Source organism: Furfurilactobacillus sp. WILCCON 0119 (assembly GCF_053471565.1).
On the sequence record NZ_JBPCCV010000005.1, the window covers coordinates 57,672 to 113,813 of the forward strand.

62 protein-coding genes, 1 tRNA gene and 1 pseudogene (1 of these 64 cut by a window edge) are annotated in these 56,142 nt (G+C 47.4%); 13 read left to right on the top strand and 51 right to left on the bottom strand.

What is annotated here, in order from left to right:
• Positions 1-87: 87 nt before the first annotated feature.
• From lpdA to pdhA, 4 genes are all read right to left on the bottom strand, one after another.
• Positions 88-1,515, bottom strand: a complete 1,428-nt coding sequence (lpdA, locus tag ACRYI5_RS08675; protein ID WP_448224997.1) for a dihydrolipoyl dehydrogenase — start codon at positions 1,513-1,515, stop codon at positions 88-90.
• A 7-nt stretch (positions 1,516-1,522) separates the two neighbouring features.
• The gene (locus tag ACRYI5_RS08680; protein WP_448224998.1) at positions 1,523-2,833 is read right to left on the bottom strand and encodes a 2-oxo acid dehydrogenase subunit E2; all 1,311 of its coding nucleotides are present in this window, start codon (positions 2,831-2,833) and stop codon (positions 1,523-1,525) included.
• Between the two features lie 74 nt (positions 2,834-2,907).
• Entirely contained in the window at positions 2,908-3,885 is a 978-nt protein-coding gene (locus ACRYI5_RS08685) for an alpha-ketoacid dehydrogenase subunit beta (RefSeq protein WP_407878783.1), read from the bottom strand.
• Between the two features lie 2 nt (positions 3,886-3,887).
• Positions 3,888-5,006 (bottom strand): pyruvate dehydrogenase (acetyl-transferring) E1 component subunit alpha, encoded by a 1,119-nt coding sequence (gene pdhA / locus ACRYI5_RS08690; RefSeq protein WP_407878785.1) that lies wholly within the window; start codon positions 5,004-5,006, stop codon positions 3,888-3,890.
• 512 nt (positions 5,007-5,518) lie between these two features.
• On the opposite strand from pdhA, the gene ACRYI5_RS08695 reads away from it, so the two are divergent.
• A complete protein-coding gene (locus tag ACRYI5_RS08695) occupies positions 5,519-6,130 on the top strand; it encodes a peptide deformylase (protein WP_407878787.1) in 612 nt (203 codons plus the stop codon).
• Positions 6,131-6,213: 83 nt separating this feature from the next.
• On the opposite strand, the gene ACRYI5_RS08700 is transcribed toward ACRYI5_RS08695, so the two are convergent.
• Positions 6,214-6,732, bottom strand: a complete 519-nt coding sequence (locus tag ACRYI5_RS08700) for a hypothetical protein (RefSeq protein WP_448224999.1) — start codon at positions 6,730-6,732, stop codon at positions 6,214-6,216.
• 262 nt (positions 6,733-6,994) lie between these two features.
• On the opposite strand from ACRYI5_RS08700, the gene ACRYI5_RS08705 reads away from it, so the two are divergent.
• The 5 genes and pseudogenes from ACRYI5_RS08705 to ACRYI5_RS08725 form a co-directional block, all read left to right on the top strand.
• On the top strand, positions 6,995-7,207 hold the full coding sequence (locus tag ACRYI5_RS08705; protein WP_407878790.1) for a DNA-directed RNA polymerase subunit epsilon: 213 nt from the start codon (positions 6,995-6,997) through the stop codon (positions 7,205-7,207).
• 3 nt (positions 7,208-7,210) lie between these two features.
• Positions 7,211-9,004, top strand: a complete 1,794-nt coding sequence (gene rnjA, locus ACRYI5_RS08710) for a ribonuclease J1 (RefSeq protein WP_407878792.1) — start codon at positions 7,211-7,213, stop codon at positions 9,002-9,004.
• 282 nt (positions 9,005-9,286) lie between these two features.
• On the top strand, positions 9,287-10,249 hold the full coding sequence (locus ACRYI5_RS08715; protein ID WP_448225000.1) for a diacylglycerol/lipid kinase family protein: 963 nt from the start codon (positions 9,287-9,289) through the stop codon (positions 10,247-10,249).
• A gap of 13 nt (positions 10,250-10,262) precedes the next feature.
• Complete coding sequence (locus ACRYI5_RS08720; RefSeq protein WP_448225001.1) at positions 10,263-10,421, top strand: hypothetical protein; 159 nt, start codon at positions 10,263-10,265, stop codon at positions 10,419-10,421.
• Positions 10,422-10,433: 12 nt separating this feature from the next.
• Positions 10,434-11,243: pseudogene (locus tag ACRYI5_RS08725) on the top strand (ADP-ribosylglycohydrolase family protein); the annotation flags it as partial.
• Between the two features lie 73 nt (positions 11,244-11,316).
• On the opposite strand, the gene ACRYI5_RS08730 reads toward ACRYI5_RS08725, so the two are convergent.
• The 6 genes from ACRYI5_RS08730 to ACRYI5_RS08755 all read right to left on the bottom strand — a co-directional run bounded on the left by ACRYI5_RS08730 (position 11,317) and on the right by ACRYI5_RS08755 (position 17,280).
• Positions 11,317-11,499, bottom strand: a complete 183-nt coding sequence (locus ACRYI5_RS08730; protein WP_407878796.1) for a hypothetical protein — start codon at positions 11,497-11,499, stop codon at positions 11,317-11,319.
• 339 nt (positions 11,500-11,838) lie between these two features.
• On the bottom strand, positions 11,839-13,041 hold the full coding sequence (locus tag ACRYI5_RS08735) for a C40 family peptidase (protein WP_448225002.1): 1,203 nt from the start codon (positions 13,039-13,041) through the stop codon (positions 11,839-11,841).
• 564 nt (positions 13,042-13,605) lie between these two features.
• Entirely contained in the window at positions 13,606-14,349 is a 744-nt protein-coding gene (locus ACRYI5_RS08740; RefSeq protein ID WP_407878798.1) for a glucose 1-dehydrogenase, read from the bottom strand.
• A gap of 193 nt (positions 14,350-14,542) precedes the next feature.
• Positions 14,543-15,412, bottom strand: a complete 870-nt coding sequence (locus tag ACRYI5_RS08745) for a triphosphoribosyl-dephospho-CoA synthase (RefSeq protein WP_448225118.1) — start codon at positions 15,410-15,412, stop codon at positions 14,543-14,545.
• The gene (gene citX, locus ACRYI5_RS08750) at positions 15,412-15,972 is read right to left on the bottom strand and encodes a citrate lyase holo-[acyl-carrier protein] synthase (RefSeq protein WP_407878800.1); all 561 of its coding nucleotides are present in this window, start codon (positions 15,970-15,972) and stop codon (positions 15,412-15,414) included. Before citX ends, ACRYI5_RS08745 begins: the two co-directional genes overlap by 1 nt.
• 159 nt (positions 15,973-16,131) lie before the next feature.
• The gene (locus ACRYI5_RS08755; protein WP_407878802.1) at positions 16,132-17,280 is read right to left on the bottom strand and encodes an NAD(P)-dependent malic enzyme; all 1,149 of its coding nucleotides are present in this window, start codon (positions 17,278-17,280) and stop codon (positions 16,132-16,134) included.
• A gap of 167 nt (positions 17,281-17,447) precedes the next feature.
• Here ACRYI5_RS08755 and ACRYI5_RS08760 point away from each other — a divergent pair, with 167 nt between their 5' ends.
• Positions 17,448-17,888, top strand: coding sequence for an OsmC family protein (locus ACRYI5_RS08760; RefSeq protein WP_448225003.1), 441 nt, complete (start codon positions 17,448-17,450; stop codon positions 17,886-17,888).
• A gap of 104 nt (positions 17,889-17,992) precedes the next feature.
• Here the strand turns inward: ACRYI5_RS08760 and ACRYI5_RS08765 are convergent, their stop codons facing one another.
• Both ACRYI5_RS08765 and ACRYI5_RS08770 read right to left on the bottom strand, forming a co-directional pair.
• A complete protein-coding gene (locus ACRYI5_RS08765) occupies positions 17,993-18,181 on the bottom strand; it encodes a hypothetical protein (RefSeq protein WP_448225004.1) in 189 nt (62 codons plus the stop codon).
• 64 nt (positions 18,182-18,245) lie between these two features.
• Positions 18,246-19,493, bottom strand: a complete 1,248-nt coding sequence (locus ACRYI5_RS08770) for a CPBP family intramembrane glutamic endopeptidase (RefSeq protein ID WP_448225005.1) — start codon at positions 19,491-19,493, stop codon at positions 18,246-18,248.
• A 197-nt stretch (positions 19,494-19,690) separates the two neighbouring features.
• Between ACRYI5_RS08770 and ACRYI5_RS08775 the strand changes: the two genes are divergently transcribed.
• Positions 19,691-20,425 carry a hypothetical protein gene (locus ACRYI5_RS08775; protein WP_448225006.1) on the top strand — a complete coding sequence of 245 codons (735 nt, stop codon included), beginning with the start codon at positions 19,691-19,693 and terminating at the stop codon, positions 20,423-20,425.
• Positions 20,426-20,515: 90 nt separating this feature from the next.
• Here ACRYI5_RS08775 and ACRYI5_RS08780 read toward each other — a convergent pair whose 3' ends face one another.
• A complete protein-coding gene (locus ACRYI5_RS08780; RefSeq protein WP_448225007.1) occupies positions 20,516-22,537 on the bottom strand; it encodes a MucBP domain-containing protein in 2,022 nt (673 codons plus the stop codon).
• A 449-nt stretch (positions 22,538-22,986) separates the two neighbouring features.
• Between ACRYI5_RS08780 and ACRYI5_RS08785 the strand changes: the two genes are divergently transcribed.
• Complete coding sequence (locus tag ACRYI5_RS08785; RefSeq protein ID WP_448225008.1) at positions 22,987-23,718, top strand: CPBP family glutamic-type intramembrane protease; 732 nt, start codon at positions 22,987-22,989, stop codon at positions 23,716-23,718.
• 407 nt (positions 23,719-24,125) lie between these two features.
• On the opposite strand, the gene ACRYI5_RS08790 is transcribed toward ACRYI5_RS08785, so the two are convergent.
• A tRNA-Arg gene (locus ACRYI5_RS08790) sits at positions 24,126-24,199 on the bottom strand.
• A gap of 229 nt (positions 24,200-24,428) precedes the next feature.
• On the opposite strand from ACRYI5_RS08790, the gene ACRYI5_RS08795 reads away from it, so the two are divergent.
• Entirely contained in the window at positions 24,429-25,115 is a 687-nt protein-coding gene (locus tag ACRYI5_RS08795; RefSeq protein WP_407878814.1) for a TetR/AcrR family transcriptional regulator, read from the top strand.
• Between the two features lie 45 nt (positions 25,116-25,160).
• Here the strand turns inward: ACRYI5_RS08795 and ACRYI5_RS08800 are convergent, their stop codons facing one another.
• The 30 genes from ACRYI5_RS08800 to ACRYI5_RS08945 all read right to left on the bottom strand — a co-directional run bounded on the left by ACRYI5_RS08800 (position 25,161) and on the right by ACRYI5_RS08945 (position 49,694).
• A complete protein-coding gene (locus ACRYI5_RS08800; protein WP_448225009.1) occupies positions 25,161-25,700 on the bottom strand; it encodes a dUTP diphosphatase in 540 nt (179 codons plus the stop codon).
• Between the two features lie 13 nt (positions 25,701-25,713).
• Positions 25,714-26,805, bottom strand: coding sequence for a hypothetical protein (locus tag ACRYI5_RS08805; RefSeq protein ID WP_448225010.1), 1,092 nt, complete (start codon positions 26,803-26,805; stop codon positions 25,714-25,716).
• A complete protein-coding gene (locus tag ACRYI5_RS08810; RefSeq protein ID WP_407878818.1) occupies positions 26,805-27,716 on the bottom strand; it encodes an exonuclease SbcC in 912 nt (303 codons plus the stop codon). Before ACRYI5_RS08810 ends, ACRYI5_RS08805 begins: the two co-directional genes overlap by 1 nt.
• A 304-nt stretch (positions 27,717-28,020) precedes the next feature.
• Entirely contained in the window at positions 28,021-29,364 is a 1,344-nt protein-coding gene (locus tag ACRYI5_RS08815) for an APC family permease (RefSeq protein WP_448225011.1), read from the bottom strand.
• Positions 29,365-29,587: 223 nt separating this feature from the next.
• The gene (locus ACRYI5_RS08820; RefSeq protein ID WP_448225119.1) at positions 29,588-30,397 is read right to left on the bottom strand and encodes an alpha/beta hydrolase; all 810 of its coding nucleotides are present in this window, start codon (positions 30,395-30,397) and stop codon (positions 29,588-29,590) included.
• A 100-nt stretch (positions 30,398-30,497) separates the two neighbouring features.
• Positions 30,498-31,448: a hypothetical protein gene (locus ACRYI5_RS08825; RefSeq protein WP_448225012.1), complete on the bottom strand. Its 951-nt coding sequence runs from the start codon at positions 31,446-31,448 to the stop codon at positions 30,498-30,500.
• Positions 31,449-31,537: 89 nt separating this feature from the next.
• A complete protein-coding gene (locus ACRYI5_RS08830; RefSeq protein WP_448225013.1) occupies positions 31,538-32,107 on the bottom strand; it encodes a hypothetical protein in 570 nt (189 codons plus the stop codon).
• Between the two features lie 434 nt (positions 32,108-32,541).
• Entirely contained in the window at positions 32,542-33,318 is a 777-nt protein-coding gene (locus ACRYI5_RS08835) for an inositol monophosphatase family protein (RefSeq protein WP_448225014.1), read from the bottom strand.
• Positions 33,319-33,340: 22 nt separating this feature from the next.
• The gene (locus ACRYI5_RS08840) at positions 33,341-33,775 is read right to left on the bottom strand and encodes a EutP/PduV family microcompartment system protein (protein ID WP_448225015.1); all 435 of its coding nucleotides are present in this window, start codon (positions 33,773-33,775) and stop codon (positions 33,341-33,343) included.
• Between the two features lie 21 nt (positions 33,776-33,796).
• Positions 33,797-34,336: a hypothetical protein gene (locus ACRYI5_RS08845; RefSeq protein ID WP_407878825.1), complete on the bottom strand. Its 540-nt coding sequence runs from the start codon at positions 34,334-34,336 to the stop codon at positions 33,797-33,799.
• A 108-nt stretch (positions 34,337-34,444) separates the two neighbouring features.
• Positions 34,445-34,798 carry a BMC domain-containing protein gene (locus ACRYI5_RS08850; RefSeq protein WP_407878827.1) on the bottom strand — a complete coding sequence of 118 codons (354 nt, stop codon included), beginning with the start codon at positions 34,796-34,798 and terminating at the stop codon, positions 34,445-34,447.
• 1 nt (position 34,799) lies between these two features.
• Positions 34,800-36,008 carry an acetate/propionate family kinase gene (locus ACRYI5_RS08855; protein ID WP_448225016.1) on the bottom strand — a complete coding sequence of 403 codons (1,209 nt, stop codon included), beginning with the start codon at positions 36,006-36,008 and terminating at the stop codon, positions 34,800-34,802.
• Positions 36,009-36,032: 24 nt separating this feature from the next.
• The gene (locus ACRYI5_RS08860) at positions 36,033-36,737 is read right to left on the bottom strand and encodes an MIP/aquaporin family protein (RefSeq protein WP_448225017.1); all 705 of its coding nucleotides are present in this window, start codon (positions 36,735-36,737) and stop codon (positions 36,033-36,035) included.
• A gap of 15 nt (positions 36,738-36,752) precedes the next feature.
• Positions 36,753-37,871, bottom strand: a complete 1,119-nt coding sequence (locus ACRYI5_RS08865) for a 1-propanol dehydrogenase PduQ (RefSeq protein WP_448225018.1) — start codon at positions 37,869-37,871, stop codon at positions 36,753-36,755.
• Between the two features lie 18 nt (positions 37,872-37,889).
• Complete coding sequence (locus tag ACRYI5_RS08870; RefSeq protein ID WP_448225019.1) at positions 37,890-39,317, bottom strand: aldehyde dehydrogenase family protein; 1,428 nt, start codon at positions 39,315-39,317, stop codon at positions 37,890-37,892.
• A 2-nt stretch (positions 39,318-39,319) separates the two neighbouring features.
• Positions 39,320-39,793 carry a GlcG/HbpS family heme-binding protein gene (locus tag ACRYI5_RS08875; RefSeq protein ID WP_407878835.1) on the bottom strand — a complete coding sequence of 158 codons (474 nt, stop codon included), beginning with the start codon at positions 39,791-39,793 and terminating at the stop codon, positions 39,320-39,322.
• Between the two features lie 18 nt (positions 39,794-39,811).
• Positions 39,812-40,399: a cob(I)yrinic acid a,c-diamide adenosyltransferase gene (locus ACRYI5_RS08880; RefSeq protein WP_448225120.1), complete on the bottom strand. Its 588-nt coding sequence runs from the start codon at positions 40,397-40,399 to the stop codon at positions 39,812-39,814.
• Positions 40,400-40,409: 10 nt separating this feature from the next.
• Positions 40,410-40,682 (bottom strand): EutN/CcmL family microcompartment protein, encoded by a 273-nt coding sequence (locus ACRYI5_RS08885; protein ID WP_407878838.1) that lies wholly within the window; start codon positions 40,680-40,682, stop codon positions 40,410-40,412.
• Positions 40,664-41,173: a PduM family microcompartment protein gene (pduM, locus tag ACRYI5_RS08890; RefSeq protein WP_407878840.1), complete on the bottom strand. Its 510-nt coding sequence runs from the start codon at positions 41,171-41,173 to the stop codon at positions 40,664-40,666. Before pduM ends, ACRYI5_RS08885 begins: the two co-directional genes overlap by 19 nt.
• Positions 41,170-42,021, bottom strand: a complete 852-nt coding sequence (gene eutJ, locus ACRYI5_RS08895; protein WP_407878842.1) for an ethanolamine utilization protein EutJ — start codon at positions 42,019-42,021, stop codon at positions 41,170-41,172. Before eutJ ends, pduM begins: the two co-directional genes overlap by 4 nt.
• 20 nt (positions 42,022-42,041) lie before the next feature.
• Complete coding sequence (gene pduL / locus ACRYI5_RS08900; protein ID WP_407878844.1) at positions 42,042-42,668, bottom strand: phosphate propanoyltransferase; 627 nt, start codon at positions 42,666-42,668, stop codon at positions 42,042-42,044.
• Positions 42,669-42,686: 18 nt separating this feature from the next.
• Complete coding sequence (gene pduA / locus ACRYI5_RS08905; protein ID WP_407878846.1) at positions 42,687-42,962, bottom strand: propanediol utilization microcompartment protein PduA; 276 nt, start codon at positions 42,960-42,962, stop codon at positions 42,687-42,689.
• Positions 42,963-42,992: 30 nt separating this feature from the next.
• On the bottom strand, positions 42,993-43,412 hold the full coding sequence (locus tag ACRYI5_RS08910) for a BMC domain-containing protein (protein ID WP_448225020.1): 420 nt from the start codon (positions 43,410-43,412) through the stop codon (positions 42,993-42,995).
• Positions 43,409-43,759: a glycerol dehydratase reactivase beta/small subunit family protein gene (locus tag ACRYI5_RS08915; RefSeq protein WP_407878848.1), complete on the bottom strand. Its 351-nt coding sequence runs from the start codon at positions 43,757-43,759 to the stop codon at positions 43,409-43,411. The genes ACRYI5_RS08910 and ACRYI5_RS08915 overlap by 4 nt, the downstream gene beginning before the upstream one ends.
• Positions 43,760-43,761: 2 nt before the next feature.
• Positions 43,762-45,603 carry a diol dehydratase reactivase subunit alpha gene (locus ACRYI5_RS08920; protein ID WP_448225021.1) on the bottom strand — a complete coding sequence of 614 codons (1,842 nt, stop codon included), beginning with the start codon at positions 45,601-45,603 and terminating at the stop codon, positions 43,762-43,764.
• 11 nt (positions 45,604-45,614) lie between these two features.
• Positions 45,615-46,157, bottom strand: a complete 543-nt coding sequence (locus tag ACRYI5_RS08925) for a diol dehydratase small subunit (protein WP_448225022.1) — start codon at positions 46,155-46,157, stop codon at positions 45,615-45,617.
• A 28-nt stretch (positions 46,158-46,185) separates the two neighbouring features.
• On the bottom strand, positions 46,186-46,902 hold the full coding sequence (locus ACRYI5_RS08930; RefSeq protein WP_407878853.1) for a propanediol/glycerol family dehydratase medium subunit: 717 nt from the start codon (positions 46,900-46,902) through the stop codon (positions 46,186-46,188).
• A 29-nt stretch (positions 46,903-46,931) separates the two neighbouring features.
• On the bottom strand, positions 46,932-48,596 hold the full coding sequence (locus ACRYI5_RS08935) for a propanediol/glycerol family dehydratase large subunit (protein WP_407878855.1): 1,665 nt from the start codon (positions 48,594-48,596) through the stop codon (positions 46,932-46,934).
• An 18-nt stretch (positions 48,597-48,614) separates the two neighbouring features.
• Entirely contained in the window at positions 48,615-49,397 is a 783-nt protein-coding gene (gene pduB / locus ACRYI5_RS08940; protein ID WP_407878857.1) for a propanediol utilization microcompartment protein PduB, read from the bottom strand.
• Between the two features lie 15 nt (positions 49,398-49,412).
• The gene (locus tag ACRYI5_RS08945) at positions 49,413-49,694 is read right to left on the bottom strand and encodes a BMC domain-containing protein (RefSeq protein WP_407878859.1); all 282 of its coding nucleotides are present in this window, start codon (positions 49,692-49,694) and stop codon (positions 49,413-49,415) included.
• Positions 49,695-49,969: 275 nt separating this feature from the next.
• Between ACRYI5_RS08945 and ACRYI5_RS08950 the strand changes: the two genes are divergently transcribed.
• The 3 genes from ACRYI5_RS08950 (at position 49,970) to ACRYI5_RS08960 (ending at position 51,902) form a co-directional block, all read left to right on the top strand.
• Positions 49,970-50,830, top strand: a complete 861-nt coding sequence (locus ACRYI5_RS08950; RefSeq protein ID WP_448225023.1) for a helix-turn-helix domain-containing protein — start codon at positions 49,970-49,972, stop codon at positions 50,828-50,830.
• Positions 50,831-50,973: 143 nt separating this feature from the next.
• On the top strand, positions 50,974-51,345 hold the full coding sequence (locus ACRYI5_RS08955) for a DUF4430 domain-containing protein (protein ID WP_407878863.1): 372 nt from the start codon (positions 50,974-50,976) through the stop codon (positions 51,343-51,345).
• The gene (locus tag ACRYI5_RS08960; RefSeq protein ID WP_448225024.1) at positions 51,345-51,902 is read left to right on the top strand and encodes an ECF transporter S component; all 558 of its coding nucleotides are present in this window, start codon (positions 51,345-51,347) and stop codon (positions 51,900-51,902) included. Before ACRYI5_RS08955 ends, ACRYI5_RS08960 begins: the two co-directional genes overlap by 1 nt.
• A gap of 62 nt (positions 51,903-51,964) precedes the next feature.
• On the opposite strand, the gene cobT is transcribed toward ACRYI5_RS08960, so the two are convergent.
• The 6 genes from cobT to cobS all read right to left on the bottom strand — a co-directional run.
• Positions 51,965-53,020, bottom strand: coding sequence for a nicotinate-nucleotide--dimethylbenzimidazole phosphoribosyltransferase (cobT, locus tag ACRYI5_RS08965; protein WP_448225025.1), 1,056 nt, complete (start codon positions 53,018-53,020; stop codon positions 51,965-51,967).
• Positions 53,021-53,233: 213 nt separating this feature from the next.
• A complete protein-coding gene (locus ACRYI5_RS08970) occupies positions 53,234-53,584 on the bottom strand; it encodes a BMC domain-containing protein (RefSeq protein WP_448225026.1) in 351 nt (116 codons plus the stop codon).
• Complete coding sequence (locus ACRYI5_RS08975) at positions 53,584-54,132, bottom strand: NADPH-dependent FMN reductase (RefSeq protein WP_448225027.1); 549 nt, start codon at positions 54,130-54,132, stop codon at positions 53,584-53,586. The genes ACRYI5_RS08970 and ACRYI5_RS08975 overlap by 1 nt, the downstream gene beginning before the upstream one ends.
• Before the next feature lie 57 nt (positions 54,133-54,189).
• A complete protein-coding gene (locus tag ACRYI5_RS08980) occupies positions 54,190-54,894 on the bottom strand; it encodes a hypothetical protein (protein ID WP_448225028.1) in 705 nt (234 codons plus the stop codon).
• Between the two features lie 11 nt (positions 54,895-54,905).
• Entirely contained in the window at positions 54,906-55,490 is a 585-nt protein-coding gene (locus ACRYI5_RS08985) for a histidine phosphatase family protein (RefSeq protein WP_407878871.1), read from the bottom strand.
• A protein-coding gene (cobS, locus tag ACRYI5_RS08990; RefSeq protein WP_448225029.1) for an adenosylcobinamide-GDP ribazoletransferase crosses the window boundary here: on the bottom strand, positions 55,481-56,142 show its 3' portion. Its footprint extends 103 nt past the window's final position; the window shows 662 of its 765 coding nt (coding positions 104-765); its start codon lies off the right edge, out of view; the stop codon is at positions 55,481-55,483. Before cobS ends, ACRYI5_RS08985 begins: the two co-directional genes overlap by 10 nt.

Here is a 56,142-nt window from a genome sequence, read left to right on the forward strand (position 1 = left end):
GCCAATTTTGTCACTTATTGTTGACTCAAAACGACTCGCGGCCACAAAAAAAGATGCCGTTACCGACATCTTTTTGAGCGTCATTTTTTAAACGTGAGTTGGGAAACCGATCGCAATATCAGCAGCTTCTGCAATTGGTTCACTCAACGTTGGGTGTGGATGAATGGTCAACGCCACATCCTCAGCGTTCATGTGTGAGTTAACGGCTAAACTTAATTCAGCAATTAAATCACTGGCGTCTGGGCCAACCACTTGGGCACCAACGATGGTGTTATCATCCTTGGTTGTCACTAAGCGAACAAACCCATCTGCTTCATCCATAGAAACGGCCCGCGCATTCCCAGCAAATGGGAATTTCGCCGTTGCAACATTTAAGCCGGCTTCCTTCGCTTCTGCTTGGGTGTACCCAACAGAGGCTAACTCTGGATCAGCAAAACAAACGGCTGGGACGCTTACGTAATCATTGGCAGTATGTTGGCCGGCAATGGCACCAACGGCCACTTTTGCGTTAAAGAAGGCCTTATGTGCCAACGCTGGTCCGTTATTGACAATATCACCGATCGCATAAATGTGTGGTGAGGCTGTCCGGCCCTGATCGTCAACGTCAACAAAACCACGTTTGTCGAGCTTAACGTCCGTAAATTCTAGTCCAAGGTTGTCCGTGTTTGGTTTCCGGCCAACCGTGACCATGCAGTAATCCGCCTTTAACGTCTTTGCAACGCCGTCCACTTCATACGTTACTGTAACGGAACCGTCGTCTTGTTCTGACTTCTTCGCCATGGCATTCGTCACAACATCAACGTTCTTTGCCTTCAAGTTCTTCAGAACAACGGCAACCATGTCTTTTTCAAAGTTAGGCAGGATAGATGGTGTTCCTTCAAGGATGGTGACATGGGCGCCCAAGTTGGCGTAAGCACCAGCTAATTCAGTCCCCACGTAACCACCACCAATAACAACCAATTCCTTAGGGATTTCTGGCAAGTTTAACCCACCAGTTGAATCCACAACACGACCTTCAAACTTAAAGTTAGGAATTTCAACGGGACGTGAACCAGACGCGATGATCAAGTCTTTAAACGCAATCGTCCGGCCAGTGTCACGGCTCATGAATTGCTTTGGACCTGGTGCGATGACCCGTAATTGGGTATCACTATCAAGTGTTGCTTCCCCACGGATCACTTCAACCTTGTGCTTTTTCAGCAACATGGCAACCCCACTCGTCATGCGGTCAACCACTTTGGTTTGTTTCCATTCTTGCGTTTTAGCGAAGTCGATTTTGGCACCCGTACTTGTGATCCCGTACGTTTCAGCACCCTTAGCTTCTTGCAAACGGTGACCAGCTTGAATTAAAGCTTTTGATGGCACACAGCCGACGTTTAAACAGACACCACCAAGCGTTTCAGACTGTTCGATCACCGTAACTTGTTGACCCAATTCTGCTGCGCGGATGGCAGCAACATACCCACCAGGGCCAGCACCAATGATTACTGTTTCCTTTTGTTCTACATCAGCCATTATTCAATCATCCCTCCATTAACAGCATGTCTGGGTCGTGCAATAATTGCTTCAACTCATTCAGCGCACGTTGAGCAGTTGCACCATCGATCAAACGGTGATCGTAACTCAAGGACAGCTTTAACATGTTTCCGATAACGATTTCGCCATCTTCGTTGACAATTGGTTCCTTCGCGATCTTACCAACACCCAAAATGGCAACTTCTGGGTAGTTGATGACTGGTGTAAACCAACCACCACCGATTGACCCAACGTTACTGATGGTGATGGAACCACCACTCATTTCGTCAGCGGACAGCTTGTTTTCTTGGGCCTTTTGCGTATTGTCCGTAATTTCCTTGGCAATCGCAAACATGCCTTTAGCATCCGCATTCTTAACGTTTGGTACATACAAACCGTGATCTGTATCAGTTGCAATCCCGATGTTGTAGTAGTGTTTGTAAACAATTTCCTGCGTGCTGTCATCAATGGATGCGTTCAGCGTTGGGAAGTCCTTCAAAACGGCAACTAAGGCTTTGGCAATGTATGGCAGGAAGGTCAAATGAATGTCGCGGTCTGCGGCAGCAGCCTTGTACTTCTTCCGGTTTGCCATCAAAGCCGTTACATCAACATCATCAAATGATGTAACGTGTGGTGCGGTGTGCTTAGACGTTACCATGGCCTTAGCAATGGCTTTCCGCGTCATTGACATTGGTTCACGCGTTTCAAGGTCAGGTGTTGCAGAAACGTATGGCTTGATTGGTGCAGCAGCCGTGTCGCTCGCAGGCACTGGTGCGGCTGGTGTTGCTGGCGCAGCAGCTGGTGCAACGCCACCATTCTTTGCAGCGTCAACGTCAGTCTTCAAGACCTGACCATGCTTACCAGATGCAGCGACCAAGGTAATGTCCACGTTGTTGTCACGAGCATATTGTCGAACTGATGGCATTGCCAAAACAAGTTTGTTTGGATCGCTCAAAACTGGGTTGGCACTGGTTGGTGCAGCAGGTGCTGCCGGTGCTTCTGCAACAGGTGCAGCTGGCGCTGGCGTTTCTGCTGGTGCAGCTGGTGCTTCAGCCGGTGTGTCATCACCAGTATCAGCAGAGCCATCATCAATTTCGACCAGGACATCACCAATCTTGGCTGTTTCTCCTGCTTGCATAAAGATTTTTTTGACGGTTCCAGAAACAGGTGATGGTAATTCAGAAACAGACTTATCGTTTTGGATTTCCACTAAGGTTTCGTCTTCAGCAACCTTGTCGCCTTCTTTAACATCCCAAGCGGCAATTTCACCTTCGGCCATCCCTTCACCAAGTTCTGGTAGTTTGAATTTATAGGACATGGAAAATCTTCCTTTCATCGAATTAACAGGTCAATGCCTGTTTGATCGTTTAAACGATCATGATCAGGACCAGATTAGTACGTGAGCACTTCGCGAACCTTAGTTTCAATTTCGGCAGCGTCTGGAATCCAGTCGTCTTCGGCCAGTGCAAATGGATAAACGCTGTCTGGTGCGGCAACCCGGCCAATTGGAGCGTCCAATGACATGATGGCATTCTCAGCAATGTCAGACACAACGGTTGCGCCGACCCCTGCCATGCGTTGTGCTTCTTGAACAACAACAACGTGGTGTGTCTTGTCAACAGACTTAAAGATCGTTTCTGTGTCGATTGGTGACAGTGAAACTAAGTCGATAACTTCAACAGAAATCTTTTCCTCAGCTAACTTATCAGCAACCTTCAGTGCTTCGTTCACTTCAGCACTGTACGCAACAACGGTAACATCCGTTCCTTCACGCACAATTTTAGCCTTATCCAACGGAACCGTGTACTTACCATCTGGCACATCAGCCTTCATGGACCGGTACAGTTTCAAGTTTTCCATGAACAATACAGGGTCGTTATTTTCAACTGCGGAAATAATCAAGCCCTTGGCGTCATAAGGATTAGATGGTGTTACAACCCGTAATCCTGGTACACCAGTAAAGAAGTTTTCCAAGTTATCGGAATGCATTTCAGCGGTATGCGTCCCACCACCAAATGGTGTCCGAATGGTGATTGGCATGTTCTTTGTGTTACCAAAGCGGAATCGTGTCCGGGCCATTTGACCGGCGATGGAGTCGATTGCTTCAAACGTAAAGCCCATGAATTGGATTTCAGGGAGTGGGCGCCAGCCAGTTGCAGCTAATCCCATTGCTAATCCTAAAATTCCAGATTCAGCTAATGGTGTATCGAAGACCCGGTCTTCACCATACTTGTCCTGTAAGCCCTGGGTTGTCCGGAACACACCACCATTTTTCCCGACATCTTCACCGAAGATTAACGTCTTGTCATCGTCGCTTAGGACTTGATCAAGTCCGTCAGTAATCGCTTGAATATAAGTTTTCGTAGCCATGATTACTTCGACTCCTTTGCTTCAAATTCGGCAATTTGCGCCTTGATGTTCGGAGTTGGTACTTCGAACGTATTCTTTAACATTTCAACGTTGGTTTGCTTTGGTTCTGCATCCGCAGCCTTCAATGCAGCCTTAAAGTCAGCTTTGCATGCGTCGACATAGTCACTTTCTTGTTGATCAGACCATAAGCCCTTATCTGTCAGCACTTTCCGTAACCGAATCAATGGGTCTTCATCATGCCACGGTTTTTCTTCTTCTTTACTCCGGTAACGCGATGGGTCATCACCAGCGGAACTGTGAGCACCATACCGGTACGTTAAGGTTTCAATTAAGACTGGTCCGTTCCCTGCTGCCGCATAGTCACGGGCAGCTTTTGAAACAGCGTAAACGGCCAAAACATCCATCCCATCAACTTGAACAGATGGAATTCCGGCAGCGACAGCTTTTTGAGCCAGTGTCTTCGCAGCTGTTTGCTTTGCACGTGGAACAGAAATGGCAAAACCGTTATTTTGAACAAAGGCAACAAGTGGTGCTTGGAAAGCCCCAGCAAAGTTTAATCCTTCGTACGTGTCCCCTTGCGATGTCCCACCATCACCGGTGTAAACAAAGGCGACGTTCTTTTCACCGTTCTTTTTAATTCCTAGAGCAGCACCGGCAGCTTCAACATACTGTGCACCGATAATGATCTGTGGCATCCAAGCACGATATTTTTCATCATAAATATTGCCAAGAACATGACCACGTGACCATAAGTACCCTTTTTCAACTGAACCACCATGTTGAATTAATTGAGGAAGGTCACGGTAAGCAGGGAATAAGAAGTCTTGGGGTTCAAATGCTGAAACACTCCCCATTTCACTTGCTTCTTCACCAGCCGTTGGGGCGTAAAAGCCTAACCGACCTTGACGTGAAAAGCTCATTGTTTGTTCATGCAATGCACGTTCCCATACCATTTTCTTCATGAAATCAACCAATTGGTCATTGCTGAAACTATCAAAGACCTCTTGATTAACGACTTTGGCAGAACTGTCTAATACTTGCACCGTCTTATAATCACTGCCTTGGTTATTTTTAATTGCAGCGAAATCGACAATTGCCGTTGATGAATCGTTGTTTGCCATAATGCACACATTCCTTTCCTTTATCTGATGACAGCTGTTCATTCGCCCAGTGTCTAATATTTCTCATAAGCAAATGTATGCGCTTTCATCTTTCGTAATTTATTGTACCGCTTTGCAGAATCCGTTTGCAAGGGTTTTCAGTCTCGTTAATCTGTTCACAATAGATCAGGCAGCCACCTGCGACTTTGTGAAGCTTTCGGACAGTTTTTGCTAAATTTGTCTAACAAATAAACCGTATCCGCGTCAGGTCACGATTTTTACTCTTTTCCTTGAACGGTTAACAGGGCTCAACCATTTCTTTCATCCCTTTCCATTTTCACAAGCATCCCCAAACCAGCCGTGAATCACCCACTAATTCAACTGAAAATTACGGTGAAACAATCCGCATTGTTTGTTGTTTCACTTAGCAATTAACAAAATCATGGGCGGCCACATTCAATTAAGATGGGTAGTAGTCCCATTTTCACGCATATGCTACACTAGTATGCAGAACTACTCGAGGAGGAACGAACGTGATATTAATGAACAACATTATTCGGGATGGTAACCCCACTTTGCGAAAACAGGCGGCTAAGGTTACCTTTCCTTTAAGTGAGGAGCACCGCCAGCTTGCTGCTGACATGATGGAATATTTGGAAGTTAGCCAAAATCCTGACCTCGCTGAAAAGTATAAGCTCCGGGCCGGTGTCGGTTTGGCCGCACCACAAGTGGATGTTTCCATTCAGATGGCTGCCGTCTTGGTTCCCTCCCCGGTTGAACCAGAGGATCCTGAAAACCACGACGATATCGTCAAGGCTGCCCAAGAAGCACAAGATAACCCAATCTTTAAAGACGTGATCATCAATCCCGTTATCGTTAGCCAATCAGTTCAAGCTGGTGCACTATCTGAGGGTGAAGGTTGTTTATCCGTTGATGAAGATCGGCCTGGCTATGTTCCCCGTGCTGACCGGATCACCCTTCGGTACCAAGATGTTGACGGTGAGACTCACTCGATTCGGCTGAAGAATTACCCAGCCATTGTTTGCCAACATGAAATTGATCATTTACACGGCACCTTGTTCTATGATCACATTAATCATGAACATCCCTTCGCCGCTGATGATGGCACCATTTTAATTGGTTAACCCACGCCACAGCTATTAATAATGAACAATCAAAAATGGCAACGACCCAGATAATGTAGGTCGTTGCCATTTTTATTTGTTCATTAATCCTGTTTTTCTTGGGTGGGAACTTCAGAAGCATTAAGACGTTTTAAATCCCGAATGTACTCGACGGTCGCCTCATTCATTAGGTACGCGACATCGACATGCCATTGGTCTTCAAAGAGCCATAGATCTGTAACCACAAACGTTGGTGAGTCTGCTGAATAACGGGTAACCTCATGTTTACCCGCGTATTCACCCAGTGCATTATTCAACTGCCGGCGCAGCATTGGCAATTGAGCAGGCGTTAGCCCGTCACCCACAATGGTAAATTCAAACGCCATAACGCCCCGGCCCCAAACATCCGCGACAGTTTGGGCCACCGTATAGTGATCCTGCCCCTCACTTAACGTGGCCTCTCTTGCTAACTGTTGCAACGCTTGTGAAACTGCCGCCTCTGTCGTCGCCTGGGCATCATCTCTCACGATGGTCGTGGCTCGACGAACAATGAGTTGATGAATGTAATGGTAGACCAAGTATGCAACACCAACACCGACAATAATCGTAATTGTTAATGTCATCGACTATCACCCTTCCTGTTTTCCCTTTAATTCTACCATAATTACATCCCAGCCCCATCAGTTTCGGTTTGCCCCGCATGGCAACGACCCCCGTTTGGTGTACATCCCCAAAGGGCTATGGTAAACTAAAAGACAAATGTTGTGGCGACACAACCGCTGTTCGGGATAAAACACCTTAATTTTTGAGCAATGCTGCCGTGGGTCATTTGCGGACGGTGTTGTTTTGATTACACAAATTAATTTATAGAGGAGAATAATTACCATGATTTTTAAGGTTTACTACCAAGATACAAAGATTCGGAACCCAAAACGAGAAGACACACGTTCCCTATACGTTGAAGCTGATAACGAAGCTGCTGCCATGAGCACTGTTTCTGAAAACACAGCGTACAACGTGGAATTCATTGAAGCACTTGAAGGCAACGCTTTAGAATACGAGCAACAGAGCGCTAACTACAAGTTAACGGAGTTTTAGCTTATGGCAAAGCTCAACATTAAGAACAACGAAACCGCCGTTTACGCCATTGGTGGTCTGGGCGAAATCGGTAAAAACACGTACGGCATTCAATTCCAAGATGAAATCATCGTTATTGATGCCGGAATTAAGTTTCCTGAAGACGAATTGCTCGGGATTGACTATGTCATTCCAGACTATTCCTTCCTTAAACAAAACGAATCAAAAATTAAGGCGTTAGTCATTACTCACGGACATGAAGACCACATCGGTGGGATCCCTTACTTACTACAGCAAATCAATGTGCCAATTTACGCAGGTCCCCTGCCAATGGCCTTGATCAAAAATAAGCTTGAAGAACACGGCTTGTTGCAAACAACGGAGCTTCACGAAATTGATGAAGACACGGTGTTGAAGTTCCGAAAGACAAGCGTTTCATTCTTCCGGACAACCCACAGTATCCCTGATACACTGGGTGTTGCGGTTAAGACACCATCTGGAACAATTGTTCAAACCGGGGACTTTAAGTTTGACTTGACCCCCATCAACACCCCCTCACCAAACTTACAAAAGATGGCTCGTTTAGGTGAAGAAGGCGTCTTGTGTCTTCTTTCTGATTCCACGAATGCCGAACGGCCAAACTTCACGAAGTCTGAACGGTGGGTCAGCGACTCCATTCACAGTTTGTTTGATAAGATCGATGGGCGGATCATCTTCGCCACCTTTGCGTCAAACATTTCCCGGATCGAACAGGCTGCTTCTGCTGCCCTTGAACACCACCGGAAAATTGCTGTCTTTGGTCGATCAATGGAAGCCGCATTAGTAAACGGTCGTGAACTTGGTTACCTTAACATTCCCGATGACATGCTCGTTGACGCCAGCGAACTTCGTCATTTGCCGGCTGAGGAAACCCTGATCCTTTGTACCGGTTCCCAGGGTGAACCCATGGCCGCCCTCTCCCGTATTGCCAACGGAACGCACCGGCAAATTTCAATCCAGCCAAACGATACGGTTATTTTCTCAAGTAACCCCATCCCTGGTAACACAACCAGTGTGAACCGCGTAATCAATGAACTGGAAGAAGCCGGTGCCGAAGTGATTCATGGTGCGATCAACAACATTCACACCTCTGGTCACGGTGGTCAGGTGGACCAGGAACTGATGCTCCGGTTAATCAAGCCGAAGTACTTCATGCCAATTCATGGTGAGTACCGGATGCAAAAGATTCACACGCAGTTAGCGGCGTTGTGTGACGTTCCTGAAGATCATTCGTTCATCTTGGAAAACGGGGACGTCCTCGCCCTCACCGCTGATTCTGCCCGCGTTGCTGGTCATTTCACTGCTGGTGACGTTTACGTGGATGGTAATGGCGTTGGTGATATCGGTAACGTTGTGCTCCACGACCGGCAAATGCTGTCTGAAGAAGGCCTTGTGGTCGTTGTTGCAACCATTGACTTAAAAAACAAGGAAATTCAGGCTGGTCCTGACTTGTTGAGTCGTGGTTTCGTCTACATGCGTGAATCTGGCGACATGATCAACGAAGGTCGGCGTCGCGTCTTTAGAACGATTCGACGCGCCATGAAGGATGATCACGCAACAGAAGCTTCCATCCGCACTGCCATCATTGACGATTTACAAACTTTCTTATATGAAAAGACAGAACGTCATCCGTTGATCTTGCCTGAACTCATCATGACAAGTACAAACAAAGCAGCTGTCTCAACAAATAAAAAAGCAACCGCTAAACCAGCTGCTCAAAAGACACACCGTGCTCGTGGTGCTAAGGCTAAAGAAACGGTTGAAGCAACCGAAGACTAAACCGTTAATGCCACTATGGATCTCCATCAACATTTAACGTAAATGCCTGCTTTCCTACATTTAGGAAAGCAGGCATTTTTTAGTCTAGACAGCGTTACTTATTCGTCAAGGACAACCCTTATGCCATCTCAACATTATTTGGTATTCTATTATTCTGAACAATTATTTAGCTGCGAACGCCGTTAACTTTAAGAAACACTAAACAAAACGAACACTTAACGTTCTGTTCGTAACATTTTTGTATACTAATTGTAATAATATGTCGCATTGTGAGGAAACAACATGAACCGCCACTTTTACATTATCTTAAACCGCCACGCCGGTCAGGGCCATGCAGCCGATGTCTGGACGACGATTGCCGCTGAATTAGCGCGCCAATCCGTAGACTACACGCTTGCCGAAACAGAATATGCTGGTCACGCAACCTTATTAGCGGAACAATTCGCTAAACATCATCAGGAATCAACCGTTACAGAGGTTGTTCTGGTCGTTGGTGGTGACGGGACGCTTAATCAAGTATTAAACGGTCTTCAGGACGCTCATAGCGCCCACCAACTCCCCATCGCCTACATTCCGGCCGGTTCAGGTAATGACTTTGCTCGTGGTGCCCACATTAGCCAAGAGCCACTCACAGCGTTAAACCAAGTTTTGGCAGCCAGTGCCCCACAAGCCTTAGACATTGGTCGCTATGAAGAAACAATCAAAAAAGAGCGGCGCTATTTCGTTAATAACGTTGGGATTGGTTTTGATGCCGCCATTGTGAGTGCTGCTAACCATAGTACGGATAAAAAAACGCTTAACCGAATGCACATGGGAAACCTCGCCTATTTGCGCCAAATTTTTCACGTTCTTGGCCAACAGGATAGTTTTCCGGTCACCGTGCACATCGGTACGCGCCGCGAAATTTTCCCAAACGGGTTTCTTGTCACCACCAGCAATCATCCCTACTTTGGCGGTGGTGTACCCATCTTGCCTAATGCAACGGTTAAAGACGGCCAGTTATCGTTAATTGTAGTGGAGAAACTTTCTTGGCCGCGTTTTGCATTTCTCTTTAGTTTGATTCCCACAGGCCGCCATTTGCGGTTCAAGGCTGTTCATCAATATAAGGCTCGCGAAATTCACCTCACTGTCTCAGCGCTCGAATTTGGTCAGGTCGACGGTGAGGAGATGGGCACCCGCTTCTTTGATATTTACTTAATGATTGATCAATACCCGTTTTGGTTTACGGAAACAACCGCCCATTAGAAAGTGTGACCACATGATTTCAACAATCCGCGCCTTAACTGCTGGTTTATACGGGAGTGCCATCGGAGACGCCCTCGGCCAGCCTGCACAATTTAATTCCTTTGCAGATCAACAGACCCACCCGGTTACAGAAATGGCCGTTGGTGTCTATGACACACGCCCCGGTACCTAGTCTGATGACACAAGCATGACACTTGCAACACTAGCGGCCATGAGCACCGTTACATCCCCCCAAGAGCAGTTAAGGACCACAATGACAAACTTCGAGGCCTGGCTCACTGAGGGCGCCTTTACGCCCGCTGGGTGGACGTTTGACGAGGGAAACGGAACAGTTCTCGCATTGACCCATTACCGGACAAACCACGATCTATTTCATGCGGGTAGTGATGACGAACAAAATAATGGTAACGGCGCCTTAATGCGGTTTCTAGTGCCTGCACTCTACTATACCCACTTAGACGGCACAGCCATTTTCGATCATCCTGACCATGTGCGCGCGTTAATCGACTTAGCGCAGTTAACCCACCGTCACCCGCGCTCAACTGTCGCCTGCTTGATTTATACCGCGATGGTTGCCCAACTGGTTACGAACCCACAACAAGCGCCACAGCAGCTGATTCAGACGGCAATAACGACATTGACAAATGCTTCTGTCACCAATCCCGCCTTAACAGCGCAGATGGTCTACTTTAAGCGCCTGGCTGACCCCGCCTTTTATCAACTTCAACCAGCACAGCTGACCAGCAGTGGCTACGTCGTTGACACACTCGAAGTCGTTTGTTGGCTGCTAAACCAACCCACAAACTACCGCGAGACAATGCTTACCGCCGTTAACTTCGGTGGTGACGCTGACACCATTGCCTGCATTGCTGGTGGACTCATTGCGATTCGTGACGGCTTAGCCATCCTCCCCAGCGACTGGCTCCAACAGCTTCAGGGCCAGGCTGTTCTTCATGACTCACTGCACACCGCCCTGCAATCGGGCCAGTTTTAACAGACTAACAAAACAAAACGGGAACTTGACCTTTGTGTGGTCAAGTTCCCGTTTTGTTTGATAACTGATTTAATTAGTCCTCAGCTGCTTCCATTGCTTCTAGGATGGCATCTAACTGATCACACTTCCCCTTTAGAGAATCGATCTTGTCAGATAAGGCTGCCTTCTTTTCTACTGCCGCTGAGTCTTCCTGAAGTTCCTCAAGCTCTTGTGTGGCTTCACGGTATTCTTCAAGAATTTCTACTTTGTTACTCACCTTTAACACTCCATTTCATCTTATGAGCCACTCGAGCCCAGATTATGACGGAAGCAATAAAAGCCCCTTCAAATTTCAAAAATTACTATAACACCTTTCGTCCGGTCTGTGAACAACTTTGCTCGCGATTTTTTCTGCGATTAATCGGACATCATCTGGTAACATTTTGTATTCTATTTTTTCGGTTCATTGCTAGTAACAATAATCAGTATCATCGGGATGTGTATCTGTACAGAAACACAAGGAAATTAAACTTTGTAAAACGTTCAACGAAGACGCTCGAAATTTGTATTCATTTTGTCATATTCGTTCACTGACAAATCGTGCCTGCTCCAAGGTTTACTGGCGGAGCGTTCCCGAAAAACTTGGCATAAACGTTTGCCCATCCATCGTGTACGTTTGGACAGTGGTTCCCGTTTCAGATGCTGAAACGTACTGACTTCCGCCAACGTAGATGGCCTCATGATACGTCTGCCCCTGATTACCCCAGAAGAGAACGTCGCCCGGTTGCGCTGCACTAACAGATTGGCTGGTAAAGTAAGCTTCCTGATCAACAGTATTGTGCGGTAAGGTCACATCGGCCTGTGCATAAGCCTGCTGAACAAGACCAGACGCATCCATTCCGGCTGTTGAAGCCCCACCCTGGACAGAACTGACCCCTTGATCAGCATACGTATGCGCCGCGTTAACAACTTGGGGTGCCACAGCATTTGTTGATTCACTCACTGAATCAGCCAAGGTCGGTGTTGGTGTCGCTTCACTAGTTGCTTGGCTCGTTGACGGTTGCGCCGTCGTTGACACTGGTGTTACAGCGGCTCGTGTCGCCCGCGTCGTCGTTAACGATATGGCCTTAGCGCTCTGGCGAGTAACCCGGAAGGAAATTGCTGTAGCGGCTGGTTGGGCCGTTGCTGACGCCGCACTGGTTACTGCGGCACTTGTGGCAGTAGGCTGCTGGTCACTGCTTGCAGAGTCAGCCACGGTGCTCTGCGTTGAATCAGCTTCAGCACTGCTTGCGGCCTGTGCTTCGGCTTGCGCCTCTGCGGCTGCGTTTGCTTCTGCTGTCGTCTCAGCTTCTGTATTTGCTGCCGCCTCCGCAGCAGTCAGTCCCGCCGTTTCAGGAACCTGAAGTGTCTGGCCACTATGGATAACTGAATTCTTCAACTGGTTAGTCGCCATTAAGTCGTGAACACTGACCTGTAGCTGTTCACTGATCGTCCACAACGTATCACCAGATTGCACGGTGTAGGCACCCTTTGAACTCGTCTTAACAGATTTATTGACTGCCTTAACAGCGGGTTTCATGGTTGCTTCAGAGGTCTCTGTCGGCACCGTTGCCTGATGCTGTGAGGTGACCAGTTTCCCACTTTGGGCTTGGTTTAGCACGTGCAATGATTTTAATGAAACATGATACGGCTTTGTTGTTTCTTGTTGTGGCCGGTTTGCTGGCCGCGTTTGTGAAGCAAAAACTGTTGTGCCCCCCGCTGCCAAAACGGCACTCAGCGCACCAACAATTGCCACAGTCCGATTTTGTTGCTTACTCATCCTGCTTCCATTCCCTTCGACTCTAGAATAATAATGAATAATGCCAAATAAACATTAAGAAATCTTTAAGTACGTTACATATGTTAGTATAACAGGCTTCTTGCAATCGGCAACGATTTTGTTCACGCTTTCGACCATTATTTTTCAATTGAAGATTCACGCACATTTCCACTAAAAGCATTGTCATTTCAGCATCATTATTCTCCCTCATGACAGCTTTCTGTATCATACATTCAAAGCAAAGCATTTGCCGACCACGGTGCGGACCAGCAAACCCTCAAAATGGGCCTCTTTAATTACCCCCACAAACTAATGCCGGTATAACGCCGTTTTCTCCCATCGCGCATCATTCAATGAATTTTGACACAATTCGAAATGGTCTAGTCACGCTTTAATTGAGATTGTTAATGGCAAAAAGCTTATTTAACGGCTTTACCGTGTCATCATCTCAATCGGTCAGTTTTAACCTAAACATCAGTAATCTTGCCGTTATATCTGATCAGACCAACAAAAAAAGCACACCACCGCAGGCGATGTGCTTCAAAATTGGTCTAAATTTTACTTTTAAGCGTTTTGCCCACCATCGAGCACGAATTCTGCACCCGTTGCGTATGCTGATTCGTCAGAAGCAAGGAAGACACACATGTTTGCAATGTCTTCTGGCTGACCCATGTGCCCCATTGGAATGGTCTTTGTAACTGCTTCACGCATTGCGTCCGGAATGATGGCTGTATCAACCCAGCCTGGGTGAACGGAATTGACGCGAATGTTCAACCCTTCTTGAGTTGCGGATAACGCTGCCGCCTTCGTCAACAACCGCGTCCCACCTTTACTTGCAGAATATGGCGCAGCTGTTGGCAACCCACGTAAGCCAGCAACGGAGGATACGTTGATGATGGAACCCTTCCCACCGTTTTCCTTCATTGCCTTCATCCCATACTTAACCCCTAAGAAGTTACCGGTTAAGTTAATGTCGATGACTTTTTGCCAATCAGCCAAACTAAAGTCTTCAACGAAGCCGTTTGCGCCACCAATTCCGGCATTGTTGACAACGACGTCAACATGACCAAACTTTTCCTTTGTTGCGTCAATCACCTTTTGCCAGTCAGCTTCTTCAGCCACGTTCTGCTGAACGAATAACCCAGCGTCGCCTAAACTACTTGCAACGGCCTGCCCGCCATCAACATTATGGTCAGCCGTCACAACAACTTGACCACCTTCCTTGACGAATGCTTCGGCAATGGCCTTACCGATTCCGGCTGCGGCACCTGTAACAATGGCAACTTTTCCTGCTAAACGATTTGACATGAAAAATTCCTCCTTAAATAGTTACTCATAGTGTAATCTATTTTAGATGAAAACGCATTCAATAAGTCGACTTGACGCAGCTTGCGCATTATTTTAAAAAGAATGTATATACCAGCATCAAGGTAAATCAGTATTTATGTGCGGTAAAAATCTTCATAATTTTGTTCGACTTTTCTCATCAACTCGCCAATTGTCATTCAAAGAGGCCCTCTTGTAAACCACAAAAAATGGTTAAAATCAGCAGATCAGCCGACCCGCCTAAGCTAAGGTGCTGATCAAACATTGCCTGGTTTAATTTTACTAAAGCCGCTCGACCAGCCGGCGCTTGTGCACCACCCAGTTGAAAGAACTGTTCACTTTGTTCATGCATCCACGTTGTGATTTCTGGGTTACCAGCACGTTTAATGAGGTTAGAATCATCTGTCTCGCCCGCAATTTTAATTAGAACATTGAGCAACCGGTCCATTACTGACCCTGTCTGCTGCCGTAAAAATGGCAGTGCTAACGTGGCGACCGTCGGGAAACCAGCCTCGGCTTCACCACGGATTCCTAACTTTCCATACTTGAGAAATTGCCGTTCACCTGCCGTCAATTGCTGTGGGTTTCGCTGCTTCAGGCGGTCAAAATCACGTTTGCTTAAACCTGCAAGCATTTGCTTGGTAATTGCAAAAACTTGTTCTGACGAATATTTGTATCCAACAGCTAATTGAGCGGCCGTTGCCGTAACTAAAACGCCTAATGAAAAGACAGCGCCCTTATGCGTGTTCACCTGCTTTGTCGCCGTAAACATGGTTTGCTCGGCAATGATGCCTAATGCGCGAATTTGCTCAAACACCGCTTGCCAGTTTACCGGCTCAATCACTGCTAATCCAACCTGCGCACATTGATAAAAATACGGTCGCAAACTGGTCGCACTATCAATGAACGTAAAAACATTCATGTCAGGATGTGGCCCGGCACTGACCGGATCAACCAGACCTGGCTTCGGATTGACCGTTACCTCGTAAAGGAGCGCCCGCTCCGCAGTTTGTGCAAGCTGATCTGCCTGCTCGTCACGATTCATCATAAAATTGGCCCACCAAAGAGGCCTGCATACGTCGTTGAAATTGCCTCCTGTAAGTCTTCAACACTGTGTCGACGCGAGCGCGCGCAGTCTTTCGCTGGCCGCTCGCAGAGTAAACACTGGCGAACGGGTAAACCAAAGTTGGTTCGGGATAGTGCGCGAAGATGACCATCAAGTGCCATTAACACATCGACATCAAAAAGACGGCCCACCTCATACTGGTCTTCAAATTCAACCGCTAAATGTTTTAATTGATCACCCTTGCCATCAATCACATAAAACTGTTCCCGGCCGGTTGGCTTATCCCAGCTAACACTATCGATGACGGCTAAGCCAGCCCCCGTCACCCGACTCCGCCACTGGTTTAATCCCGTGTCAAATAGGCGTCCGAGCTGTTGATTGTTTTTAATGGGTCCAGGAATGTTTAACTTAATTGCCACAACGGTCTTACCTGGATAGCGTGCTGCTAATTCTTGTTGAAGGGCGACCCGTTCATCACGATTCGCTAATACATCAGCAATCGACTGTTCGGCTCCCGTTTGAAAGATACTTTCTACCACGATTTAACACTCCAATCATTACTCATGTCTAACCACTAGTTTACCCTATTTGGCGACTCATTACCGCTTCTCGTTTTCATTATTTGTACATAACAACAGGCCGCGAAAACAGCATCGCGGCCTGTTTATTTCATTTATTGATTAATGAATCTTTACCGATTATTTAGCAAAATCATTAACCGCTTTTGCCACCGTTTGAACCACACCATCGTCAAACACACCAGGCACGATCATTTCAGCTGTGGGCGTTTCCACCAACCCAGCCAGTGCCTTTGCGATTGTTGCTTCAAGCACAAACGTCACGTGCTTTAAGCCGCTTGTCAGCAGGCCCTTGTATAATCCTGGAAAGACCAAAATATTATTGACCTGATTGGGATACTGACTGGAACCCGTTGCCATCACAGCAGCACCGGCCGCCAACGCTTCGGCCGGATCAATTTCTGGAACTGGGTTTGCTAGCCCAAAAATAATTGGATCCGCTGCCATTGTCTTCACGTTTTCACCGGTCAGGACATGGGCATCCGATAAGCCAACAAAAACATCCTGGCCAACAATGGCCTCTGCCAGTGTCTTCCCCGTCGTTTGTTCACCAAGTTGGCGGGCAAGCTGGCGTTGATACTCGTTGTACCGCTCATCATCGGGCGTCACGACCCCGTAACGATCCACCAATGTGATGTGCTTGACTCCCGCCGCAGACAACAATCTGGCCGTTGCGATTCCTGACGCACCCGCTCCGTTTACTAAAATTTTGAGTGACTGAAAATCTTTATGAACCACTTTAGCAGCATTCAGCAATCCAGCCATCACGACCATGGCAGTCCCTTCCTGATCATCATGGTAAACGGGAATGTCTAATTCCTTACTCAACCGTTCTTCAATTTCAAAACAGCGTGGTGCCGCAATGTCTTCTAAATGAATCCCTGCAAAGCTGCCAGCGATATTTTTCACAGTGCGAACAAACTCATCCGTTGATACCTGGTTTACCGATAGCGGAAGGGCGTTGACACCGGCTAGATCCTTGTACAGCAAGGATTTACCTTCGATAACCGGTAAGGCCCCCGCCGGCCCAATGTTGCCTAGGCCAAGAACGGCTGATCCGTCTGAAACGACCGCCACTAGCTTACCACTTAACGTGTAGCGTTCCCGTAAGGCTGGATCCTTTGCCAACATCTTTGAGATGGTGGCAACCCCTGGTGTATAGGCCTTCCCCAGGTCAGCCCGGTTATGAATGGGCATTTCGGATTCAATGCCCAGAACCCCGTTATGCAGCGCGTGTAGTTTTAAAACGTCATCATATTGATCAGCCATTTAGTGGCCTCCTTCATTCAATCTCTTTCTCTAATATACTGTTATTTTAAAAAAATGCAAATTTCAGCATGTTTTTTAGCAAACATTAACTAACTGGCGGTCTCAGTTGCGCTTCGGTCAGAAACTTATTATACTATCCTTAAGTAAGTAAATGGAGGATGAGGCACATGGATAAATCAGCACGCCCACGTACAACGTACCACACGACCCTTGTTAACGAAGATGGTGTTACTGGTCACACGTTTGCTACCGGAACTGCCAGTAATACGGACTTTGCTATTGATGTAACCAGCAAAGATATCGACGCAACTAATCCTGAGCAACTCCTTGGAATGGCGTTTGCAACCTGCCTTAACGCCACCCTTGAGGCCATTGAAAAACGGGATGGTTATGACCATCAAACCAAAGTTAAAGTCGACGTTGATCAAGCTCATGACACCCACGGGCTCCAATTTTTCGTTGACGTTTATGTTTACATTCCAGAAGACGAGGTCGATCGTGAAACTGCCACCGCTTGGTTTGAACTGGCCGAAAGCCGCTGCCCCGTTTCAAAGCTGATTCGCGACAGCGACAACGTCACCTTTACCTTACTCGATACATGGGAATAGTGGCGCCACAATTTAACTAATTGTCATCACCAAGAAGCCACCGTCTCAGTAGTTTATCTCACAAAACAAAAAACAGAACTAGGTTTAACGGTCAGCCGCTAAACCTAGTTCTGTTTTTTATTTTGTGATTGTTTACTGTCTGAATCATGCCGCGATCCCCGCTGATTAATGAACCAGTAAAAAAGCGGTGTTGTTAGAAAAATCAACCAGGCGTACTGCCAATAACCCATGTACCCTACGATAAAAAAGATGATGACGCAAAAGACGCCGTAAGGAAATGCTTGCCACTTCATTCGGCTCACCCCCTTCTTTACGTCCATTATAACGACTCAGTGCGCATGCGTCGAACACCGCGCCTTAGTCATGCTTCACGTCACCGATCATCAATGAAACATTCCGGTGCACGTTTTGCCCGCGTGTTCCGGTTAATAAGAAAATTGCCAAGCCACTGAAGATTACGATAAGAATAATCGTTTGGCCCCAGTCAAAGGGCGTTAATGAATCCATCACCTGCGTACCACTGCTCATGAATCCTAGCGCGTCGACACTAGCATGAAACAACATTGGCCACCAAAATGCACGGGTGTACAGGTAAATACTGGCCCACAGCAGCCCAATTGCAACGGACGTCACTGCCTGCGAAGCCGTTGCGGAGACCGATTGCACGGCTAAGTTTGGTACGTGAAAGAGTCCAAATAACAAAGCACTCGTAAGAACGGCCCAGAACACGCCATGCGAAACCTTTTGAAAGGCACGAAGCAGTAAGGTCAAGACAACAAAGCGAAAGAGCAATTCTTCCGCAATTCCCGGCTCAAGACCATTTAGAAACATATCAATAGTTGGTGCACTCAGGTGAAAGTCAAACGTTGTTAACGCAGTGCCCCATGTTGTCCCCGTGCTAAATGTATTGTAGAACACATAGCCAAGCGTACTAACGATTAGGACGCTAACGACCCGCCAGTCGACCGTTTTTGACCATCCAAATGAGGGCAAGCGGTACCCCCATTGGCTCATCACAAGCCCCATGGTGAATGCAAAGCCTAATGCACCAACAATGCCACTGTTGGCCACCGTTACGAGCCAGTGTGCCGTCGTGAGGTGAGGAATTTCAGTCAACCGTGCACCCGTAAAAACGATGTTAAACATTACCAAGATGACTAATAAAATCCGGCCGACAAGAGCGCGAACCCGGCCCAAGGCAAACAGACTAATGGGAACGTACATCACCATCGAGAGCACCAAGCCGCCAACCATAAGCACCGTACCATTGACACCAGCCGTTAACAGCATTTGAATCAACCACTGCAACATCATGGTCACCGTTGGAATCAAGAAGATCACCTGGCCATAATGATTGATTATCAAAAGGCGCTGACGTATCCCGCTTTGGTGTGACGCATCGTTTTCACCCTTAGCCAATAAACATGCGCTAAGGAGAACAAGCAGAATAAGGCCCCCGACTGCCAATTCATAATGACCAACGTTTTGAACCTTCCGAACACCACCAGTGATTCCCCAACTCACTAAGATGGCAAGTTCAAGCCCCCATTGAACCCAAAACCAGCGACGAAACCCAGGTCGCCGTGTTAACGCTTTCTCTTGCATGTAGAACCCCCTTGATATTGATTCAATTTACCATATCACAATTTATACAGTGAAACAGATAAAATCTGTGATCAACTGATTCCGTGCAATTATTAATTTATCAACACACCACTTAAGCTAAGGCGTATTGCATCAATAATTCTTCATACCTATAATTAAAGTATAAATGTTTTTCTTATTAACTGAGGAGGAATTTTATGGAAGAAATCCGTTTTACAATGGGGTATTTTAAAAATGATAGCGTTAATTTTAAAACGGTAAAGTATTTTGTGACAGAAAGCGACAATATTGTTCAAGTGTTAAGTAGAGTCGCCTCAAAAATAGAGGAAACACCCCACACTAACGACGGCGGAATCTTCTTCGTTAAATTTCCATCTTCAACTGCTACTGACGAACTCAATGACTTTCAACAATACCAACTGACGAAAAATGGATTATTGTTCAATGACGTCCTGTTCAAAAGCAAAAATACAACAACCTTTGCAGATTTAGCGATTTGGGAAGACGCTAACATCCTAAACTGGGACCATAAGAGAATTTGTTTTGCAAGGCCCCAAGGTGGCTCCGGAGTTTTAGAAACCGCAAAGGAGCTCTTTGATATATTAAATGTAATGGTCGGTTTGTATGGAAATTATCTTTTAATAAAAGCAGCAAAGAAAAAAACAGTTAAACGATACGAACTTAGAAAAAGCGCAATTTCTCTTAATAATAGACGTTTAACCAGTTGGAATTTATATGAATATGTAACCTCCCAGCCACTAGCCCACGGTAAAAAAATAGCCAAATACTTAGGAATCGATTTAAGTACCGCTTCTGCAATGCTATATAATTTTGGGTACGAACATCTACATGACGATGTATGGGAAAAAAGAGATGATGGAGAATTTTTAAATCGTAGAAATAAAATCAAAGCAATGCTTAACAAAAGGTGAACAGATCCCTTAAGTTAGATCTTCTCCAGCTTAAGGGATCTGTTCATTTTTGGAAAGTTAGCGCCTTTTTATAAATAAATGAGGTCAGTCTTAACGTTGTTTCCGCTTCAAGCCACCAATCAAACCAAGTGCGCTGAACAAGCCCAAGATCATCGCAATGATGCCCGTTGAGGCTGGTTGTTCAGTTGCGTCAGTCTCTGGCAGCGTTGCCTGCTTTGGTGATGCTGTTAAGGTTACCTTTGGTGCTGGTTTAGCCGCTGTCATCACCGGCGTTCCTGGTGTTACAGCCGTATTCGTTACCCCAGGCGTCTTTGGTGCGGCAGGGCTAACCGGTGTACTTGGCGTTTGTGGTGCCGCCGGTGTACTTGGTGTTACTGGGTTGGTTGGCGTCGTTGGCGTTGATGGCGTCCCCGGGGTGTCCGGATTGCTTGGCGTCGTGTCATCCTTTGCGTACACCACCGTGTACACCCCATCGGCGCTCGCACTCGTTACCGTTTGCCCACTGACCTGCGTTAAGTCAGAGCTAGGAGCGTCATTACTAATCACATGATCACCAGTAACGGTCGGATTCTGAACTGCGGCAAACGTGGCGGAGTCGCCCTTGGTCCAGTCACTTCCAGTTGGAATCCCGGTGGCGGGATCAATCGTGCCACTCGTCGCGGTCGTTGAATAGTACACGGTATCCGTGTTGTCACTACTATTGTGCACCGTCATAAACGTAATTGGCTGGGCTACCTGTTGGGGCGCAACCACGTTTTTATCGGTATCAAGGTAGTTGATCGTTTCATGGACGGTCTTGGTGTTCGTGATTGAATAATTTGATTCGTAGACATAAACAACGTCTTTGCTCCCTTTGACAACCGGGTTTGCAAGAACAATCTTGTGTGGCCATCCGTAAACATCATTCGTCTCATAGGCATCCGGCATCGATTCATTATAGGCTAACGTAAACGACTTTGTTGTCGTTCCCGTGTGGTCGTATAAATGGTGATCGGTAATCGTTGCAATAACGGTTCCGGCATCATCAATTTGCTGATACGCGACGTTCACGCCTTCAATAACGTCTACTGCCCCGTGCCAGCCCTTTACAAATTGTGACAAACTCCCATTTTGGTTTTGAGGCAGTTTGGTTTGGTCCAACGTATAGCCAGGAATGGTAATGGGCACCGTCGTATACTGCTGATAGGACATTCCAATCTGCTGATCTGGAGCAGCAATGGGTTGTCCACTTTCGTCAACATATGAAATTGTTTGTGTTAATTTTTGTGGAATCCAGTAATACCGGTCTTGTTGAGCAGTCCTTGCATCATCCATTAAATAAACTTGGAAGTGATGATTATTATCAAAGGCCACTTCTTGGTCCCCGCTACGATAAATGAAACCGAAGTGAGCAGATGTCACACTTTGCCCTGTGGGAATTTTGTATCCGCCCAAATAATCACCACTTTTAGCAAATTCGTAGACATAAACCGTTCCATCCCCAGTCCGATTGGTACTAGAAATCAAATAACTCCCATCGCTAACTGCTGTTACTGTGATGGCATAGTGTGCTGGATTAGGATCCGTATACATTTTAGAAAAGAATGCTGGATCTGACAAGGTATCACCTGCGGGTAATGCACGCTGAGTCCCCGCAGCACTTGAATCGGCCGTGGTTGCGTCCGTCCGTGTAATCATCTGTGGTTGCCCAGTTGTTGCATAGGTGTTCGCCGCATCTGTTTGCGTCTTCTCAGCGACCGCGTCACTAACAACCCCTAAGTTGGTGACCGTTGGCGACGTCGCAGCAGTGCTTACTGACACTTTTGGCGTCGTTGTATCGTTAGCTGTTGCTGTTGCAGCTGACGGTGTTGCTGATGTCGCAGACGTGGCTGATCCGCTTTCGCTATTCGAAGCTGCGGATGATCCAGCTTGACTAGCGGCGCTCAACGTTACGGTTCCTGATGAGGCCGGTGTCGCCACCGTCTTACTTGTTGTGTCCCCCGCAGTAATGGGTGTCGTCGTAACATCTGCTTTAACCGCCTGAGTCCCCAGTGCTAGCGTTGCCCCCAGAATTGTGGCAGCAACCACCCAATTTTTCCCCTGTTTATACATTTTAAATTTCTTTGACGCCATTGTGCTCTCCCCTTTGCATACTTTTAACCGACAGGTCACTTGGAAGTAATCGTCTAAAAATTGCTTTACAACAATTGTATTGTACTCATTATTCGTCAAAACTTTCAATAGCATAAACTATTAAGCATTAAAAAAGATTATTTTCAACAATATTTTTAAATATTTTGCACATTTTTTTATGAAATGACGGAAAAAATGCAACAGAAGTCATAAAAAGGCCACATATTAAATGTGACCTTCGATCAAAGCTAAACTAGTCGTAAGTAAGATGCAGCAGGTTGGATTCGCATGGCTTCCAAAATCTTTTGATATCAGTGGAAGTTAGAGCTTTTATATATTATCCTGAAATCCAGCCAATAATTGTTGAGTATATTTTTACATAGACAAAGTGGATAGATAGTATGATGAAACAACTAAATATATGTTCTTCATGGATGGGAGTGTTTTTTATGACTATTTTTGAAAAGAAGAGTCATGGTGAATTACCAATTATTGACGGGAAATTATCTTTATCACGAGCAATCTATCTGATAATGTTGCCCATACTAATCACTGGATTAATGTTGTTCTTCGAATATGGTGTTGATTTCAAAGAACCAGTGTTACATTTTATCACCGTGACGTTGCTACCCTTGTCACTATTTATCCTCACCATAAAATGGTTACTAGGTAGCAACCTCAAAGACTTATTCCAGGGGGATTTTTGGGCTAACTGGAAACCATGGTTATTATACTTTTTTGGTGCTGTGTTCTATGCCATTTTTATGGGGCAAGTTGTATTCAGCTTGCTGCATCTTAACGTTACCGCGGACGCAAACAGTTCTCAGGACACGTCCTTTTTACCATATTTAATACAAACTATTAATGATCTATTTTCATTATTTAATGAGGAACTATTTGCTATTCCCGTATTTATTGGATTTGCCGTAATCTTCTACCAACACTTGAATATGAAGAGAAATACCAGTATTTACTTAGCACTGTTTTTATCAATGATTATCTTTGGTTTAGCGCACTTTGAGGCCTACAGTTGGAATTTACCACAGATGTTACTCATCATGGGGGCACTTAGATTCTTCGTCACAGGATCGTTTATTAGAACTAGAAATATATTAATTCCATATACGATTCACTTTGCATTTGATACCTTGTTCTTTACAATTGCATTTCTTACCAATTAGCTATTTGTACTACACACAAGACTCTAACCTCCCATGGATTTAGGAAGTTAGAGCCTTTTTTGCTAATAATATAAAATTTTATCCGGGATAAATAACGTCATCAATTGACTGCCCATTAAAGCCGCCAAACTGTACATATTGTCACCGCATTGGTTGGCAATGCGCCACCAGTTATCACCAATTCTACTACGCACAAACATTGTGATACCGCTCGTGTTAAGATTTCTTGTCACCGCCGTCAACACCCAGTTACCTAATAATTGTGACCACTGTAACTCATATAATGGGCCCACCTAACCCACTGCAATAAACACATGATCATCCTGCTGAAATTCAACAAAAATCACAAAAAAAGGCCACGTCTTAAACGTGACCTTCAATCAAAGCTTAACCACTCGTAATTAAGATGCAGCAGGTGGGATTCGAACCCACGACCCTCGGTTTAGAAGACCGATGCTCTATCCAACTGAGCTACTGCTGCGAAACGGTGTTCAGCAAGTGACACCAACTATTTAAGTATAAAAAACTGCTTTGCCGGTGTCAATTAGCGTTTTCACTTCTTCTCAGTTTTCGTAAAACTAAAGCGCTTACGGAAATGTCAAATATCCTTATTCTGTTAGTTGACGAAGCGCTTTCATTTCTTATATAATGGAGTTTGTAAACGATTATCAATGAGCTGTCTACTAATCGTTTCACTGGGGGTTTTAAGAATGGGAAAACATTTAGACCCACGGGTCGTTAAGACGCGGTCTAGCTTGAAAGTTGCACTGATCAGCTTGATGCAGCAGTATAAAATCGAAAATATCAGTGTTCAGAAAATCACTGAAACTGCGCACATTACCCGTGGTACCTTTTATTTACACTACAAAGATAAACGTGACTTTATTTCGCGCGCCATGACGGAAATCTTGGATGACTTTTTTGAGGTGGTTATTACAGAGGTGCCCCTGCCATCATCAATGGGAACCAGGCCGTCGGAACAGTCACGCACGCGGTTTTCATTAAACGCCGCTTTCAGCTACATCGAAAGTGAAGCACAGATGTTCAACGTCCTTTTAAACACGCAAGAAAACGGACTATTTGAACGGCAGCTTTTCTCGCGGTTAACGACTGATTTGGAACGCTTTCACGATGCCTTTCAGGCAGAGTTTGTTGACCTTGACGTGCCGATCAGCATTCAGATTTCGTTCACCGTCTCTGCCTATATCGGGCTCATCAAAAACTGGCTGGCTAACGGCATGATTTATACACCGCACTATATGACCAGTTCAGTTCATAAAATGATGACACTGATTAATAGCGAACACCCTGAAAAGGTCACGTTTACCGACTTTTTCTATACAGAACCACAACTAGCAACTGCCCCCACACAATCGGAATGGCATGCAAGCGTTTAATCATAATCCACAAAAAAAGCTTCGACCACCACTGGTCGAAGCTTTTTAATATCCGGTTGCTTGCCGCGCCAAATTTTTCTCACGTTTGGCCTGGTACGCAGCTTGAATTTCATCTTGTGAAAACCTGAATCCACGAAGGCCCATGGTTAAAAACAGGTGCCAGGCATGACCAAAATCACCCTGCCGGTGTTCCGTTAGACTGGCTAACACCATCCGATTAATGGCTAAGTAAGTCTTATTAAGGTCCATGGTCGGGCCCGTTGTCAGTTTAGTCAATTCCTCGGGTGTCAACACCGTTAAATGTGTCCACTGTTGTTTATGGAAGATCAGTAAAAAGAAGTCCAACGCGTCAACATACTCTTCTAATAACGTCTCACGCGGTGTTTGCCCCGGGTTATGTTTCCCCCGCTGGGTCTTCCACACCTTAAACCATTCACTAGTATTGGCAATTTCAGCCAGTTCGACGGTTAGCGCCACGTACGCATTCTGCAAACTTTGCTCACGTGTCCACCGAATTTGCTTTTCGCTGCTAACTTGCTGATCGAACTCGATACATTCTCTTAGCAGCATGGCAATATCTAACATCGCTTCTCCCTCATTACGCAAAGATCAATGGATCAGACTGAATTTCTAGGTCAGCCCGGTTATCCAGGTACCACTGGCAAATAAACTTATAATGCAGCAACACGTTCATTAGCGACACGTTGTTATCTGGATCGGTTGTGGTCATGACCCACCGCGGTTCCGTTACAGAACCAGCATTAACAATGCCAAACACCAAACCATCTTCAAGTTCAATGACGGCCCCGTTACCTTCCGGCGCATTTTGCAACATGTAGTGACTATCAGCAGAAGCCACGAATAACCGGTCAACCGTTCCAGCTGGCAAGATTGCGTGCTTCGTTTTGTATTGCGTCCCGTTCGTTGCTTCAAGCAAGTTGTAATCAACGGAGAAGTCGTAATCGTGTTCGAGGTCCTTTGCAAACGTAATCAGAGCATTGATCCCGGCCATACGGTCTGCTGCGACCTGATCATTCAAGGTCACCGCAAAGAGGTCGACGAATGCCTTACTGTTAAACCGCAACTGCTGGCGTTCCAGGTTAAGGTAGAACAAATGCAACCCAGAAGCGCGATCTGTAAAGAAGGCCCCACCATTGTGACCGCCAACCAACACAAACTTGAACGCTGGTTTATCTCCCAACGCCGCTAAGCTCATGCTGAGTTCCTCATGATCCGCTGCACTGGTCAAACTTAATCCCGTTTGATCGTGTAATTCTAACAGCCGTCCCATAAATAAGAGGTAGTAATCAGCCGCACTGTACTGGTGTGGAAAGGTCACAAAGTCCGTATCCATGGTAAACGAAAACAGCGCTGTGGCAGCTACCAGAAGCTCATCGGTCGACGTCGTTTCCGTTAATTGATCCAGGTGCTGAGTGAACTTAATCCCGTTACGAATCCCGTCTTTAATGTTGTTATTGTAAATTCGGAACCGTTGGCTCGGTGATAATGGTGTTGGCTCTGGGCGCTTTTGGGCTGGCTCAGCCGGCGCCGCAGACTGACTGGTCGTTGGCCGATAAACCGTGGTTGCCATCGGATCAATTTCACTCGTTGTAGCATCCGCCGTGCTCGTTGCTGCTGAGCTATTCATTGCACTAGCACTTGCCTGCCCCTCTAATTCATCCTTGTCCATCAAAAGTTCACCCCGCCATCATTTGTTAGCTGTGTTTCATCCTTGCTTTCGATTCCCTTACCAATCAAATGGCTAATGTAATCCACGTACAGACGCTCGTTCCGATCTTTAAAGGTACTGAAATCACCAAACACCTTACGAATGGCCTGCTTTTCGTAGCTTAAAATGGTGTCTTCTTTGGACAAGACGAGGGATTCGTCCTCATTGGCCTTCATACCCTTGTAAGCATTATTCGCGCGGTCATCCTCATTCGCAAGTTCTGTCAATTGATCCAAGATTTCCTGACGTTCTTGCTTAGATTGATTTCCGTTAAACAGTGTCCGTGCTTCACCCAGCTCTTTTAATTCGGACCGCAACCGTTCTTTCACAAGATCACGTTGTTCCTGGCCGTCCACCAGATCCTGTAAGGCCTGGTTTTCTTCCGCAATCCCTTTAATTCGATCCGAGTTGTAGTTCTTGTTTTCTGCTTCCAGTTCAAACGATTTCGTCAGCTTGTCGTATTCCACACTATCGAACACGAACCGGGCGTTTAAAACATCTAATTCCCCAAACTGACGTCTGTCCCACCAATTTCCAAAGAACACATCAAAGTGTCCAGGTGTGGGTTCTTCAACGTAGAAAAATGGGTAAGTTTGCTTCAGGTAGGCAATCAGTTCAACACTTAAGTAGTGACTCAAGTCCTGGTGCAAATCTGTTACCAAGTCTGCTAAATGATTTGTTTCTGCCTGCTGGTTGCCACGAACCAGCGTATTATACCGTTTTGGATCAACCAATTCGTACACCTGGCGATCGTCAAAATTATCAATGGCGTTCGTCAGTTCGTCCAGGTAACGTAATTTTTGGCCGAGCTTACCGGATAATTCCGGGCGTACTTTCCGTGGTGCGGTTTCATTTGCTTGTGGATTTTCCATGCCGTCTTACCCCTTACCTAATTTCAGTTAACTTATGTCTATCGTACACTAATCCCCCCGGTGCGACAATTCTCGCAGCACCGGAAACACCTAATTCTTAAGGAATCATTTAGCTTTATTTTGCAATTGTTTCAATTCGTCATTGCCACCACCAGTTGACCATTTTACCGCGAGTAATAATTATCCTCATCTTATTAATTTTAAAAGTAAAATCACCGCACCGCCGCGATAAATTTCCATAAAAAAAGCGCCTAACTCGTGAATTTTTCTCACCAAGTTAAGCGCCGACGCTCTGACGAAGCCGTTATTCTGCCTTCGTAAAGTGCCACTTTTTATTCAAATAATAATAGAACGGAATCCCCAGTAAGGTCACCACGATCCCGATGGCCGTTGTCGTGAACTGAGTAAACACGGTGTTCACCAAAATGAACACTCCACCGATTAAGGCCACCAGCGGAATCCACGGGTACAACGGAACTTTGTAGGGCCGAAGTAACTCTGGTTGGCGCCGGCGTAGAATCATGACCGCCGCAAACGACATGCAGTAAAAAATCCACACGACGAACACTAACATGTTCGTGATGGCGTCAAACGCACCAGATAACATCATTAAGAAAGCAATCGCGTACTGAGCAAGACCAGCAAACCACGGCACGCCGGCCCGATTCAGTGAGGCAAATGCGTTTCCAAACGGTAGTTTATGTTCAACACCCATGACGTACGGAATCCGCATCCCCGTCATGATGTAGCCGTTTAAGCCACCATAAACTGAAACCAAGATCCCAATGGTAATAAACTTACCACCCACGCCGCCAAAAATGATTTTCGCAACGTCAGCCGCAACGTTTAGGTTCCCGGCCACCCGGCTAACGGGTTCAACAAATAAAAATACTGCGTTGACCAGCAGGTAAACAACCATGACCAACCCGATTCCTAATGCAATCGCCCGTGGCAAATCCTTTTTGGGGTTCTTCATTTCACCGGCAATGTTTCCAACGTGCATCCACCCGTCGTACGCAAACATCGTGGCCAGTAAACCGTTTCCTAGTGCTGTCCAGAAGCCAAGATGGGCCCCGGCAACCACCGGAAACAGTGAGAAATCGACGCCACCGGAATGAAAGAACCCAAGCAGGACGATCAAAGCCAGCGGAATCAGTTTAACCACGAGTGCAACGGAGGTCACCCAGCCACCAGCCCGCGCACTGATCCAATTGATCAACAGCAGTGACAATGCCGTCAACATTGCAATTGGCACGATCAGGTGTGCGTTCAGCCCAAATAAATTCGTAAACTGAGTCCCAAATGCAATCGCAATGGCCGCAATGTTAGCAGGAAACGCAATCACTGCCTGCGCCCAGCCAGCTAAAAAGCCCCAGAAGTGACCATATGTCCGTTCAATGTACCGTGTCATCCCACCGGCTTCAGGAAAGGCGGCGGCAAGTTCAGCGGCCGTTAACCCGGCACAAATCGTGATGATCCCACCAAGAAACCAGGCAAACATGGCCATACTTGATGTTCCCGTAGATGTCGTTACCGCAGCGGCCTTAAAAAAGACCCCGGCACCAATCACGGTTCCCATCACAGTTGATAAGGCCGGGAAAAAGCCCAGTGTTTTTTTCAATCCATACTGCTCTGCGTGTTCTTCCATTCGTTACCTCTTTTTCTCCCGTTATGCCAAACAAAAAGATGGCGCACAGGCATGGCGCCATCCCACAATCAACCCATCGGTCAGTTGATCCACTTCATTATGCCCTTTTGGGGTTATGTTCAGAATGATTCACTCAACAGAACATTATGCCAAAAACAACTGCGCAATGCTAGCCCTGTGAAGTAATTCAGTTATAAATGATAGGAAAGCCCGTCCGCTCCTCTTATTTCCCCCACAAAAAGGTAATCATCGTTTGATCAACCTGGGTATTGTTATGCAGCAACGTGTGCTTAGCGCGTTTACCAGTAAATTTCTTTTCGGTATACGATTTCGCCCGTCCCGCAATCAAATAGCGGAGGGACTTCGAGGACACGTTTGGCACCGTTCCATCCGTTGTCCCGCCAGTATCTCCATAAATATTCAACACGTCCACCTGATGCTTCGGGAAGGTGTGCCGCAGCTTCGTCATTTCCGTATACGTTGTGTTCATCTTATTTGGTTTACCGTTTTGATCAAGGGTCATCCCCGCCGGCTGACGGATTCCGTCCGGAATTCCGCTAAAGTTTAGCCCTGCAAAATGACCCGCGATGTCCACTTGTTTAACCAGCTTGGGTAAGCGCTTATCCTGGCCGTATTCCAACATGTAATAGAGCAGGGAAATATTTCCTAGCGAATGCCCCACCATTTTCACTTCATGAAAATGATATTGCTTTTGCAATGCAACGACCACGTTTTTCGCCCACTCACCGTGTTTTTCGTAGTCTAGTTGCCGGTTATCTTCGTAGTTCACCTCAACGATTGGGTTCACTACGTTCTTAGGAATCGTTCCCTGCAGGCGCACCTTCCCCGTTTTACTGACAAACGCCACGATTACCGTTTTGGTCACCCCAGCTGCTTTCGCTGCGTTTACCATGTGTTCTTCCGCATGGTAGTTACTTCCGCCACCATGGAAAAACAGTGTTGGTGCGGATGACTGAACGTACTTGGTCTGTGCCTTTACGGTTGTTACACCCATTGACAGGATTGCGATCATAATTAGAATGCTAATTAACTTTACGACCTTTTTCAAACCACATCTCCCTTTCGTCAGTGTCTGTATCCTCATCATTAGTAATTATGAACAAGTTTTATTGTCAGATGATTTTTTTAACTTCAATATGCTCTGCTATTTTTTTACCATACTTTTTTTCAAAATAATTGATTAAATAAATTAAGAAGGCATTCAATACTGACGTCACTAAAATCACTTGCGTTCCTCTTGACATGAAATCATTTGGGCCTAAAGGCGTAATTATTCTATTTAGTAGGTTTTCAATCCCTCTTACGTTAACCAAATACTCAGAAATGCAAATACATGCCACAACGCATAACCAGCCTAAGCGTATGAAAATAAGCCAATTTCGTTGTCTTCCTGTAAGCTGAATATCATAAACATCAATATTTTCTTTTTTTGCTTTAAACGTTAAAACTACTTTTTCATCTGTTACAGCTAATACGATTGTACTGACTGCTAAAAAAGCATTCCAGTTATCTCCATTCACTATCCCTGCTATACAGATAATCAATACAAGACACACTGTAACGATTAAACCTCCTACCCTTTTTCTTGAAAGCTTCATATTCTTAAAACACTTAATATCACTTGTTAAATTAAGCATCAGCGTATCGAATACTTTCCAATAAAAATAAAGTAGTATAAAATCATTTAGAGTGTTTTGGAATTCTTTATTTCGTGCTAAAACACGAAGAAAACCGATCCTATATTCAATAAGATAAATCATGGTTATCGTTAAGAATCCTAAAAAAACACTTCCAATTAAAAAGGTTGTTGACCCCAACTCACTATTAGATAGTTTCTTCGGATTTAATAACCTCTTGTAAAGAAATATCATGCCAAAAAAGACAATAAAAGATGCATATTGAACAGTTACTATCCAAGAACTATTTTCATTACTTCGAAATACTCTTGTGATTAATATATAAAGTGTTATAAAAAGAGTAATTTGACCATATACTTTCTTATTCCATTTTATATTATTCCATTTATTTATTGCCGTGTTCTTTATAATAAACACCCCTTTCATAAAAGTTAATATAGCATAAGGCTTACTACTTTTATGAAATATGTAAAAAGAAAGTTCACATTATCGTGAACTTTCTTTTTAATTCTAACTTACCCCTTGGTAATCGTCAGCCCACTGTTCACCACTTTATTGATGTCCATCGGTTCGATCCCGTTCCGTAAAATGGTGTGCCATTCTTCACCACGGGTGTGCACAACATCATCCAAATAAAGCTCCATGTGCCAACTCTCAGCGGCCAATGACCGGTAACCGGCATCCTTAATAAACTGCTGTAGTTTCGTGTTTGTCGGTCCCATTCGGTTAATCGGACCCACGCTACCGATCTGCGCTTCTAAGCCTTCTGAAAAGTGCAGTAACCGGATGTCCCATAAGTAAGACTGGTCCACGTCAGTAATGTTAAACTCCACTGTTTGTAGGAGTTCTTTTGTAATGAACGTCGGCTGCTGAATCATCAATTGATACCGCCATTCAGCGTCCCGGCCCGGTGTTACCCGCTCCCACATTGCCTGTAGTGGATACCGTTGGAATGGTTCGTACCCCTCAATCTCCAAATTATGTTCTGGTGCCGCCGCTAAGTAATCTGCGACCCGGTACAGCGCGTCTGCCCGGGCAATAAAATCGCGATTATTCGGATTGGCGTTACCCGTCCCCGATAGCACAATGTACGGCCGTGTTGGTAAGTCGACGATCGACCCATTATTAACATCATGTGAATACTCTGCTTGTTGATCAACTTGCCAGTTTAGTTCACGATTAAATCATTGTTATCACCCCTCAATAAAAGCGTAGCATAAACTAACCGTAATTGTAAGCGTTTTCATAAAACGTTTTGACAAATATTGGATCACTACATTTGGCAATAAATTCACGTCATTAAAACGCGAAAGAAACCGCAGGCCCTTCCTCATCTAACAACAAACAGCACTCATGGACCAAAATCGTCCATTAACGCTCTTTGCTATCATAAACGCGAAAGAAACCGCAGGCCCTTCCTCATCTAACAGCAAACGGCACTCATGGACCAAACCCGTCCATGAGTGCCGTTTGCTGTTACCTGAGCGAGCCTAACCGCGGTTTCTTTCGCTCTCTTTTTTTAATTTGCCAGTTCCCGAAAACTTGCCATCGCCGCTGGGGTCATCACCACGAAATCCTCTGGCCGTAGCAGTGACAAGCGGTGATTAGCCACCGTCCCCACCTCGAGGCCTAACGTCGTCGCCAGAACACAACCAGCCGCAAAATCCCATGGATTCAGGGTTGAAACGTACCCCACGTGCCGCCCGTTTAGCAGTTGTACAAACTCCAACCCAGCGCTTCCTAAAATCCGGACGCCTGAGGCATGGTAACCCACCGTCCCAAGGTTAAACCGGTTGGTGTACAGTTGCCGCCAAGAAACACCAATTAGCCCATCTGCCAACGGCGTATTCTTGAGTTGCGGTAGTTTTTGATCATTTTTATAAACCCCAATGGCTGGGCCACCCCAGTATAAATCATTGTTCATAACATCCAGAATGCCCCCGAATAGCGGCTTTCCATCCTCATAAACGCCGATCATCGTCGCAAAACAATCATGCTTTCTCACAAAGTTTAGTGTCCCATCAATGGGATCGACAAAGAAAACTAAGCCGTGCAGATTTTGTGGCCGCGCGTGCTTATTTTCCTCCCCCATGATCTGAGCTTCTGGATAGGCTGTGCTAATCTTGGCCTCTAAAAACGTTTCAATCGCTTCATCTTCATTTGTCACAAGGTCGTTCCGTGAACTTTTTTCAGCGACCCGCTCAATGCCATTAACACCGGGTCGTAATTGTTCACCGGCTTCAATCAGCCAACTCGTCACGGCCTGTGCCAATGTCAATTGTGCTGCTCTTTCCATGCTCGTTGACCCCTTTACATAATTAAATTAAATCTAAGGCGTGCACCACGTTCATCATGCCAATATCCTGGACCGCTGAGCTCAAAATTATTCGGTCAGCACCGGCACTTCGTAAAAATTCCACGCTGCCATCAATTTGCGCCTGATCCGTCGCTAACTCGACCTTGGTAATGATGCCAATGGCCGGTTTATTAAACATTGTGGCAAATCCAGGCGCAAAGATCTGCCGGCGATCCAGAACACTTTGTAACATCAAGATTACGTCAGATTCCGCAGCCGTTACCGACAGTGCGCTGTAGAACCGGTGATGTTCCACAAATTCACCTGGTGTATCAACGGCGTCATCGAAAAACTCCACCGCCTGCGTTTTGTTATAGCGTAATGCCTCACCAGCCAAGCGCTGGTGGAGTGTCGTTTTACCGCAACCAACGGCACCAACCAATAGTGGACGTTTCATGACGCCACCCCTTTCAACCTGTTAGAACGGCCAGTTTGGGTCACTGGCGTCGAATAATTCTTCCTGAACACCCATTTCAACGTAAACATACCGGGCAATGACGAAGAAGTAGTTGCCAAGTGTTTCTAAAAAATCGACAGCTAATCCTTCCGAAGCACCAGCAACCAGTTTCACCGATCGGTATGCCTTCAGTGCTAGTGTCCGCGCAATTTGTAGTTCGCTTGCCTGAATACTACCACCTGGCACCACAAATTTATGGAGTTCTGGTAGTGTGACCGAATACTGGGTCGTTAACCCCTTGAGCCATTCACCTGCACCCCCTGGAAACATTGCTGTATCAGGTGTCTCGCCTGGCTTAGTCAAATCAGCGCCAATGCAAAACAGAAGCCGCTGGATCGTTTTAAACTCCGCGTCAAACGGTCGTAACCCATTATTCATTGCCCGGACGCGACACAATCCCAGCCAGGCCGTTAACTCGTCTAAAGCACCATAAGCTTCCACTTGTTGCGCGTTATAGTCGTGAAACACCCGGTCTTGGCGCTCCTCGTTTGATTCGTTCATGCGTTTGTTCCCCGCTTTACTTTTGTATCTGCTTCATTGCATTCACGTTTTAAAGTACCATGTCCGCTAAAGACACACAAGTGAAGGGTATCTCAAAGGTTGAACCAACTACGATTGCGTCAGCGGCGTAACTCGAAAATCAAGAATCTGCTGCAACGTTGTTTGCGATGCAAGGAGGGCCGCCTTGACAGCATCCACTTGCCCAGCAACCAGGACAGAGCCACTAAACCGGTCAATGAAAATCACGTTCACATCGCTTGCCTTAGTGGCTACATCGGACGCGATTGCGGCCGCCTCACCCGGTGTGATCGTTAACAAACCAAGCGCCGTTGATGTATCCGCGATCCCCAGCTTATTAAAAATTTCCTCATCTGGGTGAACAATCACGTGGGCCATGGTGACTTGTTTACCAGGCACAGATTCTTGAATCACCCGTTCAAGTGTTTCTTCCTGTTCGTCCATCTTAGCCCTCCAGCCCCAATAACCGGGTCACATCACGGGCAATGACGACCTCTTCATCCGTTGGCACAACGAGGACCGTCACGGCACTTTCTGGTGTTGAAATTTGCTGTTCATTGGCCTCGTTTTTCTCAAGGTCGATCTGAACACCAAGGTACTTCAACTTGTTGGTGACAAGGCGCCGAATCAATGCGGAATGTTCACCAACACCTGCTGTAAACGTAATGGCGTCCACACCGTCCAAATCAGCGGCGTAAGCCCCAATGTAGAAGACGATCTGGTGAACATACATCGTTAAGGCTAACCGCGCCCGTTCGTTTCCGGCCGCCGCAGCTTCTTCGATTTCACGCAGATCATTTGAAATCCCGGAAACACCAAGGAGACCGGAGCGTTCGTTTAACATCTTTTTAATGGCCGCTGAATCCATGCCTTCATGTTCTTCTAAGAACGGAATGATCTGCGGATCGATATCCCCGGACCGTGTTCCCATCATCAAACCAGCTAATGGTGTAAAGCCCATGGAATTGTTGATCGTTTTACCATCCAGGATGGCCGAAATGCTGGCACCGTTCCCCAAATGACAGCTAATCACCTTCCGCGCCGATGGCACTAAGCGGTGCGTTTCTTCCGCAATGTACTGGTGACTCGGTCCATGGAACCCGAAGCGCTTAATTCCATACTTTTCATAATATTCATACGGTAGTGGATATAGTGCACTACTCATTGGAATGGTTGCGTTAAACGATGTGTCGAACACCGCCACCTGTTTTGCCTGTGGTAATTTCTCGCCAAACGCTTTAATTCCCTGTAAATTCACCGGATTATGTAGCGGTGACAGCGTACTCAATTCCTGAATCCGCTGCTCCACCGTTTCGTCCACGATGACTGAGTGAAGGTAATACTGACCCCCGTTTGAAACCCGGTGACCAACCCCCTCAATCTCATCCAGTGAGGCAATGATGTGTTCTTCCAGTAACGTTTGCATCGTCAAGGCCACCGCGTCATTGTGCGATAAAATGGCCTTTGTTTGTTGCACCCGTGTGGATTTTGTTTGCCCCGCCGGCGTGTACGTCAGCGTCAGCGTTAGCATCGCATCAGGCTTCCCGATCCGTTCAATCTGGCCAGCTGCTAAAACTTGTTCCGTTGGCATTTCATACAATTTGAATTTCAGCGAAGAACTCCCTGAATTAATTGCTAACACTTTATGTTTCATAATTTATGTCCCTCTTTTTATCAATTACTGAACTGAAAATAGTGCTGCTGCCAACAACCCACCAACCAGTGGGCCGACCATTGGAATCCAAGCATAGTGCCAGTTGGCACCACCCTTATTTGGAATTGGCAAAATGGTGTAAGCCAACCGTGGACCCCAGTCACGCGCTGGGTTAATCGCATACCCAGTGGTCGTCCCAAGGCTCATCCCGATTGCCAGAATCAAGAAACCAACAACCAATGGTTTAAGTCCCGTGGTGAAGTTCCCAAGGTTTAGCAAAATATACATAAAGACAAACGTGCCAATAATTTCGCTTAATAAATTAAACAATGGGTTATCAATGGCAGGTACCGTTGCAAAGTTACCAACTGTGTTCCCGTCCTTCGTGGTTGTGGCCTTGAAGTGGGGGTAGTAATGAATCACAACCAATGCGGCACCTAAGAATGCACCAATGAACTGACCAAGTAAGTATGGGAGCACTTGTGACCATGGGAAGAGACCAAACGTCGCCATCCCAATGGTTACTGCTGGGTTCAAATGTGCGTCAGAACCGACAGCGCCACCCACGTAAACACCCATGGTAACGGCCATTCCCCACCCGAAGGCGATCAACAACCAGTTACCGTTGTTTTTTCCGTATGTTTTGTTCAGGTTCAGGCCCGCATTAACCCCGGCCCCAAGTACGATCAAAATAAACGTTCCTAATAACTCACCTAAAAAGCCACTCATTTGTCTTCACCCCAATTATTCAATCACTTGCTGGTAGACTTCTGCCAGCTGTTCATCTGTTGGTACAATTGGATTCCCCGGGAACGTGCCATCTGTTTTCGCAGCGGCAACAATCGTTGCACATGCGGCTCTCGCATCCGCTGGTTTAACCCCAAAGGCCGCCAACGTTTGTGGACACTTCATTTGCCGCATCATGGTCTGCAACTTTCGGATCAATTCACGGACAGCCATCCGGTCTGTGCTATCAGCACTGGCCAAGCCGGCTTTACGAGCGGCCGCAGCATACTTCGCTTGAACCGTCTTATCCTGCGCATTAAATGCCACCACATGGGGAAGCATCATTGCACACGCCAAGCCATGAGGCACGTGGAATTGGGCCCCCAATTGGTGCGCAATTGAGTGCGTGATCCCAAGGCCAGCGGTGTTAAAAGCCAACCCAGCCGCTGTTGACGCCTCATGAACCGTCCGCCGTAACGCTAGGTTTTCAGGGTCACGGTACACAGCAACCAGGTCGTGACCAATCACATCAATGGCCTTTTCAGCAAGCGCATCCGTAAACAGGTTTGCATCCTTTGCCACCAATGATTCTAGTGAGTGGGTCATCACATCTAAGCCGGAAAAAGCGGTTACAGAACTAGGTGCACTAACAACCAGTTCAGGGTATAACAGCGCCACATCAGGAATTAAATGATCATCGATCAGTGGGAACTTGGCGTGGTTTGCTTCATCAGAAACCACGGCCGTGTTTGTTACTTCAGAGCCCGTTCCACTTGTTGTCGGAATCGCCACAAAGCAACTCAACGTCTCACCACTCACCTTTTCACCAAAGCTCCGAATGGCCTTGGCGGTATCAATGGCAGAACCACCACCCAACACAACGATGACCGTTGGTTTAAAGGCCAAGTATTCCTTAACCCCTGCTGTAATGCTTGTCAGCGGTGGGTTCGGTTTAACATCAGCGAACGTTTGGATGGTTGCACTACTTGGCAAGTGTCCCTGGATCATCTTCAGTGTATCACTGTCATCTAAGAATGGGTCACACACAAAGAAGACCCGTTGGTTAGTAAAAGTTTGAAGCATGTTTAAACTATCTGAACCGGCAATGATTTTTGTCGGAATGGTAAATCGAGCCATTTTGCGTCACCTCGTTTATTAGTTCCAACTACGCATGGAGAACCCTTGTGGTGAGTTCAACCGACGACGCCGTGTAAATGACTTCGCCGTGGTTGTTCCTTCACCAGTTGGCGTTGCAATTGTTAATGCAGACGCACCAGTAAAGCCAACCCCTGTGCCGGCGTAAGTCGGACCATTAACAACGAAGATTGACGTGTTCATCCGGTGTGACGCTTTGTTAATGTGGATCAAGTCACGTGAGTGGATCGAAGCGGTGTGATGGAAGCCTTGTTCCACTTCAACGGCCGTCTTCAGCACACTGGTAAAGTCTGGGCAGCTAACGATTGGCAAGATTGGCATCAAGTTTTCAGTCACAACTAACAGATGGTCTTTGGCAGCCTCCAAAATAATTTCCACTGGTTGACCTGTGTAGCTGATTCCGGCTTGGTCCAAGATGAAGGTTGCATCCTTTCCGACAAACTTCCGGTCAGGTGTTCCCTTACTGGTAATAGTCATCGTGGCTAATTTTTCAATGTCATGTGGGTCGGTTACCAAGAAGGCGCCTTCTGCTTGCATGTTGCGAATCAGTTCATCCTTAACGGACGCTTCAACAACGACTTCCTTTTCAGCAGTACATAAGATGTCGTTATCAAATGACGCCGAATCGATAATGTTGTGGGCAGCAAGCTTAATATCGGCCGTTGCATCAACTATTGCAGGTGGATTACCGGCACCGGCACCAATGGCCTTCTTCCCACTTGTCATTGCTTGGTGCACAACTGCTGGGCCCCCAGTAACAGCCAGTAAGGCAATGTCTGGGTGCTTCATCATTTGTTGAACCGCTTCGATACTTGGTTCTTCAACCCCAACGACCAAGTTTTCCCAGCCCGTTGCGTCGGCAACAAACTCGTTCAACTTTTCAATCGTCCAGCGGGTAATGTTTTTTGCACCAGGGTGAGCACCAAAGAAGACCGTGTTCCCACCGGCAATCATCATGATTGCGTTGGCGATAACCGTTTCGGATGGGTTGGTACTTGGACCAACCGCCCCGATAACACCGTATGGTGCGTATTCATACATGATCAAACCACCGTCACCGGTTTCGGCTTCTGGTTGTAAGATTTCTGGTCCTGGCGTGTTGTAGAGCGCGTTGTTTAACTTCGCAATCTTTGCACTAACCGTTCCCATCCCAGTTTCATCATGAATAGCTGTGGCCATTTGTTCGATGTAAGGACGGAACCCTTCTTTAATGGCGTCAATCACCTTTGTCCGGGTTTCGATACTTGCATCCACAAACCGGTCTTCAGCAGCCTTTGCAGCTGCTACGGCACTGTCCACCGTTGGGAAAATCCCATGGTGGCCACCAGCCGTTGTCCCTGCTGATACTGTTGTTGTCGTTTCACCGGCAGCTTGCTGTTGAAGTTCTGCCTGAATAATTTGTCTAATTTGCGCTTCTAAATCTGCCATCGCTACTTAATCCCTTCTAAGAACTGGTGAACACCGGCTTCACAAATTGCCTGGTCTTCTTCGACTGCACCACCACTGATACCAAGGGCACCAATGATTTGTTGATTAACGATCAATGGAATCCCACCGGCAAACGAAACAAGTTTGCCATCAAGCATGGTTTCCATTTCGTATAATGGTGCTCCTGGTTGAATCTGAGCACTAACTTCTTTAGTTGGTTGTTTCATTGCCAATGCAGACCACGCTTTTTTGGGTGCCAATTGGATACTAACCAAGTTGGCATTCGTCATGTGGTATTGCATCAGTGGATTTCCGGCAGCATCCATTAAGCACATGGATACGCCAACACCCAGTTCGTTAGCCTTTGCTTCTGAAGCATCAAAAACTTTGTTAAAGTTGGCCCGGTCAAAGACTGCGGTCCCATCTTGGTTCTTAAATGCTGCTTGAACACTCGATAAAATGTTTTCAATTGCCATTATTATTAACTTCCTTACTTAGTGTGTTTGGTGATCCTGAACTGCTTCTTGGTACCGCCGGACAATTTCATCACACATTTGTTCTTGATGATCAGCTTCATCCTCATCACGAGCAACGATGTACAAAAAGTCGGACAACCGGTTTGCATAGCGCAGGACGACCGGACGAAACGGACTGTCTTCATTTAACCGAATTAACAGTCGTTCAGCCCGCCGGCACACCGTTCTACATAAATGCAGATGGGCGCCGGCAACGCTTGTGCCCGGTAAAATAAACGCGTGGAGCACCGGTAATTTTGCCGTATAATCGTCAATCACCCGTTCCAAGCGGGCTACGTCGGCGTCCTCAATGCGGTCGCTCTTTCCGTAAAAGCGGTCAGCGTCTGCCGAAGCAATCTCACCATCTAAGATGAACATGCGCTCCTGGACCCACTTTAACAACGCCCGGTTTTCCTCACGCTGACAAAACTTTTCTGCCACACTGATTTGTGCGTTGCATTCATCAAATGTGCCATATGTTTCAACACGGTCAGAATACTTTTTGACCCGTTCACCGGTGAAGAGGGCCGTGGTCCCCTTGTCACCCGTTTTGGTATAAATTCCCATGGTTGAATCCTCACTTATCAAACCGGTCGATAATTCCAACAATAGCGGAATCCACAACGTCCCGGGGCCGTGTCCCTTCATTTTGTGTCTTCCGGGCACCTGCACCACGAACGAGTAACACCAGTTCACCGATGCCGGCCCCCACTGTATCAGCAGCGACCTCCTCGGAACGGACAGCGGCCATGTTGCTATCGATTGGTTGCACGATCATCAGCTTACGCCCGACTAACGACTCATCTTTCTGCGTCGCGACCACGCTCCCAATCACTCTTGCCATATACATGCTTGATCCGTCCTTTCACGTACCTCAATGTGTTGTGCTAATAGTTCGTCGTGTGCTGCCATGGTCAGCCGCTGACGGTGCTGTTTGACCAGCACAGCGTGTAACGGCAGGCCCAACACATCACTTCTGGTTATCACCGCTGCTTCCTGGGCCGTTAAGACTTCACCCGTCGGCAATGCAATGGTGACCGGCCACGTGGTCAATAACGGCCACGGGACAAGGTTCACATCTGCCACCGTTAACTGTAACGTCACGGCGGCATGATCACGCCATGCGGCCTGAACAAACGTTGTTAGTGGTGTCGTCGTCAACCGGTATAAATCAGCAATCGCCGTTGGGGGCACTTCGGTCACCACAACGGTTGCCGCTGTGAGAAACAGGGTCTCTTCAGCCGTGGCAACGTCAGCAAACGAAAGTGTTGTCACCGTTTGTTCGCGTTGTTGCAACCGCTCAATAACCGCCGCAATCACATCACTTACTGAATCACTCATCGCGACGCCTCCGCAGCAACTCCTAAATCGCTTAACGCGATCCCAAGCGGCGTGACGAAGTCTGGATACGCAAGTGCTAAGACCGGAACGCCTAACGTTTTGGCCATGGTGGGCGCAAATTCACGAAAGTTTGTTGCACCGCCAACCGCAATCACGGGTTCAACCAGCTGGTTACCTGCCACGTTTGCAACGATGGCAGCCATTTTTTCCACCACCGGGCGAACGACTGCAAACACGTCGTCTTCCCGTTTCCGATCACGTTTCAGCACTTCTGCTGCCGCGTGATCCAAATGCTGACTCCCAGCGACAACCAGCGTCATGTGGTAGCCACCAGTCGGCTCATCGCCAACCCGTTTTAACGTGTCGTTCTTAAAGACACTGATTCCCGTTGTTCCACCACCAACATCGACGATCGTCCCATCCGTCACGCCCAGCATTGTGGCCGCAGCGGTTGGTTCATCAACAATGTTGGTGCACGTCAGGCCACTGTCCTCGATGACGTTTGCCACGGCCTTACTATTTGACTCACTCACACCTGGTGGAATTGCCCCAGCTGCGGTGGTCAACGTTACGCCCAGAGCGGCTTCCGCCCGGGCCTTAATGGCACGAACAATGGTGACAGCCTCACCATAGTGAACAACAACCCCATCACGAACTGCCTGATCTGGGACCGCTTCACCATAAATTGGTTCACCGTCATCATTGATTACCGCAAACACAATCGTGGCAGTCCCCAAATCGACACCAACCCGCAAATGGTCAGTCACCGTCGCTTGAGGATCAACATGTGGTGCTTGCGTCACAAGGCTGTTAAAGGCGGCTAAGCGCGCTGCTTGTTTTTCAAACATGCCAGTCCCCTCCTAACGGTTTATTTGTTCGGAATAATCTTTGCGATGGTATTTTTGTTGATTCCTGCGGCGTTTGCTTCATCCGTGTCAATGTGCATTTCTAACACGAAGTCTTCACGTGGGCGGGCAATCACGTCATTAAACGTCAACCGCCGATTCCCTGTTGTCACTTCAACACTGATTTCATCACCATAAGAAACGCCATACTGCTTAGCGTCTTCCAGGCTCATGTGCACGTGCCGCTTCGCAGCAATGGCACCATAAACTGGGATCCGGGCGTCCTTCGTTTCTAAAATCACTTTAGCAGCGCCGTCTAAATCACCAGACAAGTGAACGGGTAAGTCCACTCCGACTTGAATCCCGTCTGTCAATGACAATTCAACTTGAGAGTATTCACGACAAGGTCCTAAGACCCGAACGTGTTCCACCCGACCACGAGGGCCGACAACCGTAACCGTTTGCTTAGCCGCAAAGTCAGCTGGTTGCTTTAAGTCACGGAACTTTGTCATTTCTTGACCTGGAAACAGGCGGGCAAAGTCTTCCTTACTCAAGTGAACGTGATGATTAGAGACCCCAATGGGCATGCCCGGTTGGGTCTCTTCTTCAATGATTTGTTTAACTAACGCGCGTAACTTATTCTCATCCATTGTTCCACCCCGTTAGTTTTACTTGTTACTTGGCAAAATTGCTTCAACATCTGTATGTGGACGAGGGATGACGTATGAAGCGTACACATCGCCAACAGATTCTGCGGAAGCTGTTCCTGCATCAACGGCAGCTTTAACGGCACCAACATCACCACGAACCATAACGGTTACTAACCCTGAACCGATTTTTTCATAGCCAGTTAATTCAACATTAGCGGCCTTAACCATTGAGTCAGCGGCTTCGATTGCGGCAACTAAGCCCTTTGTTTCGATCATTCCAAGTGCGTTATTCATGTTTGTTTCCTCCAATTTGTTTGTTAACAATTACTGTTCTGGTTTAGTACTCTTTGTGTTTCGGCGGTTCGATGCTGGGCGCCGTTTTGTCGTGCTGGCACTCGCTGGTTTTGCCGCTTGGCTTGCTGGTGTTTCAGCAGCTGGTTCTGTCGTTAATTCTTCAGCCACTTTTTCAGCTGGCTTTTTAACGAGTTCATCTAACCCATTTGCTGGGCGGGCGATGACCTGTTTTGCAACAAAATGGTCAACTTCCTCAGCAGCCTGGCTTCCGGCAGCGATGGCAGCGTTAACCGCCCCAACATCGCCGCTGATAAACACTGTCATTTGGCCGGCACCACGGGCACGTTCAACCTTGTCAACGTGGACGTTTGCCGTTTTGACCATCACATCAGCAACCTTAACGGCTGTTGAGTAACCACCAACTTCTAATAATCCTAATGCATCGTTCATAGAATCAATCCTCCCTTCTCAAAGTCTTTAAATGGGACCCGCTTAACCAACCGAGCGGCGTTTGCGCCTAAGCGACGTAAATCCGCTGGATCAGATAACGGGACCCGCGCAAGGGGTTTATCCGCCGGCAAGCTGTTGTGATGTAAATAAGCTGCCTCATCGTCAAACCCGATCCCGACGTTTAGTTGCGCCATTTGTGCCGCTTCAAACGCCCGTCCAATTGCCGTTTGTGCCGTTGTTTCAGTGGTCCATCGAAACGGAATTTCTTCCTCTTCGATGCCGTAAAGCAACGGTAAAATGGCAGCTTGCTCTTGACCCGCAATTAAGATGGTTGGTTCAGTTGCCATAATTAATGGGTCCCTTCTTGTAATTCATTGGCATAGGCGAGGATCAGTCCCGTTGCCACCGCGTTTCTTGGCCCCTCAACGGCCCGAACGTTCCCACGGCCCGCAACCAGGTTGTAGTGGGATAACGCGTCGGTCACTAGCTGAGGAATTTCAAAGTCTAAGGCAGACCCACCAACAATGACGACAAACGGAATGTCGCGGATGTTTCCAGTGGGACTCACTTTTGCCAGCGCCCGCAGTGCATTGGTGACAAAGACTCGCTGCTTAGCAGACTGCCGAACAGTTCGAATCTTTTCAATTGAAACGTCACCTGGAACCGGGACAAACCCGGTTGGCTTAACCACCACGGTCCGGGCAAAGAGATCACCGGAGAGGGCTTCATCAAAGAACTGCACGCTCCCGTCTTCATGACGAATGTAAAATAAACTTTCGACCTTCGCTAACGGGTATCGTTTAATGTCTTCGGCCAAGTACACGTCATCCAGCCCTAATTCAGAGTTGATGATCATGGTCGTCATGTCACCGGCCCCGGCCAAATGAATGGCCACGATGTCGCCGGTCTTATCAATGATCGACGCATCCGAGGAACCAGCACCAAGGTCTAAGATGGCCAGTGGCGCCTGTGTTCCGGGAGTCGTCAACGCACCACGAATGGCCGCTTCGGCTTCCACACCACCAACTTCAACGGTAACGCCAAAGTCATGGTGAATTTCGTCCGCGATGGCCTGCATTTGCAGATGGTCCGTGCGAACCATTGACGCGATCCCGACTGCTTGTTCCATTGAGAACTCACCAGCCAGACCACCCTTAACATCATTTGGCACGGAGGTATCAACGGCCAACAGATCCTGAATGTAAATGTCTTGCATCCGTTTGTCCGTTAGTTCCGCCATCGTCTGCCGAACCCGTTCCAGCATGCCACCAATGTTTGTGCCGGCTTCCCCGGTCACGTTGTCGATCTGCTTAAACGAGGACACAGTCTTCATGATCTTGTCGGCACCGGCAGAGATCCCAACCTGTTCTTCATGGTCATCACCGTTAATGTGAACCGTTCCGGCCGGAATGACCCGAGCCTTCACGTCCCCGGCGGGTGTTTTGATGACCACCGCTGACCGGTTACCAATTAAGGCCCGGGCAACGGGAACCACGTTTTTCGTTTGTTCCGGTGTCAATTCAAACACCGTTGCGATCCCGTATGGATTGGATAATTGCTTAATGACTTGCCCTTTATCAGCCACTTCAACGGCGGCCAGCATGTGCTGCGGGACCTTTTCCAGTAACGACACTTCATCCACAATGGGAATCTTGAAGTCCAACCGGTTATCAATGAGGACCCCGTCGTCACCCTGAAGGATGGCACCGGTAACCTTGAATCCGGTTTGATGGTACAGGTTCAGCAGTTTAGCGGCATCGCCAAAGTCGACTTCTTTGGGAATTAACACAATGTACGTTTTATCCGTTGTGCCCTCGTTGACAAGGTCGGTAATCAGGATGGTTTCCCCAATACCAACGCCCAGTCCCCCGGGTGTTCGCGGATTGTGACCAATCATGGTTGATTCTGTGATGACGGTTTCAGTAATCGTCTCCATCGCCACATCACCAATCACGGGGGTTGCTTCGTTGATCCGAATGAGATCCACGTCGTTAATGGTGAGTTGACTCTTTGTCAACACCCCGTTAATGGCCGTTCGAATCCCCACGAGATTTCGTTTAGTCCCCTTGATCCCGGTTGTTGCGGTGATGTCAGAGTTGATAAACTTAACCTGACCCGTTGGCGTCACGTTAGCTAACGCTACTTCTGTCGACGAATTACCAATGTCGACACCAATCACTGTTTGCGTCATAACGACCTCCGTTAGTTATCACCCTTCAACTTTTTCCGGATTTCGTAGTTCTTAGCGGCTTCACGAACAAAGTTTGCTGAAATTGTGGCGTGGTACTGTTGTTCTAGTTCATTTGCCATGTCCAGTAATTCTTGTTTGCTCGACCGGTATGGCCGTAACGCACCGTACATTTCCAGTAACCGGTCATCAGGAATTGCCGTTAATTCTGCGGCGCGATCAAAGTTACTTTGAATGGCAGCCCGACCAGCGTTCTTGGCAATTTGGCCCTGTGCTTTTAACGTTGCTGGCGTGATCCGCAAGTCTTCGGGAGTAATTTTGTCGTTGACCACGTTTTCCAACGTAATGTCATTAACGCTCTTCCCCGTTGGTGACTTGATCAAGTCAGGATGTTTGCTAAATAACGGATAGTCGCTTCGGCCCAGTTCCTTTCCATCGGGCTGTGCCTGACTTCCAGTTTGGGCGGTTGCTGTGGTTGTGGCTTGTGGGGCACTCTTTGTATCAGAGTCCTTCAAATCGGCCATTACTTTCGCAACGAGATCTTCCATTTCACTCATGTTGACGTTCCTTTCTCAGCATTCCAAATTAGAAATGCACTTCGATTTCATCGGGTGCTTTCCCCGTTACAACGTATTTTGTTTCTTTGATGTGCATTAAAGCTGATTTTGCTTGGTAAGCAACCCGCGCCATTTGGTCACTGACCGTTGGCACTGGGTTTGGTGATTCACCCTTCGCATACTTTGCAGCGTTGACCCCAATGGCCCGGTAAGTATCCAACGTCAGCACGGGTGCTTGTGGGAATAATTCCAGGTTACTTAATGGTTCTTCATCACGCTGGTGAATAATGGCGGTTCCTTTTGATTGAATGGAAACGGCAATTCCTGACCCTGACAGATGGTCAGCTTCAGCGCCAGAGAATGAAACGTCGGCTGTCCGGTAAACCTTAATGACACGGGCCCGTAACCCTTCTTCTTCAATTCCGGCGGTCACTTGTCGCAAAATGTCGCGGTGGGATAACCCCGTCATGTTTTCCGTTAAATGTTCTGCAAAACCTGGTAAAACGGAAACAACAACTTCGTCCACAGCGGTTCCTTTTTTAGCAACCCCAACGTGTTTAAACCAGTCCAACTTCTTTGGTGCGTCCGTTGCTTCTGGTTGGCCCTCATGTTCGGCCGTTGCAACAGCGGCTGGTTTTGTTTCTGCTGAGCCACTGCCAAACGACACTTCCTTGTTGGTGGCGGCCGTTTCAGCAATCACTTGTTTAACAATTTTTCTTAATAAATCAACATCGATATCTGCCATGTGTGGCATCCTCCCTTCTTCACGCGGATTTAGAAGTCCGATGGATCAATGGCCATCGGAATGTCCTTGATTTTCTCCCAGGTTTCGCCTGATACACGGTACCCGGTTCCAGGACCCTTGTAGTCATTGTTGTCGTTAACGGCAGAAATGACGTTCCAATCCTTGTCAAAAATGGCGGATGTTTGCAGGAAGTCTCCGGCGATCCGTTGTTGTAACAGACTCAAAACGGCCTGAGCAACATCACGGAAACCACCGTTGTAAAGTGCCTTAACGATGTCGATCCCGGTAATCCCACGGTCCATCATTTCTTGGGCAGCCTTCATATCTTCAACAAGGTTCCGATCTGGCATGTCCTTTGAGCTGTTTGCGTAGGTTGCGGCTTCCACTTCTTCATCCGTGATCTTTGGTAGCCCAATGGCTTCAAAGACCGTTTGAAGGGCTTTAGCAGCTTTATTTCTAACTTTGATGACGTCTTCTTCCTTTACAGGAACAATCCCACCGTTGACCTTTAAGTCACGTTGCATCACGTAGTAGTCATCGTAGTCCATGGCGTCGGTGTTTGAACCGGCAAACATGTTGTCTTCGTTTGGTACTGATGAGTAACCGGAAGAAACGTAGTCAGTCCCGGCCAAGAATTGACCCAGTAACCGTTCTGTCCGCCGCATGTCTGAGTGTGAAAAGGCTTGGTCATTACCAGAAGCACATTCCAAATCAATCATCATACATAACAAGTTTTCACCCATAACGGAGCGAATTCCTGATGGAACGGCACCGGGGATCCCGATACAACTAACACCACCGTTTTGCAGTCCCTGAACCCCACTGGCCTTTGTAATGTAGATACAACGGGCTTCCAAGTAGAGCATGGATTTTCCTTCGGCGTAACCCATCATAACTTCTGAACCAGAACCAGAGGTGAACCGCATCTTCAAGCCGCGAGAAGCGTAACAAGAAGCAAGGAATCCCTTGGACCAAGGTGTGTCATCCCCATCCGTAAACACTTGTTCAGTCCCGTAAACGGAGATAGTTTCGGCATAGGCGGTAAACCCACGCATCCCTAAACTCAGTTCCAGGGCTTCTTCAACGGAACATTGAGTCAGCACACCAGGACGACCCGTTTGGGCCCCAATCATGATGGAAATGGCGTTCAGTGGTGCATAACGGGCAACCGCCGTCGTCGTTTCTTGTTCTGGGAATCCACGCAAAGCGGCATCAGCTGCGTCGGCAGCGATTTGAACCGGGTTATCACGCAAGTTAGTCACGTGACATTGCGTTGCTGGTGTCCGCCGTGGCCGCATCTTTTGGGTGGCCATCATCATTTCAACGAAGTTCAACTTGCTGATTACTTCAACCGCTTTGGCTGGTGTCATCGCAGTGGTCAGTGGAATGATTTCTTCACGAGGGACGTTTGGATCACACAACATGTTTGCTAACTTAAAGGAATCCATTTCCATAACACGTTCAGCATTACGTTGGTCGATTCCGTGGTCAGCGATGTACAGGTCGATCAAATCGAAGTCGTCACGTTTCTTACTGTCTAATTCCGTAACCACACCGTTTTCAACCTTGATACTTGGCTTTGGATCGTTGGGTCCTTCTAGGGCAACGAACCCTTCTTCTGGCCATTCTTTAACAAATCCATCTTGATGGATCGGCATTTTTTCTAATGCTTCAAACCGTTTTTGACGCTTCATTATGTCCTCTCCTTTTTACTAGATGTAGGAAGGAAAATCATTTGTTGGTTTTCCACCAAGCGTGCCTAGTAAATCAAGCCCAACTTCACGTGCTGCAATAACTGCTTGACGAACTGCACCAGAATCACCCGAAATGTGTAAGATACCTTCGTTTGAATAACTGGTTCCGTACGCTGGCGAAGCAAATGATAAGACATCAACATTTGCAGCCTTCAACGCAGCATCTGCCATCACAACACCGATTCCGGCTGGTGCACCAGCAATTAAGCCGTACGCTTTCCCCAGTGGTGCGTTAAACGCAAACTGAGCAGCCTCACTGGCCCGAGCAGTGTATTGTAATTCAATGTGGCCGGCTGGTGTGTTGTACACATCACCGAACTTTTGTGGAACGGCAGCTAACGCCACTTCAATGGCCCGCCGAACGTCAGAAACATCGTTCCCACCAACAATGATCAAAGAACCGTGACCAGCACCGCCCTTAGTATCACGTGGCATTTGGATGCTAACAACTTCCGTGTTCGTTGCCTTAACGGCTTCGTCCATGGCCATGATTTGGGGACCCCCACCAGAACGGGCGGATAAAATCCCTAATGACCGAAATTGCTTTTCTAAATGTAAGTGTTCGGCTAAATCGCTATCAACGTTTGCAACGACCATCCCAATGGTGTCACCAATGGGAGCGGTTCCAACAAACTCCGTAAGACTTGACTTGCTAACACTAGCTGGTGTGGCCGTTGAAGTCTTCCCAGAATCTAACAACTTGCCCATTACACGGTTTACTAATTCATCTGTATCTGCCATGACTTATGCGCTCTCCTACTTGCCTGACTGAGGTAACAACGTTTCAATGTCCTGGTGTGGCCGTGGGATGACGTAGTTTGAAACGACTTCCCCGTTTTCTTCTGCCGCACTTACACCGGCATCAACAGCGGCCTTAACGGCACCAACATCGCCGCGAACCATCACGGTGATCAAACCCTTACCGACTTTCTCTTGGCCTACAAGCTTAACGTTTGCAGCCTTGACCATCGCATCAGCAGCTTCAATTGACGCGATTAACCCGCGTGTTTCGATTAAACCCAGTGCTTCTCTATCCATAGAACATATCCTCCTCCGGGAGATCCCGTATAAAGTAAGCTTTTACTACAGCCTTACAGTACCGAAAAAGCGTTATCATTTATTGCTATGTCTATATATTCACATATAGGCAAACTATTAAATTGTTGATATACTGTCTTATGAAGAAGTGATGTTGCTGTCATTTGGTAGCGATACCATTATCATTCTTATGGCATTTATTGAGCATATTATCGGAAAATGATCATAAAGTGGCACTTTCTTTACTTTTAGTTTTTTCTTGGAGGATAAAGCCGATGAACGAAGACCTTGCGCAGCTCCTAACAACCCAACAACTCTGTCAACTGAACCACCTGTTGACGAATTTTTCACAGGCCACCGGAAGCGTAACTGTCATCACAAGCCCCGGTGGGCAAACCATTTCAAACGTTTGTGGTTTTTCCATTTTTAATACGTTTAGTGATGATGCTGTTGGCGAAGTCGCCGTCCCACAAAACAAAACCGTCGATATTAGTGAACACTACGCCATTAGTCGGTTGCCGTTGATCCTTGACGAACAGTTAATGGGCTTTGTTTGTTGCGGTTACCTAGACGTTAACCAAAGCGCCTATTCACCGTTTGGCCCCACCGGAAACTCAGCTGGTGAGCGTGCTCAAGCGTCAATCACCTTGTTGCACTCCGTCATTCAACGAGAATTAGAGGGCTACCAGTTCCAAGCAGGTGGTGCCCCAGTCCAAGTCCAAATGCCAGTCATCCGCCAAGCACCCGCTCTTCACACGGTGCCTGATAAGAACAACTTCCACGCCTCACTGGCTAAGATTGACAGCATTTCAACGACAAACAAGGAAATTAGTGACGCATTAACCTTCATTGAACAGCACCTTAATCAAAACATTTCGTTAGAAGAAGTCGCCCAACGCGTTTATCTATCAAGCTTTTACTTCTCGAAACTCTTTAAAAAGTCCACAAACATGAATTTCTCTGACTACTTAGCGGCAAAGAAGATCAAGCGAGCAATGGTGCTTCTCCAAGACACCAATACCCCGGTTAACCTCATCGCCCACCAACTGGGCTTTTCACAGACGAGTTACTTTAGCAAAACGTTTAAACGCTACGTTAATGAAACCCCCTCAACGTTCAGAAAGTCCTTTCAATAATCCGAAAATGAAACATGACAAAAAAAGACAACTGTGACTCAGTTGTCTTTTTTAAATCGCAAAAACACACCAGAAGAAGACCAACATTGTAATTGCATAAGAGCATAAACTTAGTTTTACATATTGAAAGGGGTTTATTACCTATGAAGAAGTTTGTTCGTTTCGCCATCGTTCTTGCCGTTGTTATCTTTGGGTTTGTTGCTGCAGGACACGTTCAGTCCGCCAGTGCTGCCACTAACAAGGCAACCATTACCTTAACGCAGGACAAAAAGCAGTTTGCTAAGAAAACAGTCACTGTTAAGAAGGGTAACAACTTACTCAGTGTCATGAAGAAAAACTTTACCGTTAAGGAAAAGGACGGCTTCATCACAAGCATCAACGGTCACAAACAGGATGACGCCCAAAAGAAATACTGGATGTTCACCGTTAACGGCAAGGAAGCCACTAAGGGTGCAAAGGATATTCAGGTGAAGAAAAACGATAAGGTGACCTTCGACCTATCCGTCACAAAATAATGCAACGCCATTTCGGTGCTAACATTGCCACCCCGCGTTACATTACTTTTATCGCCATGATGACCGCGATCTGTGTTGTGGGGCGCTATATTTTTCAATTTCTCCCCAACATCCAACCAGTAACGGACATCCTCATTTTTCTAACGATTTATTATGGCTTTGCGGTCGGTGTCTTTGTTAGCATTCTGTCGATCCTCATTTCAAACATTCTGTTAGGATTTGGTCCCTGGACCATTCCACAGATCATGGCCTACCTTGTGGTTGTTCTGGTCGTGACAGCAGGTAGTCACCTGCGGCTTGTCAACCGGTCAATTATCGTTCAAAGCGGGTTAGCCCTTCTCATGGGGTACCTGTACGGATTTACCGTTAGTCTAGGGCAGCTTCCCGTTTTGGGTGGCTGGCACCAGGTGATCGTCTATTGGCTTGGCGGGCTATCCTTTGATACCCTTCATGCTGGCGGTAACCTCGTGATTTATCTAATCTGTATGCCAGCTTTGAAGCAGACGTTTATCCGGCTTCACAATCACATTCCGGTACCCATGCGTTATCAAGATTAAGGCATCATCAGACAAAAAACGCGCCAAGTCTAATCGACTTGGCGCGTTTTTTGTCACCGTGATTATTTCGTAAAATCAAACCCAACGTCGGCGGCCGTGTTCATGTTTGTCAAAACGGCTTGTAGGAGATCCAGCCACGATAATAACATAACCGCACCGGTCCCCTCGCCCACACACAACGCCAAGTTAAAGTACGGCTTCAGCTGTAAGGCTTCAAGGACGAGCTGTGAGCCACGTTCATGCGATTCGTGTGACGGAATGACGTAATTGGTTACCCCCGGCTTTAGTCGTTCAGCAATCAATAACGCGGCATATGAAATGAAGCCGTCGAGAACGATTGGTACCCCGAAACGGGCCGCATACAGGAGCGCGCCAGTCATCGCGCCAATTTCAAAACCACCAACGTTGGCCAACACATCACGGGCGTCTTCATGATCAAACGACCGCTGTAAACTTGCCGTCACAACCTGCTGTTTGTGGCGCAAGCGCTGGTCCGAAATGTTCGATCCGCGGCCGACCACTGCTGCTGGATCAGCATGAAGCAGTGCCGCAATGATGGCCGCAGCCGCAGTTGTATTACCAATCCCCAGCTCACCGATGGCCAAGATCTCGGCATGATGGGTCACCACCGCCGTTTGCGCTGTTTCATAACCAATGGTAATCGCCTGGATTGCTTCTGGCTTCGTCATGGCTGGACCGGTCAGTAAATCGCTGGTTCCAAAGCGAATTTTTCGGTTCAGGACCTGTGGCTCATTAATGGGCGTCATGATTCCAACGTCCACCACCGTCACGGCGCAATGCGCCGCTTGGCACATGGTGGCCACCGTCGTTTGGCCGTTGACCGTGTTGACGGCCTGTAATGCGGTCACCACCTGTGGCGTGGCCGACACGTGTTCAGCGGCAACCCCATGATCGGCCGCAAACACCAACAGTTCCCGGTGCGCCGTTGTCACAGTGACTTGGCGCTTAATTCCAGCCAGTTGAACCGCCAAGTCTTCCAACCGCCCGAGGCCCCGGATCGGTTTTGCCAGTTCATCCAGTTTTTGTTGCATTTGCCGACGTGCGCTCACTGAAATTGGGGCGCAGGTCCACATTGTCTGCCAATCATCCTTTAGCATTGGCCGCTGCCTTCTTCCCGTTAAGATTACTCTGAAATTACCACCAGAACGCCCATGATACAACGCTTCAGCCCGGACTGAACTCGAAAAGATCGCAACTGAACTGTTTTTTATTATCCATAACCACCAGATTGTATCATTGCGAGTTCACATGACCGCCAATCAAACAAACCGGTTGATGTTCGTTACATCAGCCGGTTTGTTTACGTTCATTTAATTTTGTGTCACCCGACTCACCGTAAAGTGCATCTTATCCGCCATCCCTGCATTGGCATGGGTAAACGCTTCTGTAAGGGCCGTCAACTCACCGTGTAAAATGGCGGTGCCACTAAACCGGTCCATAAAGCCAATGCCCACTCCGCCAGCCTTTAGCGCCATGTCGGCCGCAATGATGACCGATTCTGCTGGTGTGATCGTCATAATTCCGATGCTATCGTGCGTGTTTTCAATGCCAAGCTTGGTGTACACATCCTCGGTTGGATTCGCGATGATGTGCGTTAGCGTAATTTGCTTTCCTGGCACGTATTCTTGAATAATTCGTTTAATTTGTTTTGCATCTGCCATTAATCGTTCCCCCGCTCCATAAGCTGAAACAACCGTTGCATCCCCTGATCGATCAGACCCACAGTTGTTTGATCCATGAGGTTCCCTTGAGAATCAAATTTTGTCCCTGCCTGTCCCACTAAAATTTCTGGGGTATCAACCAGGCGTGGGGCTAACGCTGCCGATTGTAAAATGGTGCGAACCATCAATTGCGCCCGAACCGTTCCTAACGTACCCGTGGCTGCGCCCATTAACAACAGTGGTTTTTCGTGCAGCGGATATGGCGCATATGAACACCAATCCAATGCATTTTTCAGCGCAGCGGTTGGCCCGTTGTTATATTCCGGCGTGGCGATAACCACCGCATCCGCTTGGCTCACCTGCTTAACAAGCGTCGTCACAGCTGCCGGGGTGCCGGTCGTTTGACTGGCCACAATGAACGGAAGCGCCGTCAAAACTGGCTCAACCCACGTCACCGTGGTGGCATACCGGTTCGCAATGTAGCGGGTCAACGCCTTGTTATACGACTGCGTTGCGGTTCCACCATTAAGACACACAATTGTTTTCATTGATTCGTCCTCCACACCCTTAATGTAGCAAACTCTAATGCCAAGATGTTGCCATCCTTAATCCGTTGGTTGCAGCAGCGCCCGCACCGCTTGCCGGAGCACCGCTTTTCGAACGGGTGGCACCCAGACATGGTGCCCATCCGCTTGGATCACCGCTGCTGTTTGCTGACCCAGGGCATAAAAATCACAATCAGAAAACTGCGCGGGCCGGCGCCGCATGAGTGTTTGAAGCCGTTGATAGGCCGACGCGCTTGGCACCAGCACCTGTTGATACCGTGTTGTTCCGATGGCCGTCAGTGCCTGGGCTTCGTCTGACGCCGTCCAGCGATTTTGGTACGCCGTAACCACCCGTTCGTTTGCTTGTAGCTGGTGCGCCACATGCGTCAGCGTCCCAACAAGCCAAACCACTGTTAACGCTTGGGGTAACGCCGCAACCTGCTGCGCCAAACCCTGCTGATTTTCCGTGGGCGCCACACAAACCGTCCCCGTGTACTGCGTTTGCAGCTGCTCGGCCTGCTGTTGACTGAGCACCACGATGGTTCTGGCCGCCACTTTCGGCAACCAAGCCATTAAAACGGTAAGCGCAAAGTTACTACTAATGACCAGGACATCCGCAGTTTGCATGATCTGTTGATCACCCGGTGATAACGGCTTTTCTGTTAACGTGCGTAACGGTAAATAGACTGTCGGTTGTTGCGCCGCCAGTTCTTCCTGTTCACGTTTTGTAAAGCGTTCCTTTGGATATAACACTAACCGTGCCATTTACTCTCGCCTCACTGATTTCTTAACACCGTTTGGACGTGGCCCGCTGCTAGATCGTAGCTCGTGTAATGCCCCGCCTGAAAGTCACTGGCCCAAAAATCACGCTCCGGAAACAGCCAGTGGTCGATCACCCGCAGGACCCCTTGATGCGCAATCACCGTCACGGTTGTGGTGGCAGGTGTTTCTTCGATCAACTGAGCCACCCGTTGTTTCACACGGGTTTCAAACGTTGCAAAACTGGTTGCCGCTGGCGGCGTGTACGCAAACGGCGCATCCAGCCAGGCCTGCCATTCAGTGGGAAAGGCCGCCTCGATCTCATCAGCGGTTAGGCCCTCCCACAACCCAAATGATTTTTCATTGAACGCCGGGTCAATGATGACTGCTTGGCCTGTGTGCGCTTGAACCGCTGCTGCCGTCGTGAGCGTTCGCCGCATGGCACTACTCATTAACGTCATCGGCCCCACGTGACGCAACTTTTGTGCCAACGTTTTCGCCTGGGCGAAGCCAGTCTCCGTTAGTCCAACATCCAGCGTCCCGTAAAAACAGTGGGCAACGTTAAGCGGCGTTTCCCCATGACGCGCCACAATCAACCGCATAGCTTCACCACCAATCCCGTTTCGATCAGGATAAACACGATTTGACTTAGACAAGCGTAGGCGCCCAGCGTGTCACCGGTAAACCCACCAAATAGCTTTGTAATGTGGTGATGGTACGCCCAGCTCACAAGCATAACACCGAGATAACTCACCAGGCCCCAGAGACCTGTCAGCCCGAAAATAGCAAGCCCAGCCACAAGCTCAGCGACAAAAATTTGCCACCCGGCGATGCCCTCCCACATTTCAGCGAGTCCACCAGAATTACCGGCATAGTGCATGTGAATAAAAAGTAACGATAATCCGGCCTTAGCAACCACTGGCAGGGCAATCATAATGCCGGTCAATTGAATAATTGATTGATGCTGAGCCAACACCCAGCCAGCCCCAATTAAGATGATGTAGTAATACAACAGGGCTAAACTCCCCATCGTGCCCAACCGACTATCCTTCATGATGGTCTTCATGCGTTCAACGGTTCGGGCAGAAAAGAGCCCGTCCGCCGTATCGGCCAACGCATCTAAGTGAAAGCCACCCGTGATCAAACCGTCACTCATCACCACGAGGGCCCAGGCAAACGCCTTGGGAAACACCAGTGTTAACAGCCAAAATAAGCCCCCCTCCAAAAGTCCTAAGCACACACCAAACAGGGTAA

Bases quoted from the DNA above. Each gene is read 5' to 3' on its own strand.
- ACRYI5_RS08715 (WP_448225000.1), top strand. From the start codon at position 9,287: ATGAACCGCCACTTTTACATTATCTTAAACCGCCACGCCGGTCAGGGC.
- ACRYI5_RS08795 (WP_407878814.1), top strand. From the start codon at position 24,429: ATGGGAAAACATTTAGACCCACGGGTCGTTAAGACGCGGTCTAGCTTG.
- ACRYI5_RS08745 (WP_448225118.1), bottom strand. From the start codon at position 15,412: ATGAATCGTGACGAGCAGGCAGATCAGCTTGCACAAACTGCGGAGCGG.
- pduB (WP_407878857.1), bottom strand. From the start codon at position 49,397: ATGGCAGATACAGATGAATTAGTAAACCGTGTAATGGGCAAGTTGTTA.
- ACRYI5_RS08680 (WP_448224998.1), bottom strand. From the start codon at position 2,833: ATGTCCTATAAATTCAAACTACCAGAACTTGGTGAAGGGATGGCCGAA.
- ACRYI5_RS08700 (WP_448224999.1), bottom strand. From the start codon at position 6,732: ATGACATTAACAATTACGATTATTGTCGGTGTTGGTGTTGCATACTTG.
- ACRYI5_RS08970 (WP_448225026.1), bottom strand. From the start codon at position 53,584: ATGGCAGATGCAAAACAAATTAAACGAATTATTCAAGAATACGTGCCA.
- ACRYI5_RS08930 (WP_407878853.1), bottom strand. From the start codon at position 46,902: ATGGCAGATATCGATGTTGATTTATTAAGAAAAATTGTTAAACAAGTG.
- ACRYI5_RS08840 (WP_448225015.1), bottom strand. From the start codon at position 33,775: ATGAAACGTCCACTATTGGTTGGTGCCGTTGGTTGCGGTAAAACGACA.
- ACRYI5_RS08945 (WP_407878859.1), bottom strand. From the start codon at position 49,694: ATGGATAGAGAAGCACTGGGTTTAATCGAAACACGCGGGTTAATCGCG.
- ACRYI5_RS08825 (WP_448225012.1), bottom strand. From the start codon at position 31,448: ATGAAAGGGGTGTTTATTATAAAGAACACGGCAATAAATAAATGGAAT.
- ACRYI5_RS08880 (WP_448225120.1), bottom strand. From the start codon at position 40,399: ATGGGAATTTATACCAAAACGGGTGACAAGGGGACCACGGCCCTCTTC.
- ACRYI5_RS08925 (WP_448225022.1), bottom strand. From the start codon at position 46,157: ATGAGTGAAATGGAAGATCTCGTTGCGAAAGTAATGGCCGATTTGAAG.
- ACRYI5_RS08920 (WP_448225021.1), bottom strand. From the start codon at position 45,603: ATGACGCAAACAGTGATTGGTGTCGACATTGGTAATTCGTCGACAGAA.
- ACRYI5_RS08875 (WP_407878835.1), bottom strand. From the start codon at position 39,793: ATGGCAATTGAAAACATTTTATCGAGTGTTCAAGCAGCATTTAAGAAC.
- ACRYI5_RS08885 (WP_407878838.1), bottom strand. From the start codon at position 40,682: ATGTATATGGCAAGAGTGATTGGGAGCGTGGTCGCGACGCAGAAAGAT.
- ACRYI5_RS08805 (WP_448225010.1), bottom strand. From the start codon at position 26,805: ATGGACAAGGATGAATTAGAGGGGCAGGCAAGTGCTAGTGCAATGAAT.
- ACRYI5_RS08755 (WP_407878802.1), bottom strand. From the start codon at position 17,280: ATGGCTGATCAATATGATGACGTTTTAAAACTACACGCGCTGCATAAC.
- rnjA (WP_407878792.1), top strand. From the start codon at position 7,211: ATGGCAAAGCTCAACATTAAGAACAACGAAACCGCCGTTTACGCCATT.
- ACRYI5_RS08810 (WP_407878818.1), bottom strand. From the start codon at position 27,716: ATGGAAAATCCACAAGCAAATGAAACCGCACCACGGAAAGTACGCCCG.
- ACRYI5_RS08820 (WP_448225119.1), bottom strand. From the start codon at position 30,397: ATGATCGCAATCCTGTCAATGGGTGTAACAACCGTAAAGGCACAGACC.
- ACRYI5_RS08910 (WP_448225020.1), bottom strand. From the start codon at position 43,412: ATGAACGATGCATTAGGATTATTAGAAGTTGGTGGTTACTCAACAGCC.
- ACRYI5_RS08975 (WP_448225027.1), bottom strand. From the start codon at position 54,132: ATGAAAACAATTGTGTGTCTTAATGGTGGAACCGCAACGCAGTCGTAT.
- ACRYI5_RS08735 (WP_448225002.1), bottom strand. From the start codon at position 13,041: ATGAGTAAGCAACAAAATCGGACTGTGGCAATTGTTGGTGCGCTGAGT.
- pdhA (WP_407878785.1), bottom strand. From the start codon at position 5,006: ATGGCAAACAACGATTCATCAACGGCAATTGTCGATTTCGCTGCAATT.
- lpdA (WP_448224997.1), bottom strand. From the start codon at position 1,515: ATGGCTGATGTAGAACAAAAGGAAACAGTAATCATTGGTGCTGGCCCT.
- ACRYI5_RS08960 (WP_448225024.1), top strand. From the start codon at position 51,345: ATGCAACGCCATTTCGGTGCTAACATTGCCACCCCGCGTTACATTACT.
- ACRYI5_RS08760 (WP_448225003.1), top strand. From the start codon at position 17,448: ATGGATAAATCAGCACGCCCACGTACAACGTACCACACGACCCTTGTT.
- ACRYI5_RS08815 (WP_448225011.1), bottom strand. From the start codon at position 29,364: ATGGAAGAACACGCAGAGCAGTATGGATTGAAAAAAACACTGGGCTTT.
- pduA (WP_407878846.1), bottom strand. From the start codon at position 42,962: ATGAATAACGCACTTGGAATGATCGAAACAAAGGGCTTAGTTGCCGCA.
- ACRYI5_RS08845 (WP_407878825.1), bottom strand. From the start codon at position 34,336: ATGAACGAATCAAACGAGGAGCGCCAAGACCGGGTGTTTCACGACTAT.
- ACRYI5_RS08800 (WP_448225009.1), bottom strand. From the start codon at position 25,700: ATGTTAGATATTGCCATGCTGCTAAGAGAATGTATCGAGTTCGATCAG.
- ACRYI5_RS08720 (WP_448225001.1), top strand. From the start codon at position 10,263: ATGATTTCAACAATCCGCGCCTTAACTGCTGGTTTATACGGGAGTGCC.
- ACRYI5_RS08770 (WP_448225005.1), bottom strand. From the start codon at position 19,493: ATGCAAGAGAAAGCGTTAACACGGCGACCTGGGTTTCGTCGCTGGTTT.
- eutJ (WP_407878842.1), bottom strand. From the start codon at position 42,021: ATGTTTGAAAAACAAGCAGCGCGCTTAGCCGCCTTTAACAGCCTTGTG.
- ACRYI5_RS08865 (WP_448225018.1), bottom strand. From the start codon at position 37,871: ATGGCTCGATTTACCATTCCGACAAAAATCATTGCCGGTTCAGATAGT.
- ACRYI5_RS08860 (WP_448225017.1), bottom strand. From the start codon at position 36,737: ATGAGTGGCTTTTTAGGTGAGTTATTAGGAACGTTTATTTTGATCGTA.
- ACRYI5_RS08955 (WP_407878863.1), top strand. From the start codon at position 50,974: ATGAAGAAGTTTGTTCGTTTCGCCATCGTTCTTGCCGTTGTTATCTTT.
- ACRYI5_RS08985 (WP_407878871.1), bottom strand. From the start codon at position 55,490: ATGCGGTTGATTGTGGCGCGTCATGGGGAAACGCCGCTTAACGTTGCC.
- ACRYI5_RS08935 (WP_407878855.1), bottom strand. From the start codon at position 48,596: ATGAAGCGTCAAAAACGGTTTGAAGCATTAGAAAAAATGCCGATCCAT.
- ACRYI5_RS08870 (WP_448225019.1), bottom strand. From the start codon at position 39,317: ATGGCAGATTTAGAAGCGCAAATTAGACAAATTATTCAGGCAGAACTT.
- ACRYI5_RS08685 (WP_407878783.1), bottom strand. From the start codon at position 3,885: ATGGCTACGAAAACTTATATTCAAGCGATTACTGACGGACTTGATCAA.
- pduL (WP_407878844.1), bottom strand. From the start codon at position 42,668: ATGGATGAGAATAAGTTACGCGCGTTAGTTAAACAAATCATTGAAGAA.
- ACRYI5_RS08740 (WP_407878798.1), bottom strand. From the start codon at position 14,349: ATGTCAAATCGTTTAGCAGGAAAAGTTGCCATTGTTACAGGTGCCGCA.
- ACRYI5_RS08835 (WP_448225014.1), bottom strand. From the start codon at position 33,318: ATGGAAAGAGCAGCACAATTGACATTGGCACAGGCCGTGACGAGTTGG.
- ACRYI5_RS08705 (WP_407878790.1), top strand. From the start codon at position 6,995: ATGATTTTTAAGGTTTACTACCAAGATACAAAGATTCGGAACCCAAAA.
- cobT (WP_448225025.1), bottom strand. From the start codon at position 53,020: ATGCTAAAGGATGATTGGCAGACAATGTGGACCTGCGCCCCAATTTCA.
- ACRYI5_RS08780 (WP_448225007.1), bottom strand. From the start codon at position 22,537: ATGGCGTCAAAGAAATTTAAAATGTATAAACAGGGGAAAAATTGGGTG.
- ACRYI5_RS08915 (WP_407878848.1), bottom strand. From the start codon at position 43,759: ATGGCAACTGAACCAACCATCTTAATTGCGGGTCAAGAGCAAGCTGCC.
- ACRYI5_RS08765 (WP_448225004.1), bottom strand. From the start codon at position 18,181: ATGAAGTGGCAAGCATTTCCTTACGGCGTCTTTTGCGTCATCATCTTT.
- pduM (WP_407878840.1), bottom strand. From the start codon at position 41,173: ATGAGTGATTCAGTAAGTGATGTGATTGCGGCGGTTATTGAGCGGTTG.
- ACRYI5_RS08980 (WP_448225028.1), bottom strand. From the start codon at position 54,894: ATGGCACGGTTAGTGTTATATCCAAAGGAACGCTTTACAAAACGTGAA.
- ACRYI5_RS08950 (WP_448225023.1), top strand. From the start codon at position 49,970: ATGAACGAAGACCTTGCGCAGCTCCTAACAACCCAACAACTCTGTCAA.
- ACRYI5_RS08850 (WP_407878827.1), bottom strand. From the start codon at position 34,798: ATGGACGAACAGGAAGAAACACTTGAACGGGTGATTCAAGAATCTGTG.
- ACRYI5_RS08775 (WP_448225006.1), top strand. From the start codon at position 19,691: ATGGAAGAAATCCGTTTTACAATGGGGTATTTTAAAAATGATAGCGTT.
- ACRYI5_RS08855 (WP_448225016.1), bottom strand. From the start codon at position 36,008: ATGAAACATAAAGTGTTAGCAATTAATTCAGGGAGTTCTTCGCTGAAA.
- ACRYI5_RS08785 (WP_448225008.1), top strand. From the start codon at position 22,987: ATGACTATTTTTGAAAAGAAGAGTCATGGTGAATTACCAATTATTGAC.